At 45.6% G+C, this 57,671-nt stretch carries 51 protein-coding genes and 3 pseudogenes (2 of these 54 cut by a window edge); 39 read left to right on the plus strand and 15 right to left on the minus strand.

What is annotated here, in order from left to right; all coding sequences use genetic code 11:
* Positions 1-820 carry the 5' end (the start) of an exoribonuclease II gene (gene rnb, locus R7Q48_RS15840; protein ID WP_318132374.1) on the minus strand. It extends 1,184 nt beyond the left edge of the window, so only the first 820 of its 2,004 coding nucleotides appear in the window; it begins with the start codon at positions 818-820; its stop codon lies off the left edge, out of view.
* A 413-nt stretch (positions 821-1,233) separates the two neighbouring features.
* Between rnb and R7Q48_RS15845 the strand changes: the two genes are divergently transcribed.
* Complete coding sequence (locus tag R7Q48_RS15845) at positions 1,234-3,165, plus strand: DEAD/DEAH box helicase (RefSeq protein WP_005375680.1); 1,932 nt, start codon at positions 1,234-1,236, stop codon at positions 3,163-3,165.
* Between the two features lie 72 nt (positions 3,166-3,237).
* On the opposite strand, the gene R7Q48_RS15850 is transcribed toward R7Q48_RS15845, so the two are convergent.
* Positions 3,238-4,776: a putative bifunctional diguanylate cyclase/phosphodiesterase gene (locus R7Q48_RS15850; RefSeq protein ID WP_195723046.1), complete on the minus strand. Its 1,539-nt coding sequence runs from the start codon at positions 4,774-4,776 to the stop codon at positions 3,238-3,240.
* Between the two features lie 363 nt (positions 4,777-5,139).
* Between R7Q48_RS15850 and R7Q48_RS15855 the strand changes: the two genes are divergently transcribed.
* Positions 5,140-6,333, plus strand: coding sequence for an acetate/propionate family kinase (locus tag R7Q48_RS15855; protein WP_053350660.1), 1,194 nt, complete (start codon positions 5,140-5,142; stop codon positions 6,331-6,333).
* 68 nt (positions 6,334-6,401) lie between these two features.
* Here the strand turns inward: R7Q48_RS15855 and R7Q48_RS15860 are convergent, their stop codons facing one another.
* A complete protein-coding gene (locus R7Q48_RS15860) occupies positions 6,402-7,331 on the minus strand; it encodes a LysR family transcriptional regulator (protein WP_130545540.1) in 930 nt (309 codons plus the stop codon).
* A 128-nt stretch (positions 7,332-7,459) separates the two neighbouring features.
* Here R7Q48_RS15860 and R7Q48_RS15865 point away from each other — a divergent pair, with 128 nt between their 5' ends.
* The 4 genes and pseudogenes from R7Q48_RS15865 to R7Q48_RS15880 form a co-directional block, all read left to right on the plus strand.
* Positions 7,460-8,374 (plus strand): alpha/beta hydrolase, encoded by a 915-nt coding sequence (locus R7Q48_RS15865; RefSeq protein WP_256902636.1) that lies wholly within the window; start codon positions 7,460-7,462, stop codon positions 8,372-8,374.
* Between the two features lie 72 nt (positions 8,375-8,446).
* The gene (locus R7Q48_RS15870; protein WP_042521901.1) at positions 8,447-9,385 is read left to right on the plus strand and encodes an alpha/beta hydrolase; all 939 of its coding nucleotides are present in this window, start codon (positions 8,447-8,449) and stop codon (positions 9,383-9,385) included.
* A gap of 205 nt (positions 9,386-9,590) precedes the next feature.
* The gene (locus R7Q48_RS15875; RefSeq protein WP_054574367.1) at positions 9,591-9,893 is read left to right on the plus strand and encodes a hypothetical protein; all 303 of its coding nucleotides are present in this window, start codon (positions 9,591-9,593) and stop codon (positions 9,891-9,893) included.
* Positions 9,894-10,081: 188 nt separating this feature from the next.
* A pseudogene (locus tag R7Q48_RS15880) lies at positions 10,082-10,304 on the plus strand (transposase); the annotation flags it as partial.
* Positions 10,305-10,426: 122 nt separating this feature from the next.
* On the opposite strand, the gene R7Q48_RS15885 reads toward R7Q48_RS15880, so the two are convergent.
* Together R7Q48_RS15885 and hisD are read right to left on the minus strand one after the other, a co-directional pair.
* On the minus strand, positions 10,427-11,449 hold the full coding sequence (locus tag R7Q48_RS15885) for a LacI family DNA-binding transcriptional regulator (protein ID WP_130545542.1): 1,023 nt from the start codon (positions 11,447-11,449) through the stop codon (positions 10,427-10,429).
* 132 nt (positions 11,450-11,581) lie between these two features.
* A complete protein-coding gene (gene hisD, locus R7Q48_RS15890) occupies positions 11,582-12,874 on the minus strand; it encodes a histidinol dehydrogenase (RefSeq protein WP_256902637.1) in 1,293 nt (430 codons plus the stop codon).
* Positions 12,875-13,203: 329 nt separating this feature from the next.
* On the opposite strand from hisD, the gene dctP reads away from it, so the two are divergent.
* The 7 genes and pseudogenes from dctP to R7Q48_RS15915 all read left to right on the plus strand — a co-directional run bounded on the left by dctP (position 13,204) and on the right by R7Q48_RS15915 (position 19,221).
* Positions 13,204-14,181, plus strand: a complete 978-nt coding sequence (dctP, locus tag R7Q48_RS15895; RefSeq protein WP_130545544.1) for a TRAP transporter substrate-binding protein DctP — start codon at positions 13,204-13,206, stop codon at positions 14,179-14,181.
* A gap of 86 nt (positions 14,182-14,267) precedes the next feature.
* Complete coding sequence (locus R7Q48_RS31715) at positions 14,268-14,666, plus strand: TRAP transporter small permease (protein WP_369426530.1); 399 nt, start codon at positions 14,268-14,270, stop codon at positions 14,664-14,666.
* The gene (locus tag R7Q48_RS15900; RefSeq protein ID WP_130545546.1) at positions 14,660-15,934 is read left to right on the plus strand and encodes a TRAP transporter large permease; all 1,275 of its coding nucleotides are present in this window, start codon (positions 14,660-14,662) and stop codon (positions 15,932-15,934) included. Before R7Q48_RS31715 ends, R7Q48_RS15900 begins: the two co-directional genes overlap by 7 nt.
* A gap of 221 nt (positions 15,935-16,155) precedes the next feature.
* Entirely contained in the window at positions 16,156-16,473 is a 318-nt protein-coding gene (locus tag R7Q48_RS15905; protein ID WP_256902638.1) for a hypothetical protein, read from the plus strand.
* 257 nt (positions 16,474-16,730) lie between these two features.
* A pseudogene (locus R7Q48_RS31720) lies at positions 16,731-17,417 on the plus strand (PAS domain-containing protein); the annotation flags it as partial.
* Positions 17,418-17,597: 180 nt separating this feature from the next.
* A pseudogene (locus R7Q48_RS31725) lies at positions 17,598-17,951 on the plus strand (methyl-accepting chemotaxis protein); the annotation flags it as partial.
* A gap of 391 nt (positions 17,952-18,342) precedes the next feature.
* On the plus strand, positions 18,343-19,221 hold the full coding sequence (locus tag R7Q48_RS15915; protein ID WP_005375761.1) for a DMT family transporter: 879 nt from the start codon (positions 18,343-18,345) through the stop codon (positions 19,219-19,221).
* Between the two features lie 46 nt (positions 19,222-19,267).
* Here R7Q48_RS15915 and R7Q48_RS15920 read toward each other — a convergent pair whose 3' ends face one another.
* The 5 genes from R7Q48_RS15920 to R7Q48_RS15940 all read right to left on the minus strand — a co-directional run bounded on the left by R7Q48_RS15920 (position 19,268) and on the right by R7Q48_RS15940 (position 24,285).
* Positions 19,268-20,176 carry a hydroxymethylglutaryl-CoA lyase gene (locus R7Q48_RS15920; RefSeq protein ID WP_213960749.1) on the minus strand — a complete coding sequence of 303 codons (909 nt, stop codon included), beginning with the start codon at positions 20,174-20,176 and terminating at the stop codon, positions 19,268-19,270.
* Positions 20,176-21,015 (minus strand): enoyl-CoA hydratase-related protein, encoded by an 840-nt coding sequence (locus tag R7Q48_RS15925; protein WP_256902640.1) that lies wholly within the window; start codon positions 21,013-21,015, stop codon positions 20,176-20,178. The genes R7Q48_RS15920 and R7Q48_RS15925 overlap by 1 nt, the downstream gene beginning before the upstream one ends.
* A 29-nt stretch (positions 21,016-21,044) precedes the next feature.
* The gene (locus R7Q48_RS15930; protein WP_151515464.1) at positions 21,045-22,649 is read right to left on the minus strand and encodes a carboxyl transferase domain-containing protein; all 1,605 of its coding nucleotides are present in this window, start codon (positions 22,647-22,649) and stop codon (positions 21,045-21,047) included.
* A 25-nt stretch (positions 22,650-22,674) separates the two neighbouring features.
* Entirely contained in the window at positions 22,675-23,844 is a 1,170-nt protein-coding gene (locus tag R7Q48_RS15935) for an isovaleryl-CoA dehydrogenase (RefSeq protein ID WP_318132375.1), read from the minus strand.
* A gap of 66 nt (positions 23,845-23,910) precedes the next feature.
* Positions 23,911-24,285: a MerR family transcriptional regulator gene (locus R7Q48_RS15940; protein WP_017821195.1), complete on the minus strand. Its 375-nt coding sequence runs from the start codon at positions 24,283-24,285 to the stop codon at positions 23,911-23,913.
* Between the two features lie 275 nt (positions 24,286-24,560).
* Here R7Q48_RS15940 and R7Q48_RS15945 point away from each other — a divergent pair, with 275 nt between their 5' ends.
* From R7Q48_RS15945 to R7Q48_RS16005, 13 genes are all read left to right on the plus strand, one after another.
* Positions 24,561-25,772 (plus strand): acetyl-CoA C-acyltransferase, encoded by a 1,212-nt coding sequence (locus R7Q48_RS15945; RefSeq protein ID WP_025767662.1) that lies wholly within the window; start codon positions 24,561-24,563, stop codon positions 25,770-25,772.
* A 23-nt stretch (positions 25,773-25,795) separates the two neighbouring features.
* Complete coding sequence (locus R7Q48_RS15950) at positions 25,796-27,289, plus strand: CoA-acylating methylmalonate-semialdehyde dehydrogenase (RefSeq protein ID WP_017634263.1); 1,494 nt, start codon at positions 25,796-25,798, stop codon at positions 27,287-27,289.
* Between the two features lie 19 nt (positions 27,290-27,308).
* Positions 27,309-28,463: an acyl-CoA dehydrogenase family protein gene (locus R7Q48_RS15955; RefSeq protein WP_256902642.1), complete on the plus strand. Its 1,155-nt coding sequence runs from the start codon at positions 27,309-27,311 to the stop codon at positions 28,461-28,463.
* A 38-nt stretch (positions 28,464-28,501) separates the two neighbouring features.
* Positions 28,502-29,287 (plus strand): enoyl-CoA hydratase, encoded by a 786-nt coding sequence (locus tag R7Q48_RS15960; RefSeq protein WP_054574350.1) that lies wholly within the window; start codon positions 28,502-28,504, stop codon positions 29,285-29,287.
* Between the two features lie 8 nt (positions 29,288-29,295).
* Positions 29,296-30,435, plus strand: a complete 1,140-nt coding sequence (locus R7Q48_RS15965) for an enoyl-CoA hydratase/isomerase family protein (RefSeq protein WP_053303717.1) — start codon at positions 29,296-29,298, stop codon at positions 30,433-30,435.
* Between the two features lie 11 nt (positions 30,436-30,446).
* On the plus strand, positions 30,447-31,352 hold the full coding sequence (gene mmsB, locus R7Q48_RS15970) for a 3-hydroxyisobutyrate dehydrogenase (protein WP_256902643.1): 906 nt from the start codon (positions 30,447-30,449) through the stop codon (positions 31,350-31,352).
* Between the two features lie 110 nt (positions 31,353-31,462).
* Entirely contained in the window at positions 31,463-32,221 is a 759-nt protein-coding gene (locus R7Q48_RS15975) for an SDR family oxidoreductase (protein ID WP_005375778.1), read from the plus strand.
* Between the two features lie 798 nt (positions 32,222-33,019).
* Complete coding sequence (gene cyoA / locus R7Q48_RS15980) at positions 33,020-33,901, plus strand: ubiquinol oxidase subunit II (protein WP_005388604.1); 882 nt, start codon at positions 33,020-33,022, stop codon at positions 33,899-33,901.
* A gap of 5 nt (positions 33,902-33,906) precedes the next feature.
* Positions 33,907-35,943: a cytochrome o ubiquinol oxidase subunit I gene (cyoB, locus tag R7Q48_RS15985; RefSeq protein ID WP_005375781.1), complete on the plus strand. Its 2,037-nt coding sequence runs from the start codon at positions 33,907-33,909 to the stop codon at positions 35,941-35,943.
* Entirely contained in the window at positions 35,933-36,535 is a 603-nt protein-coding gene (gene cyoC, locus R7Q48_RS15990) for a cytochrome o ubiquinol oxidase subunit III (RefSeq protein WP_005375782.1), read from the plus strand. The genes cyoB and cyoC overlap by 11 nt, the downstream gene beginning before the upstream one ends.
* Positions 36,535-36,846: a cytochrome o ubiquinol oxidase subunit IV gene (cyoD, locus tag R7Q48_RS15995; RefSeq protein WP_005375783.1), complete on the plus strand. Its 312-nt coding sequence runs from the start codon at positions 36,535-36,537 to the stop codon at positions 36,844-36,846. Before cyoC ends, cyoD begins: the two co-directional genes overlap by 1 nt.
* The gene (gene cyoE / locus R7Q48_RS16000) at positions 36,807-37,721 is read left to right on the plus strand and encodes a heme o synthase (RefSeq protein ID WP_213866268.1); all 915 of its coding nucleotides are present in this window, start codon (positions 36,807-36,809) and stop codon (positions 37,719-37,721) included. Before cyoD ends, cyoE begins: the two co-directional genes overlap by 40 nt.
* A gap of 670 nt (positions 37,722-38,391) precedes the next feature.
* Positions 38,392-39,498 carry an NADH:flavin oxidoreductase gene (locus tag R7Q48_RS16005; RefSeq protein WP_213866269.1) on the plus strand — a complete coding sequence of 369 codons (1,107 nt, stop codon included), beginning with the start codon at positions 38,392-38,394 and terminating at the stop codon, positions 39,496-39,498.
* A gap of 80 nt (positions 39,499-39,578) precedes the next feature.
* Here R7Q48_RS16005 and R7Q48_RS16010 read toward each other — a convergent pair whose 3' ends face one another.
* Positions 39,579-40,469: a LysR family transcriptional regulator gene (locus R7Q48_RS16010; protein WP_005375788.1), complete on the minus strand. Its 891-nt coding sequence runs from the start codon at positions 40,467-40,469 to the stop codon at positions 39,579-39,581.
* 155 nt (positions 40,470-40,624) lie between these two features.
* Between R7Q48_RS16010 and R7Q48_RS16015 the strand changes: the two genes are divergently transcribed.
* The 7 genes from R7Q48_RS16015 (at position 40,625) to R7Q48_RS16045 (ending at position 48,413) form a co-directional block, all read left to right on the plus strand.
* Positions 40,625-41,023, plus strand: coding sequence for a RidA family protein (locus R7Q48_RS16015; protein ID WP_256902644.1), 399 nt, complete (start codon positions 40,625-40,627; stop codon positions 41,021-41,023).
* Between the two features lie 73 nt (positions 41,024-41,096).
* Positions 41,097-42,557: an aldehyde dehydrogenase family protein gene (locus tag R7Q48_RS16020; RefSeq protein WP_213866271.1), complete on the plus strand. Its 1,461-nt coding sequence runs from the start codon at positions 41,097-41,099 to the stop codon at positions 42,555-42,557.
* Between the two features lie 69 nt (positions 42,558-42,626).
* Entirely contained in the window at positions 42,627-43,616 is a 990-nt protein-coding gene (locus tag R7Q48_RS16025; RefSeq protein ID WP_053303711.1) for a membrane dipeptidase, read from the plus strand.
* A 109-nt stretch (positions 43,617-43,725) separates the two neighbouring features.
* Complete coding sequence (locus tag R7Q48_RS16030) at positions 43,726-45,327, plus strand: BCCT family transporter (RefSeq protein WP_005388593.1); 1,602 nt, start codon at positions 43,726-43,728, stop codon at positions 45,325-45,327.
* 101 nt (positions 45,328-45,428) lie between these two features.
* Positions 45,429-47,165, plus strand: a complete 1,737-nt coding sequence (locus R7Q48_RS16035) for a hypothetical protein (RefSeq protein ID WP_213893362.1) — start codon at positions 45,429-45,431, stop codon at positions 47,163-47,165.
* The gene (locus R7Q48_RS16040; protein ID WP_053307776.1) at positions 47,162-47,893 is read left to right on the plus strand and encodes a DUF3726 domain-containing protein; all 732 of its coding nucleotides are present in this window, start codon (positions 47,162-47,164) and stop codon (positions 47,891-47,893) included. The genes R7Q48_RS16035 and R7Q48_RS16040 overlap by 4 nt, the downstream gene beginning before the upstream one ends.
* A gap of 142 nt (positions 47,894-48,035) precedes the next feature.
* Positions 48,036-48,413: a nuclear transport factor 2 family protein gene (locus R7Q48_RS16045; protein WP_031777276.1), complete on the plus strand. Its 378-nt coding sequence runs from the start codon at positions 48,036-48,038 to the stop codon at positions 48,411-48,413.
* A gap of 82 nt (positions 48,414-48,495) precedes the next feature.
* Here R7Q48_RS16045 and R7Q48_RS16050 read toward each other — a convergent pair whose 3' ends face one another.
* Together R7Q48_RS16050 and R7Q48_RS16055 are read right to left on the minus strand one after the other, a co-directional pair.
* The gene (locus R7Q48_RS16050) at positions 48,496-49,491 is read right to left on the minus strand and encodes an ABC transporter substrate-binding protein (RefSeq protein ID WP_258483450.1); all 996 of its coding nucleotides are present in this window, start codon (positions 49,489-49,491) and stop codon (positions 48,496-48,498) included.
* A gap of 141 nt (positions 49,492-49,632) precedes the next feature.
* Positions 49,633-51,867 carry a hypothetical protein gene (locus R7Q48_RS16055; protein WP_318132376.1) on the minus strand — a complete coding sequence of 745 codons (2,235 nt, stop codon included), beginning with the start codon at positions 51,865-51,867 and terminating at the stop codon, positions 49,633-49,635.
* 427 nt (positions 51,868-52,294) lie between these two features.
* On the opposite strand from R7Q48_RS16055, the gene artP reads away from it, so the two are divergent.
* From artP to R7Q48_RS16080, 5 genes are all read left to right on the plus strand, one after another.
* Complete coding sequence (artP, locus tag R7Q48_RS16060; RefSeq protein WP_104970792.1) at positions 52,295-53,023, plus strand: arginine ABC transporter ATP-binding protein ArtP; 729 nt, start codon at positions 52,295-52,297, stop codon at positions 53,021-53,023.
* A gap of 88 nt (positions 53,024-53,111) precedes the next feature.
* Positions 53,112-53,855 carry an arginine ABC transporter substrate-binding protein gene (locus R7Q48_RS16065; RefSeq protein WP_005388572.1) on the plus strand — a complete coding sequence of 248 codons (744 nt, stop codon included), beginning with the start codon at positions 53,112-53,114 and terminating at the stop codon, positions 53,853-53,855.
* A 1-nt stretch (position 53,856) separates the two neighbouring features.
* Positions 53,857-54,546, plus strand: coding sequence for an arginine ABC transporter permease ArtQ (gene artQ, locus R7Q48_RS16070; RefSeq protein ID WP_151515477.1), 690 nt, complete (start codon positions 53,857-53,859; stop codon positions 54,544-54,546).
* Entirely contained in the window at positions 54,543-55,211 is a 669-nt protein-coding gene (gene artM / locus R7Q48_RS16075) for an arginine ABC transporter permease ArtM (RefSeq protein WP_318132377.1), read from the plus strand. Before artQ ends, artM begins: the two co-directional genes overlap by 4 nt.
* 138 nt (positions 55,212-55,349) lie before the next feature.
* Positions 55,350-55,922 carry a protocatechuate 3,4-dioxygenase gene (locus tag R7Q48_RS16080; protein WP_213873986.1) on the plus strand — a complete coding sequence of 191 codons (573 nt, stop codon included), beginning with the start codon at positions 55,350-55,352 and terminating at the stop codon, positions 55,920-55,922.
* A 9-nt stretch (positions 55,923-55,931) separates the two neighbouring features.
* Here the strand turns inward: R7Q48_RS16080 and R7Q48_RS16085 are convergent, their stop codons facing one another.
* Positions 55,932-56,762, minus strand: coding sequence for a LysR family transcriptional regulator (locus tag R7Q48_RS16085; protein WP_256902647.1), 831 nt, complete (start codon positions 56,760-56,762; stop codon positions 55,932-55,934).
* Positions 56,763-56,880: 118 nt separating this feature from the next.
* On the opposite strand from R7Q48_RS16085, the gene R7Q48_RS16090 reads away from it, so the two are divergent.
* Positions 56,881-57,528, plus strand: coding sequence for a glutathione S-transferase family protein (locus R7Q48_RS16090; RefSeq protein ID WP_256902648.1), 648 nt, complete (start codon positions 56,881-56,883; stop codon positions 57,526-57,528).
* An 84-nt stretch (positions 57,529-57,612) separates the two neighbouring features.
* Here R7Q48_RS16090 and R7Q48_RS16095 read toward each other — a convergent pair whose 3' ends face one another.
* Positions 57,613-57,671, minus strand: the final stretch of a protein-coding gene (locus tag R7Q48_RS16095; RefSeq protein WP_054576772.1) for a type 1 glutamine amidotransferase domain-containing protein. It continues 613 nt past the right edge of the window; the window shows 59 of its 672 coding nt (coding positions 614-672); the start codon falls outside the window, past its right edge — the gene reads right to left on this strand; its stop codon occupies positions 57,613-57,615.

The following is a 57,671-nucleotide window of genomic DNA, read 5'->3' on the forward strand; positions in this document are numbered from 1 at the left end:
GGTTGTCCGCTAAATCACGAGGTAACATCGGGATGTTGCGGCCTGGAAGATAAATAGTATAGCCACGCTCACGCGCTACTTTATCCATTTCATCTTCAGGTGTGATGTAGGCGGTTGGGTCCGCAATAGCGATGGTGAGTTCGAAATCGCCAGATACGGTTTTCTTCGCGTACAGCGCATCGTCCATATCTTTAGTCGATTCACCGTCGATAGTGACGAATGGAACATGAGTCATGTCTACGCGTTCTAGCTCCGCGTCGTCTTTCAGTTCCCAGTTATCGATGCCTGCTGGCTCAGAGTTTGGTAGATCGTTTTGAGCAAGCGTTACCCACCAAGGCGCAATTTTATCATTCGCGTCAGTGATTTTTTCAGAAATTTCTACGAAGAAAGAATTATCGCCTTTTAGAGGATGGCGAATAAGATGTGCGACAACCCAATCACCTTCGGCGAACTCGTCAGGTTTTAGACCTTTCTTTAGTTTCGCTTTAAGAGATAGCTTTTTAAGCTGTGGGTGATCAGGTGCTACGTTAAGCTTACCTTTGAACATTTTTACTCGACCAATAAAGCGAGTCACGGCTTGTTCCAGCAGCTCTTGTGGCTCTGCAACTTCGCGTTCATTTTCGGTGCGGATAATGGCGACGACTTTGTCACCGTGCATGCACTTTTTCATGTACGCAGGCGGGATGAAGAAGCTAGTCTTACTGTCCACTTCCAAAAAGCCAAAGCCTTTATCTGTGGCTTTTATTGAGCCTTCTTTTTTAGGCAGGTTTTCTTGGATTTGCTGCTTAAGCTGAGCGAGTAGTGGGTTATCTTGAAACATCTTTTCTTAAATTACCTATGGAGTTGGGCACACTATAATCATTGCGAGCTATTATTACTACCTGTGGAGCGTAATTTCGCCGTGAATTTTGCCAATTTAACTACGAGAAATTGGCTTAAATATTGATGAAATTCTCATCTGTGAGCTACGCGAATCTACGGTGAATGGTAGGGCTGGTGGAAAAATATGCTAAAAATACCATTGTTGAGAATAAATTGTGATGTAATTCAATTTTTTCTGGATTTTTTTATGCTTTTAAGGAATAATCCGCCTCCCTTAGTCGTCCCTAATGGCTTATCGCGGTTGTGTACTGTGCTGTGTTCCCGTCTGAATGGAATCAGTATCTGGATGGATCAGTATCGAATTGGAAGAGCATATGGGACTGTTTTTTTGTTTAATTAAGTAGGATCCCAATGCAAGATTCTGTTATTCAATTCAGTGATTTATCTCTGAATGATTCTATCCTTTCTGCTCTAGACGGAATGGGTTTCGTGTCACCAACTCCAATTCAGGCTGCGGCAATCCCACACCTATTGGAAGGTGCTGACGCGCTGGGTAAAGCTCAAACAGGTACAGGTAAAACAGCAGCGTTCTCTCTGCCTCTTCTCAACAAACTCGATCTAAACCAACGCAAACCGCAAGCGATTGTACTTGCTCCGACTCGTGAGCTGGCAATTCAGGTTGCAGCGGAAATGAAAAACCTTGGTAAAAATATCAAAGGTTTGAAAGTTCTAGAGATTTACGGTGGCGCATCTATTGTCGACCAAATGCGTGCTCTTAAAAGTGGCGCTCATGTAGTTGTCGGTACTCCAGGCCGTGTTCAAGATCTTATCAATCGCGAACGTCTACACCTAGACGAAGTTAGTACTTTCGTTCTTGATGAAGCAGACGAAATGCTAAACATGGGTTTCGTAGATGACGTAACTGCGATCATGGAGCACGCTCCAGAGTCAGCACAACGCGTTCTGTTTTCTGCAACTATGCCTCCAATGCTGAAGAAGATCGTTGAACGTTTCCTTCGTGACCCTGTAACGGTTGACGTTGCTGGTAAAAACCACACTGTAGACAAAGTTCAACAACAGTTCTGGGTAGTGAAAGGTGTAGAGAAAGATGAAGCGATGTCTCGTCTTCTTGAAACTGAAGAAACTGACGCGTCAATCGTATTCGTACGTACTCGTCAAGATACTGAGCGTCTGGCTGACTGGCTATCTGCACGTGGCTTCAAAGCAGCTGCACTGCACGGTGACATTCCTCAGTCTCTACGTGAACGTACTGTTGATCACATCAAACAAGGTGTTATTGACATCCTAGTTGCAACTGATGTTGTAGCTCGTGGTCTTGACGTTCCACGTATTACGCACGTATTCAACTACGACATCCCATTTGATGTTGAGTCATACATCCACCGTATCGGTCGTACTGGCCGTGCTGGACGTAAGGGTAAAGCGATCCTTCTAGTTCGCACTAACCAAATTCGTATGCTTCGCACTATCGAGCGTGTAACTAAGTCATCTATGGAAGAAATCCAACTTCCTCTACGTGACCAAGTTGCTGAAGCTCGTCTAGCTAAGCTAGGCGCTGAGCTTGAAGCAGAGAAAGAGCACAAAGCACTAGACAAATTTGCTGAGTTGGTAGAGAAACTACAAACTTCTCTAGACATCGACCCTGCAACACTTGCTGCTATGCTTCTTAAGCGTCAGCAAGGCAAACGTCCTCTGTTCTATATTGGCGAAGACCCAATGGTTGAAGCAATTGAGCGTGACAAGCAACGTCGTAAAGAGCGCCGTGAAGGTGGTCGCGACGGCGGTCGTAACTTCAACAACCAAGACTGGGATACTTACCAGCTTCAAGTTGGTCGTGAGCAAGGCGTTCAAGTTAAAGACATCGTTGGCGCTCTAGCAAACGAACTAGGTCTAGGTAAAGGTTCTATCGGTGCGATCAAACTAGCTCAAGGTCACACATTCGTACAGCTACCTAAAGCAATGACTTCAGACGCGGCGAACAAGCTAAGCAAACTACGTATCCGTCAACAAGATGTTGGTGCTGTAGTATGTGACTTCGATGATTTCCGCGAGTCTCGTGGTGGTCGCCGTGACGGTGGTCGTCGCGATGGTGGTCGTCGTGATGGCGGTGGTTACCGTGGCAACCGCGAAGGCGGCAACCGTGGTGGTGATCGTCGTGAAGGCGGCCGTCGCGAAGGTGGCTTCCGTGGTAACCGTGACGGCAACCGCGATGGCAATCGTGAAGGTGGCGAACGTCGTTTCGATCGCAACCGTGGTGGTGATCACCGTGGTGCACATCGTGGTGAACGTGGTCACGGTCGTGGCCGTCGTACAGACGCATAATCACTAGTGATTAAAGCGACGGTTTAAGTCGCTACAAAAAGAATTGAAAGCCGAGCAAAGCGCTCGGCTTTTTTATGCGCGTCTAATACGGTTTTGCTTTTCATCGTGTTTGTTTACCCAACTTATTACTTCGTCTAAGGGCAGGGCAGGACAGAACAAGTAACCCTGAATGATGTCACAGCCTCGACTTCTCAAAAAATGCAGTGTGTCCATGTCTTGAACGCCTTCTGCTACGACCGAATACCCTAATCCATGTGCTAGCGCAATCGTGTTCTCAACGATAGAGCGGGAGCCTTCTGTGCGGCTTGCTGTGGAGAGAAATGAGCGGTCGATTTTAATTTGATCAACCGGAAGATCTCTTAACAGTGACAAAGATGAATACCCAGTGCCAAAATCATCCAAGCTGATCTTTATACCTAATCCTTTAATTTGATGAATTAAGGGGTTGAGCTCAACGACCCTATCGATCGCCATCGTTTCAGTGATCTCTAAACTTATTAGGTCAGCGAATTGCGGGTTTACTTTGAGCAAAGTTTCTAAGCGATTAAACAGCAAGTTAGATGAGAGATCTTTCGCTGATAAGTTTACGTGGACAGGAAGCTTAATGCCTTTCTCTATAAATGTTTGCAGATCCCTTTCTACTTGGTTAAGAACCCACATGGTAATGTTGTGCACCTGATTGCTACGCTCTGCGATAGGAATGAAGTCGTTGGGTGAGATCGTTTTACCATTTTCGTCATGCCAACGAATCACTGCTTCAAAACCGACAGCTAAGTTAGTGTGTGCATCAATCAACGGTTGGTAGTACAACTGAAACTCTTCTTTTTCAAGCGCACATTGAATACGAGAAGATATCTCAAGTTGGTACTTAGCCCCGACGTTCATATCCTCATTATAAAACGCACAAAGATTGCCATTACGCTTGGCGTGATACATAGCGATATCTGCGTGCTTGATCAAAAGATCATTGGTTAGGGCGTCATATGGGTAGGTGCTTATACCGAAAACAACGCGGCAGGAAACTTGAAACTCATCTAAATGAAAGCGTTCAGACATTGCAGAATCTAGTTCTTCTATGAGTTTTTTACCCGTTTCCTCGCATGCAGAAGAGGTCAGGATGACAAATTCATCACCACCAACGCGGAATATCTGGTCATTGCCTTTCAGTTTCCCCTGAAGGCGTTGACCAATTTGAATAAGTAACTGGTCTCCACAAAAGTGACCCATTGCATCGTTGACTTGTTTAAAATTAACCACGTCAAAAAGGATCACCGAGAATGGGTCTCTAGATTGTATTCTGCCTTCGATAGACTCAAAGCAGTATTTACGATTAGGGAGCCCAGTAAGAGCGTCATGGACAGCATTGCGCTTCTCTCTTTCAGCAACGGTATGAAGCTCTAATATCGAATCGTTGCTCCACTTAATCACCAGCACGACAAAGATACTGCCGCCAAAAAGTATAAGAGAAACCCCCGTTTCTAGGAGAGAAGCAATAGGTTTTTGCATGATGGCGTGCAAAAAAACGGCATAAGCAAAAATGAAACAGCTGATTAACAATAATAGGAAAGTCCACCCGGTTACGTCAGTTTTCGAGCAGATGTTTTTTGTCATCTGCCATCCCCAGCAGAGCAAAATCAAACCTAAGATCACTAATAGAAATGCAATAGTGGGCACATTATTACCCCGATTTATTGATTGGTTTGTTATTTTTGTTCACCCAATAAACAACGTAGCTTATATATCTGACTTTGTACAAATTGACCTATTCATAAATTATGTTTAACAAGTGATATTTTTTAGTCTTCAAATAAAATCAAAACTTGCTACAGATCAACAAAATTTGTTCAATCAAATCGCTTTTACTAAAAGATTGTTGAAAGATTAAAAAATTATTGAATAATAGAGGGGCAAACAAGAAGTACGCAGCGCACAAGCGCTATTACAACCTCTGCTCTACAACAGGATAACTATTTCATGTCTAATTCGTTTGTACTGGTGATCAACTCTGGTAGCTCTTCATTAAAATTTGCTGTTATTGATTCTGAAACCGGTGAAGCTTTGGTATCAGGTATTGGTGAGTGTTTTGGCCTACCTGAAGCTGAAATCAGTTGGAAATATCAGGGAGAAAAAACCGTTGAAGCAATTCCAGCTGGCGGTAACCATCATCAGTACGCTGTTGAGCGAGTGGTAAAACTACTCGAAACTCTAGGTTTGAGCTCAAAATTTGTCGCTGTAGGCCATCGCATTGTCGCAGGCGGTGAAACCTTTAAAGGAACTGTGAAAGTTGATGAAACAGTTATTCAAGAAGTAGAGCGCCTTGCTGAACTTGCACCACTTCATAACAAAGCGAACGCTGAAGGCATGAGAGCGGCAATGGCGGCGTTCCCTTCACTGCCTCAATTTGCTGTATTTGACACTGCTTTCCACCAAACAATGCCAGCCAAAGCCTTTATGTACGCACTTCCTTACGAGCTTTACGAAGAGCATAAAGTGCGTCGTTACGGTGCTCACGGCACAAGCCACTACTACGTAAGCCGTGAAGCAGCGAAAATGCTAGATAAGCCGGTTGAAGAAAGCAGCTTTATCACTGTGCACTTAGGTAACGGTGCATCAGTGAGTGCGGTTAAAAATGGCGAATGTGTTGATACAAGTATGGGTTTGACGCCGTTAGCTGGCCTAATGATGGGTACTCGCTGTGGTGACCTCGACCCAAGTGTTATCGAGTTCCTTTTCCGTAAAGGCTGGGAAAAAGACGAAGTGTTCGAGATGATGAACAAGAAGTCAGGTTTCTTAGGTGTATCTGGTGTGACAAGTGATGCTCGTGGCGTACTAGAAGCAATGGAAGCGGGGAATTCACGTGCGAAGTTGGCATTTGAGATCTTCACTTACCGCGTTGCGAAATACATTACATCCTACCTCGCGGCTCTGGATTCATTAGACGGCATCATCTTCACTGGTGGTATTGGTGAAAACTCACTACCAATTCGTCGTGAAATCTTGAAAAACCTAAAACTGTTAGGTTTTGTTGAAGATGAGAAAGGTAACGAAGATGCAAGATTTGGTAACGCAGGTGTTATTGCAGCATCTGAGTTGTTAGGTGCCAAAGCTCTTGTTATTCCTACTAACGAGGAATTTGTGATAGCTAAACAATCGGTTGAGCTATTGTAATATATAACGAAAACAGAAAGTTAAAAGCGAGCCTCGTGCTCGCTTTTTTATTTAAAGCAATTTGGTAATTACTCTTTGAGTTTCAGAGCTTCGCGCTTTTCGATTAAAAAATCCATCAAGACGCGGATTTTTTTCGGCATATGCTCTCGTGAAGGCATATATAAATAAAACCCTGGAAACTCTTTGCACCAAGGTGTCAGAACTCGGGTCAATTTTCCCTCATCTATGTGCTTTTCCACCCATAAATCAATATGCTTCACTAAACCCACACCCTGTATTGCAGCTTGTAACATACTATAGTCATCATTAAAAATAGCATTGCCTTTAGGCTCGAAAACGAGGGTGCGCTTTGCAACATCTGGAGAGGTTAGCGACCAATGATCAATTGTTCCGCTAGAGGTAAAACGATAAGCAAGGCAATTGTGACCTTCTAAATCCTCAGGAGTTTGAGGTAGTCCATTTTGCCTAAAGTATTCAGGAGAGCCCACTATTGCCGTTGTTAACGGCGGAGTAATAGGGATCGCAACCATATGTTCATCTAAGCTTAATCCTAAGCGAATGCCAGCGTCAACGCCCTCTGCGACGATGTTAGAAAACCCATCATCCATGATTAGCTCTAGGCGTATTTTAGGATAACGAGAGAGGAACTCACCTAGATAGGGCTCAATAAGCAGCCGAGCAGCGGTTCTTGATACACTGATACGGATTAATCCCGAAGGCTCAAGATGAGAGTCGTTCAATTCGTTAACGACCTGCTCAATGTTCACCAATGAAGGTTGCAAAATATCAAGCAGACGTTGGCCTTCTTCCGTCAGCGACATACTTCTGGTGGTTCGATTAATTAACCGAACTTGTAGCTGTTGTTCTAACGCTTTTAGGTGTTGTGATAAGGCAGCACGGGTTACTCCCATTTCTAAGGCTGCTTTAGTGAAACTGCGATGGCGAGCAATATGTGCAAACCACGTCAGTGATGAAATTAAAGAAGGTTCTATTCTCATTTGTTAAGTATAACTAAACAGTCATGTAGATAAAACGATATTTATCCGAAACAGTGTGTTGACTAATATTACCTCGAAGCTTAGGTCAGCCTGAGATGAACAGTTAACCTCTAATGGAGAATGTCGCTATGTCTAAAGTCACTTTCAAAAATCTCAATGGTCAAGGTATTGAGATTTCAGCGGTTATCAACTTCCCTACAGATTTTGATGCAAGTAAACAATATGCGGCGGTTGTTGTTTCACACCCAGGTGGTGGCGTAAAAGAGCAAACCGCAGGCCTATATGCGAGTAAACTTGCAAAAAGCGGCATAATTGCCATTGCGTTTGACCGTTCGTATCAAGGTGAAAGTACAGGTGAGCCTCGCCAAATGGAAAACCCTTACACGAGTACTGAAGACGTGAGCGCAGTCGTCGACTATCTGGCAACGTTAGAGTACGTCGATAACGATAAAATTGGCGCAATGGGGATTTGTGCTGGTGCGGGCTATAGTGCAAATGCAGCGATCAATGATCGTCGAATCAAAGCACTGGGTATGGTTAGTGCCGTAAACATTGGCCAAATGTTCCGTAATGGTTGGGATAATTCGGTTAACGATGCTGACGCTGTTGGTTACTTAGAATTTGGTTCGAATGCTCGCACAACCGACACGAATGGTACAGAATTCGCGACTATTCCTCTAGCTCCGATGCGTGAAGAAGATGCCTCAAATGCAGAGCTACGCGAAGCTTGGGAGTATTACCACACACCACGTTGTGAACATCCAAATGCGCCGGGTTTTGCTCTAACTCGTAACTTAAACCAGATCATTACTTACGATGCGTACCACAAAGCGGAAGCATTCCTAACTCAGCCAATTCTTGCTGTCGTTGGTAGTGACGCAGGCAGCAAATGGATGAGTGATGACCTGATAGAGCGTGCAGCGAGTTCAGATAAAACCTTGTATGCCATTGATGGTGCAAACCATATGTCGCTTTATGATGTTGCCGAATACGTCGATGACGCAGTATCCCAACTCGCATCTTTCTTCCAACGCACTCTTTAATATTCCCGATGAAAGGCTCAATTGCTTCGAGCCTTTCTGCTCTCAAGGCTTTTTACTCTTAAGGTATTGATTATGAATATGCAAAAAATTACTTTTAGAAATGCTGATATGGTTTGGGATATGTCTGCATTAATTTTATTCCCAAAAGGCTTCAATGAATCGAAACGCTACCCAACAATGATAAGTGTTCATCCTTTTGGTAGTTGTAAAGAACAAACATCCAGCGCTGTCTATGGTAAAGCCCTTGCTGAGTTAGGTTACGTCGTGATCGCATTTGACGCGAGCTTCCAAGGAGAATCGGGGGGATTGCCTCGCTACGTAGAAGACCCAAGTCAACGTGTTGAAGATATCAGTCGCGTTATCGACTATGCAGTAACTTTACCATATGTCGATGAGAATAGAATTGGTGGACTCGGTATCTGCGGCGGTGGTGGTTACATGATCAATTCAGCCCTAACCGAAAAGCGCTTGAAAGCTGTCGTAGGTATTACGCCTGTTAACTTAGGCCGCTTGTTCCGTGAAGGCTTTAGTATGTACGACCCTATCGCCAATCTTGAAGCTATGGCTGCACAGAGAACAGCCGAAGCTCGCGGCTCAGAGCTGAAAATCGATGAACTTCTTCCTCCAAATATTGAATTTGCAAAAGAAAATGGGTTAACAGAACGAGACGTGTTCGAAGCTACTGAATACTACAAAACATCACGTGGACAAACCGAAGGTGGTGCAACTCGTATGCTGTTTTCACATGCACAGAAAACACTGAGCTGGGATGCCTTTGCATTTGCCGAAATGTTATTGACTCAGCCTGTTATGGCCGTGGTAGGGCAAAAAGTCGGGGCGTTTGGTGCTTATCGTGATGGGCAGGAAATTTATGGCCGCTCTGTTCAATCAAAAGACCGACAGCTGGTTAATTTGGAAAACTGGTCTCACTATGAACTGTATGACCATCCAGAAGCAGTCGGCATTGCAATGGACAAGGTTTCTGCATTCCTTGAAACACACTTAAAATAATCTAATAAGTTAGAAGCGTTTTGTAGAGTTGCAAAGCGCTTATTTTTAACAGCGTAAGATGTAGTTCGAAGCGAGTAGGTCGGTAAATCTTCGTGCGAATAACCTCATCTACAGGCTATTGACTAAATACCACTGCCAAATACTGTTTAAGACAATGTACACTGAAACCTAATTAAAGGCGTTAGATAGGAATGAAGTTTAATTTATGCGCAAATCAGATAAGAAGGTCGAGAATCTAATTAGAGAAGTGTTGACCGAAGTTTGTGAAGATACGCTAAAAGGCTACGATGGCTTTCTTTGGGTGACTCATACCGTCAAATTCTCTTCTTTTCCACAAAGTTTAGAAATAGTCTGCGTATTCGAAACGAAGCAAGATCGAGCTAACTTTTTTGAAGGAGAGGGCCGCCAGCATGTTTCCACAACTATTCAAAAGGCATTTAATAAGGCAGGAGTGCAACTAAAGAACGTCAGTAAGCAAATCAGTTACGATACAAAACAAAAGTGTTAGTGCGGGCAGCAATTGAAGTGAGTTAGGGTTGTTTTAGGCATCCAAAGCTTCATTTTATGAGTTTTGATATAAAGCCTGAAGACTAAGCTTGGGCTTTCTCTGCCAAACTTATCTTTGCCCCAATCCTTGTTTAGAGTGCAGTGCGACTCATTTTACTGGATAGCTATTTGACCTACTAAAACTAATCGCTAAAAGGAAAAAGTAGCTTGATGCTTTGTGATCAGTTTGGGGGACTTGAAGTTCAAATATAGAAATCGGTAGTTTTGGTGTCGAGGGTACTATGTTGATGCGGTGGGCAAAAACACCAGCAAGATCCACGGCTACATTATGCACCAACCAGAGCTGGATAAAATGGGAGACCAGTTGTCGAACCCATATCTAGGTGGCCCGCTTAAGGGCCGCAAGCGATAGTCATATACAAATGTCAGATCACTGAGCGCCTGTTAGGGAGCGGCTAGCAAGAAAGCCTTGCAGGCGCATATGAAAAACCACCTGCTATGCCGGTGGTTTTTTTTGAGCGTCGGAAAATCCAATCACGCAGATTTTCTTTTGATAAGCGCCCCTTTTATCGACATATTGATGGGTTGTTTGTCTGGGGAACGAATTCTTTCTAGAAGATCTGACACGGTGACTTCACAAAGCTGATTTATGGGCTGCTCGATGGTAGTGAGACTGTATGGAAACCATTTGGCGGCCTCGATATCATCAAACCCAGTCACTGCAATATCGTCGGGGATGTTGAGTTCAGTGTGCTCCTTGATTGCATTAATTACACCAATCGCCACTTCGTCATTCCCGCACATCACAACGTCTGGTCTTTTGTCGGAATTTTCGAGTAGAGATAACAGGCTGTGGTAACCTGAATCTACAGAAAAGTCATCATACAATACGCCTATGTTCTCAAGCTCTAGTTCTTCGATACGTGAGAGATAACCTTCGACTCGGCTGATCGTTGTTGATGCATTTTTATTACCTGCAATACATGCAAATCGTTTGTGTCCTTTTGAATCTAGGTAAGTGATCAGGTCTTTTGTGGATTGATAATTATCAGTGCAAACAGAGCTGGCATAGACATTAGGTACTGAACGATTAATGAAACTAAACTCGATGCCGCGATTAGCATATTGATTAATGAGTTTTGCATCTACCGTAGCACTGGCCATAATGACACCGTCTACTTGGTATTGATCTATCAGAGGTAGAATGTCGTCAACATTTTTATCGTCTTGGCTAAAAAGAACAACACGTTGGTTTTCTGCTTGCAAGAGTTCAAGCAACTTCTGTAGTACTTTGGCGTAAAAGTAAGGGTTCTTGGATACTGGCTGAACTATAGCAATGCAGTTTGAATGACTTGAAATTAACGCTCTGGCCATCGCATTTGGTACATAGTTAAGTTGTTTGGCAGCCTCGAGTATTTTTTCTTTATTAGCCTTTGATATTTGGCTCCCTGGTGTAAAAGCTCGGGATACCGATGCCTGAGAGACTCCTGCTAGCTTTGCGACATCCTTGGAGTTAGCTTTTCTGTTTCTTTCCATCATCGATTTTCTATTTTTCAATTAGCTCCACGATAGTATAAGCGTTGCGCATAGACGACAACAATGCGCAACGTTCTTATTTGGTAACTCAGTATTGAACTAAGTCTTCACTGTTTATACATGTCACTTAATGAAGGTGAACCTATGTGGAGCTTACACCTGCTCTTCAGTCGCTTTGTATCGGCGAACTCGAATGTCCGCTTGCTCTTTATGCCCCGCAAAACCTTCTAGAGCACAAAGGCGCGAGCAATACTCGCCAACTTTGAGTGAGGCTGCTTCACTTACACGTTGGTATGTGCACGTTTTGATGAACTTACCGACCCACAACCCGCCTGTATATCGAGCTGCCTTGTTTGTAGGCAGTGTGTGGTTAGTACCAATGACCTTATCACCGTATGACACGTTGGTTTCTTTGCCTAGGAATAGGGCACCAAAGTTCGTCATGTTATCGAGGAAATACTTTGGATCTTTCGTCATTACCTGAACATGCTCGAAAGCCAGTTCATCCGCAACTTGTACCATCTCTTCATATGTATCGCAGACTATAACCTGCCCATAATCAGCCCATGCCTTTGACGCAATTTCAGCTGTAGGAAGGACTTTGAGTTGCCTTTCGATTTCTTGGATGGTTTCTTCTGCAAACTCCTGCGAGTTTGTTAATAAAATTGACGGGGAATTGTAGCCGTGTTCTGCTTGGCCAAGTAAATCTGCGGCAGCGAGTTCAGGGTCGCATCCAATCTCATCAGCAATGACTACTGTCTCTGTTGGACCGGCAAACAGATCAATTCCAACACGACCAAAGAGTTGTCTCTTGGCTTCTGCGACAAAAGCGTTGCCCGGACCTACAATAATATCAACTGGAGCAATGGTTTCCGTACCAATGGCCATTGCACCCACAGCTTGTACTCCGCCCATGCAATATATTTCATCTGCTCCCGCCATTGCCATTGCCGCTACGACATACGTGTTCGGCTTCCCGTTAAAAGGAGGAGCACATGCGATTACACGTTGTACGCCAGCTACTTTAGCCGTCAGTACACTCATGTGTGCTGAAGCGACAAGTGGATATTTTCCACCTGGAATATAGCAACCGGCGCTGTTTACAGGAATGTGTTTGTGCCCAAGAAACACGCCAGGCAAGGTTTCTTCTTCTACGTCTTTAAGAGAGTTTCTTTGGATTTCGGCAAAACGACGAACTTGTGCCTGAGCAAACTCGATATCTTCTTTTTCTTGTTCTGTCAGGGCATCGACACACGCTTTGATTTGCTCATCAGTCAATCGAAATTGCTCTGGGCTCCAGTTATCAAACTTCTCTGAGAGCTCTTTTATGACAGTGTCACCCTTACTTTCTATTCGTGAAAGAATATTTTCCACCGTTGTGCGTACACTTTCGTCATTGTTTTTAGCTACTTCAACGTCAATACCGTTCTTTAAGTAATTGATCATACTGTTCTACCTATTCACCTTGTTATGTACCTAACCTGAGCGCAATATTTAAGATTAATGCGCTGTATACGTATTCAATAAATAACCGATTAAGGAGTAGAAAGGATACCGTCCACCCTCAGAAATGTGATCTATTCGTACAAAATTGGTTGCTATAATGTTAATTAATTGTTGTTTGAAGGCGATCACAGTTGTTTTTCTTTTTATTCACTAACTTATCGACTCTTCTGAATAGGTATTCAGTGGAGTGGTCTTTAGTTTCGTTGTCATGAGTGAAAAAGTTGTGATGCGAAGTTGGGGAGTAAAAGAAATATTACAAGGAGAAGGGTATGCGTCATTTCAAACGACTGAAATCAATAGGGTTAACGCTCTTGTTAGCTGTTCCATTCACAAGTACTGCTCAGACAGTTCTTAAGTTAGGTCATATCTATGATTCATCGCATCCATGGCATGACAGCGCGGTAGAGATAGCCGATAGAATTGCCAGTAAAACTGATGACCGTGTGAAAATTGAGATCTTCTCGAATGGTACGTTGGGTTCAGAGCAGGAATTGCTCGAGCAAGTAATTACTGGTGGTGTTGACATCGCTGAAATCAGCTCAGGTCAGTTGGGAAATGTATTTAAGCCCATGGTGATAACTGAAATGCCATATATCTTCAAAGATACCGATCACCTAATGCGCTTCTTCGCAAGTGATATTGCCCAACAGATGTTCGATGACTTTAAGGATCAGTTCAATGTTCACTTGCTAGGTTCGAGTTCATGGGGCGTACGACACGTAATTGGCAGCAAACCAGTGACGTCTCCTGAAGACATGAACTCTTTTAAACTTCGAGTGCCAGAGCAATCTATCACTGTTGCTTATGCGAAAGCGATGGGGAGCAAACCAACACCGGTACCATACACAGAGGCGTATCTTGCTATGCGTCAAAACATGGTCGATGGCCTAGAAAACCCTCTAGGATCAATTCAGACAATGAAGTTCTATGAAGTGGGTAACGAGTTGAGTCTTACTGGACATGTTATTACTGCCGTGCACTTTGCAGTTAACGACGCGTCGCTAGCAGCGTTAAGCGCGGATGACCGTCAAGTTGTACTAGATGAATTCGAGCGCTCAGCACAAGATACAGCAAACAAAGTCGTTAAAGCAGATAACGAGGCTTTAACATTCATGAAGAGTCAGGGTGTCAAAGTTACGCAAACAGACCGTGAAGCGTTTCAGGCAAAGACAAAATCAATGTCTGATGACTACGCAGGATATTGGAAGAAGTACGGTGATTTGTACACGATAATCCAGCAACTTTAATTGGCCTGCGAGGGTAAATGATGCATTTGCTAAATAGATTTGATGAGTACTTTTGTGCGTTCTTGTTCCTGGTCTTGTTTTTGGTTATGTCAGTGAATATTGTGGCAAGAGAGGTTTTTCAAGTTTCATTCGAGTGGGCAATTGAACTTTGTCGATACCTCCTTGTTTGGGTGACCTTCATAACAGGAGTATCACTCTTCCTTCGTGGGCAGCACATCGCCATCGATAACGTGTGGAGGAGGGTTCTAAGGGGAGGGAATCGCAGAGTCTATCTAGCGCTAAATGCAATCCGATACCTGTCGACTATCTGTGTCGGAGTCTTTCTCTCCTACTATGGTTATGAATTTGCTTACAAAATGAGATTTTTTTCAAGTCCTTCACTGGAAGTAAGCCAATCATATCTCTATGCCGTAATTCCGATCACCGGTGCGCTCATTGTTGTTACTTCATTGATTAACTTATATAAGGAAAAAGACGCATGTTGATTGGGTTCATTACCTTATTGGTCTTAGTTGTTTTGGGGGTGCCGGTTGCGTTCAGTGTTACTTTCGCAAGTTTGGCCATTGTACTTACTGATCCAATGTTATCGGAAACCACCGCGCTGCAACGCATGGTTTCAGGGGTAAATTCATTTACATTTATCGCCATACCTTTTTTTATCTTAGCTGGAAATCTAATGAATACTGGCGGTATTACCGCACGGATCTTTGAGTTTGCCTCTGTTTGTGTGCGCCATATTAAAGGTGGTCTGGCTCATGTGAATGTATTCTCTAGCGTTATATTCTCTGGTATGTCTGGAGCCGCCGTTGCAGATGCGGGAGGTCTTGGCGCAACTACGATTAAGGCAATGCGGTCAAGCGGCTACGGTGAAAAGGTGAGTATTGGGGTCACTGCTGCTTCATCAATCATTGGTCCTATAATTCCTCCTAGCATGTCCATAATCATCTATGCGATCGTTGCGTCACAATCAATTGAGAAGTTATTTGCCGCAGGTGTTGTGCCTGGGCTTATGATGGCTTTGTCGTTGATGGTTATGATCTATGTATTTTCTGATAGCTTGAAATGTCCGAATGAAAGGAAGGCAAGTAGGAGTGAAATTTGGCAAGCCTTAAGAAGGGCGTTCCCATCATTGATGACACCATTCATTATTCTCGGCGGGATATTTACCGGAGCCTTCAGTCCAACAGAGTCCGCTGCGATCGCTTGTCTGTATGCCTTGTGTTTAACAATTTTCTACGGCGAGTTTTCGTTTAAGTCCTTTGTTGAGTGCATTGTAGTTTCTACGAAAACATCAGGCCAGGTACTAATGATCATTGCGTCAGCTACCCTGTTTGCTTGGATACTGACCACTAAGCAGATACCTCAAACCATGTCAGAATTTGTATTGGGCGGTGTAGATTCTTTTTGGATGGTACTTCTCTTTTTAAACTTATTGTTATTGACGGTTGGCTTGTTCTTGGAAACCGTAGCAGCAATCAACCTGTTAGTACCAATTATCTATCCAATCATGGTGTTAGGCTTTGGTATGGATCCTGTGCAGTTAGGAATTATCATCGTTCTTAACCTGATTATAGGCACACTTACGCCACCATTTGGAACGGTGTTGTACGTACTCAGTGGTGTATCTAACACCAGCGTCACGGATGTGGCCAAGTACACGGCATTCTTCATTCCACCATTGCTGATTGTGTTGGTGCTGGTGAATGTTTTTCCATCTTTGACGTTAGCTCTGCCAAAATACCTATTTGGGTAGTTTGACTGACACCTAGCAACGGGTTTGAGGTTCAGAAGTAAAAGTAAGCAAACAAGGATTAAGCGCTGCGAAGCCAGCGCTTAATCCTATTGTTGAACAAACCCGATGCCTCCATATAAGTAGATTGTGCGATCTTTTCTGGTGATGACCTTACCTCGATGATTCTCCTTGGGTGATTCAAGATACTTTTTCTAATCTGACATAAGCGTTTTAGAGGGACTATGCTAACGCGTTTATGTCCAAAATCTTGTTGGTCGGTATGGAGCTACTGGTTCCTCCGTGCGTTGTTAATAGAAATACAAGCGAATAAGGAGTGGATAATCGCTCAAACGGCGGATGGAACAGCGATAAAACGGCAAAAATTATTGGAACTAAGTCAAAGCCCTTTTTTGATGGAAAGACTTATTGATCTGAACACACCAATTTTCCATATAAGTACATCCACAAATACAAACCTCAAACTGGCGATAAAGAGCTTTAATATTGATAAATATATAAACAGCTTGGGCGCTGAAGAAATTTCAGTATACTGCGCTTAGGTTACACTGTAGAAAAAATCGCCGTATTCCCAGCGGGGTCCTTTGATGAGAAATAGAAATCGCGTTTGAATATGCAACCAAACGATTTTGCCGCTTGCAGGTTATTCGGTATACAAATAATAAACCTTTGACTAGTCCGAAGGTCGGTCGAATGAGAGAAAGTCATGTTTTTTAATAAGTCGCTTCAACAAGAAAATCAACGATTAAAGCAGGAGTTGCAAATCCTGCAGCAAATCCAAACCAGTTTAGATGAAGAGATGATCCGCTTAACATTGGATAGTAAAGGCCTCATTACTTCTGCAAATACCAAACTACAGCAAGAACTTTTCTTACATGATGATGAGATCTTAACGAAATCAATTACTGAATTGGTACCGTCAAATTCGCGCAATACAGACCACTTTCATCGAATGAAGAAAGCCGTCCAAGATAAAGTGTTCTGGAATGGGGCATTGCAAGTACAGAAAGGTAATGATGAGGAAGCCTGGTTAAGAACGATTATCCAGCCTGTTTTAAATGAGCGCAGAGAAGTAGAAAGCTTTTTTGTTTTTGCTTCTGAACTTACGCGAACGATCAAATCATCCCGTGAGCAAGAGGACATGCTAAATGCATTAAGTCGTTCTATGGCGGTGATTGAGTTCACATTAGATGGCCATGTTTTAAAAGCCAACGATAATTTCCTAAACACAATGGGTTATACGCTTGATCAGATTCTAGGGAAGCATCATCGCATGTTTTGTGATCAGGAAGAGTCGAGCTCTCAAGCTTACCGTGAGTTTTGGCAACGTTTAGCAAAAGGGCAATTTTCATCAGAGCGATTCAAACGAGTTAACCGTTATGGTGAAGAGGTGTGGCTAGAGGCTTCATATAACCCTATCCATAACGACAGAGGAGAGCTCTACAAGGTCGTTAAGTTCGCGACAGATATTACCCAGCAGGTGATGCAGGAACAGAAAATGGCCCAGGCTGCGCAATTGGCGAACGAAATCTCCCAAGAAACTGGAACACAAACCCTGCAAGGGCAAGAGGTTATAGGCTCAACGTTAGAAAAGATGCAGATACTTTCCGAGCAAATGCAGCAAGCGAACACCGCGATTGACGAGCTTAAAGCGCACTCATCGCGTATTAGCGAGTTGGTAAATAGCATCAGTGGTATCGCTGACCAAACTAACTTATTGGCGTTAAATGCGGCGATAGAAGCGGCTCGTGCGGGTGAGCATGGTAGAGGTTTTGCCGTTGTTGCTGATGAAGTCAGACAGCTTGCTACAAGAACCAATGCAACCACCGATGAAATTGTCACAATGGTAAGTGAAAACCTACAGCGAACAGATAACGCAGTTAAGCTGATCGCTAAATGCCAAAAAGAAGCACTAGATACGCTAGAGCTCTCTGAAAAAGCAGGCAATGTGATGAATGAAATACAAGATGGCGCTAGCCGTGTTGTAGAGGCCGTGGAGCAATTTAACCGCTCGTTGTAGTTAATCAATAAGTTTTCATTGTAGGGGCGATGGGTAAAAAGCAATTCGCCTTATTCAACCTGTATTGAGGAGCGCTGAAGTCGCAATACTACTCCTGCCGCAGTCAAGTTAAGCGTTTTGAAGGGGAGGTAGTTCGATACCCGGTACCGGTTTTAGCCAGTTTGCTTGCTGTATAGAATGCTAAAGTAATTTAGTATGCGAAAAGGCTTGCCTTAAGACTTTGCCTGCATTTAATGTATCTAGCAGCAGAACTTCAATCTGCGTGACAACAATACAGGAGAGGATCGGGCTTTCACTTTTTCGCTCGACACAAACCCCTTTCAAATTTACACAATAGCGCAGTAAAACTCTCTTGCTGCGCTATTGTGTGTTCCATATTTTGTGAGTACTTATGTTTAACTCAGAACGCAAAGCGACGGTTATTCTGGTTGCGACGACGATGATCGCTGCACTTGGCTGGATATTCTCTAAGGAAACAATACAGGGTTTACCACCTTTTGGCTTTATTGGGGCGCGATTTACTATCGCTTCGCTCTGCTTACTGCCTCTATGTTACCGACCTTTGCTGAAAGCAAACTTAAAAGATGTGCTTTCTGCTGGTGGTGTCGGGCTCCTGTTAGGCAGTGCCGTTATGACATGGATTTACGCTATTTCTATCAGTGATACTCTTGGGGAAGGCGCATTTATCATGAGCCTTTCCATGCTGTTTGTGCCGATTGTTGCATGGGTTATGTTTCGTCAACGACCACAACGAATTTTCTGGCTTTCTTTGCCTATCGCTGTATTAGGTCTTGCTTGTCTTTCTTTAGTTGGTGGCTGGAAACAATCGGCCAGTCAATTGTGGTTTCTTGGTGCAGCACTGGTTTTGGCGCTTCATTTTAATGTGAACAGCAAATACTCTCAAAAACTACCTGTGCTGCTGCTTACTTGCGTGCAACTTTTTTCAGCAGGTTGCTTAGGTTTGTTGGTTTCATTTTTTATGGAATCTTTCCCGGCTGAGGTGGACTCCTCTATTTGGTGGTGGTTTGCGTTGAGTACCTTATTAGCGACGAGCTTGCGTTACGTAATGCAAACCATGGGGCAAAAATTTGTTCAGGCAGGTAACGCTGCTCTAATTATGATATTAGAACCAGTTTGGACGGTTATTCTGAGCGTGCTGTGGTATGGCGAAGTGCTAACGGCAAATAAACTAGTAGGTTGTGTGCTTATCTTATTTTCTCTAATTATTTATCGTACTGGCGGGCGGTTTCGCTTCCCTACTCGAAAGTAGAGCAAATTAACTTGGGTTGGGAGAATTTGAGGTGCCGGAAGGCCTTCTACGAAAGTGATAATACGCGGTTACGCAATGCTAATGACACTTTTGATGTAGGCTGCCGACCCAGCTCTTCGCTGATCATCCAGCCAGCTTTAGCCAGTAGCTCTAAGTCGATCCCCGTTTCTATTCCTAACCCTTGGCATAAATATAGTACATCCTCCGTTGCGACATTTCCTGATGCGCCATGAGCGTATGGGCATCCACCCAGCCCAGCTACACTACTGTCGATGGTATTGATGCCCATACTCAATGCCTGATAAATGTTGGTGAGAGCTTGTCCCCATGTGTCGTGGAAATGGACAGCAAGCTGGGGAAGAGGTGCAATCAACATGACGGCTTCTAGCATAGCAGCGATACGGTTTGGCGTGCCTGTACCGATTGTGTCGCCTAGAGACACCTCATAACACCCTAAATCGATGAGTGATTTGACCACGCTCGCCACTTGTTTAGGGGCTGTCGGGCCATCGTAAGGGCAGTCGGCAACGCAGGATAGATAGCCACGAACAGGGATGCCGTGTTTGGTGGCTAATCGCATTACAGGTTCGAAGCGAGTTAGGCTTTCTGCAATCGAGCAATTGATATTGTGTTGGCAGAATCCTTCTGAGGGTGAAGTGAAAATCGCGACCTGATTGGCGTCAGCCTCCAACGCTTGTTCTAAGCCTTTTAGGTTTGGTGTCAGGGCAGAGTAGGTAACATGATTTCGCCGTGTTATTGCTTTCATGACCTCTATTGAGTCCGCCATTTGTGGCACCCACTTGGGTGAGACAAAAGAGCCCGCCTCAATATGAGTTAGCCCAGTATCAGAGAGTAAGTTGATCAGCCGGATTTTAGTCTGGGTCGCAACAGGAGATTCATTTTGCAAACCATCTCTAGGACCTACTTCGACAATCTTTACTTTGGAAGGTAGCATTACTTGTCCTGTGACTTGGTGACCCAACTTGGGCTACGTTTTTCAAGAAACGCGTGCAGCCCATCTTGACCTTGGGGTGATACTCTAATGTCCGCAATGAGCTTGCTAGTATAGTGAATCAGTTGTTGATCGATGGGGTTTTGATGACATTGATGGCAGAGCGTTTTCGCTTTACGCATCGCATCTGGGCTATTAAGTAGCAACGTCTTGATTACGCTATCGACCGCATTTTCAAGCTGTTTGGCTTCTTTCACTTCGTGCACAATACCAAACCGTTCGGCATCTTCGGCTGAAATGACTTCACCACTTAAGATATAGCGTCTAGCTTGTCTATTCCCCATCGCGCGCATGACGTAAGGCGCAATGGTCGCTGGAACTAAACCAAGCCTAACTTCACTTAAGCAAAAGTTGGCACTTTGGCTTGCGATGGCGATATCACTACAACAAATCAACCCTAAAGCACCACCATAAGCGGAACCTTGAACAACTGCGATGGTGGGTTGAGGGAACGAATCTAATGTTTCCATGAGTCTTGCCAAGTTTTGGGCATCAACGAAGTTATCTTGCATCGTGCTGTCGGCCATCGACTGCATCCAATTCAAATCGGCCCCGGATGAAAAGTGCTTGCCGTTACTTCTTAATACCAAGCACCGCACATCCGTTCGTAAAGCGAGATAATCTAGGCGGTGGATCAGCAAGTCGATCGTACAAGCGTCAAAAGCATTGTGTTTAGCTGTTCTGTTTAGGGTAATGGTCGCTACGCCATTATCATCGACATGCCAAAGAACATCATCTTGCCTTTGGGCGTTGGGAATAATGCTTGGTTGCATTTCCTGCATACTAACTTCCTTAATTCATCTTTGGATGTTTACATTCTGAAGACGCCAAACTCGCTATCAGGAATGGGGGCATTTAATGCTGCCGTTAACGCTTGACTCAACACCTGACGCGTTTTTTTAGGGTCAATAATTCCGTCATCCCATAGCCGAGCGCTCGCAAAATAGGGATGTCCTTGTGTTTCATACAAGTCTATGATCGATTCTCTAAAAATGTGCTCTTCTTGCTCTGACCACGCTTCCCCCTGACGTTCCTTCGCGTCTTTTCGAACTTGTGTTAAAACGCCTGCTGCTTGTTCTCCGCCCATCACAGAAATACGCGCGTTCGGCCACATCCACATCATGGTTGGATCATACGCTCGGCCGCACATGCCGTAATTACCAGCGCCGTACGATCCACCGATGATCACGGTAAACTTCGGCACGTCAGCACAAGCGACGGCCATCACTAGCTTGGCGCCATGTTTTGCGATGCCTTCTTCTTCAACCTTTTTTCCGACCATAAAGCCGGTAATGTTTTGGAGAAAGAGAAGCGGTGTTTTCCGTTTGGCGCACAGCTCAATAAAGTGCGCGCCTTTTTGTGCCGATTCAGAAAACAAGATACCGTTGTTTGCCACAATACCAATCAAGTGTCCTTGAATACGAGCGAAGCCACACACTAGCGTTCTGCCATACAAGGCTTTGAATTCGTCGAAATCAGAATCATCGACGATGCGGGCAACAATTTCTCGAACGTCGAATGACAGTCGTAAGTTGGCATTCACGATTCCGTAGATTTCTTCTGCGTCGTAGCGGGGAGGAAGCACGGTGTTTTCTGGCTTAACAGGTCTTGTTCTATTGGCATTGGCAATGGCTTCTCTCGCAAGCATTAGGGCATGTTCATCATTTTCAGCGTAATAATCTGCGACACCAGATTTCCGACAATGCACGTCTGCACCGCCGAGCTCTTCACCCGTCACGACTTCGCCAGTGGCTGCTTTCACCAAAGGTGGTCCCGCCAAAAAAATGGTGCCTTGCTCTTTAACCATAATGGAGACATCCGCCATGGCAGGAACGTACGCGCCCCCAGCAGTGCAAAGCCCCATCACAACAGCAACTTGGGGGATGCCTTTCGCTGACATTCTCGCTTGGTTAAAGAAAATGCGACCAAAGTGTTCTTTGTCGGGGAAGACGTCGGACTGATGAGGGAGATTTGCGCCACCGGAGTCCACCAAATACACGCAGGGGAGTTGGCAACGTTGGGCAATCTCTTGCGCTCTAAGGTGTTTTTTTACCGTGAGTGGGTAGTAGGTTCCGCCTTTTACCGAAGCATCGTTGGCGATGACCATGCATTGAATCCCCTCTATGATACCAATGCCGGCGATAACACCAGCGCAGGGGATCGCTTCGTCATACACTTGCCAGGCGGCAAACTGGCTGATTTCAAGAAAGTCAGTGTTGTCATCAAGCAAGCGCGCGATGCGTTCTCGTGCGGGGAGTTTTCCTTTTTGCCTCTGGTGCTGAATGGCTTTTTCACCGCCGCCCTGTTTGATGGTCTCGATGTGTTGATTAAGTTGAGTGACCAACGTTTCCATCACGGCTTTATTGGAAAGAAATAACTCGTCAGTTGGCTTAGTTTTACTTTTGATAATGGCCATAATGACTTCCTTGTCGTATGTTCTGTTAGCGAGATTCTTCGAACAGCTCTCGGCCTATTAACATGCGGCGAATCTCTGAGGTACCCGCGCCGATTTCATAAAGCTTTGCATCACGTAGCAAACGACCAGCAGGGTATTCATTGATGTAGCCATTCCCACCGAGCAGTTGTATTGCATCGAGTGCCATTTGTGTGGCGAGTTCTGCACTGTACAAAATCGCGTCAGCGGCGTCTTTGCGTGTTGCGTTACCTCGATCACAAGCCGCTGCGACGGTATATACATACGCTTTTGCTGCACTCATTCGAGAGTACATATCGGCGATCTTGCCCTGAACTAACTGAAACTCGCCAATGGATTTTCCAAACTGCTCTCGTTCATGTACGTACGGGACCACAATGTCCATGCAAGCTTGCATTATCCCGAGTGGTCCGGCAGCGAGGACGACGCGCTCGTAATCCAGCCCACTCATTAACACCTCGACGCCTTGATTCAACTCGCCAAGAATATTCTCTTTTGGCACTACGCAATGGTTAAATACAAGTTCGCAAGTATTCGAGCCTCTCATGCCTAGCTTGTCCAGCTTTTGAGCATGAGTGAAACCTGCGAAGTTACGTTCAATAATGAATGCGGTAATGCCACGTGAACCTGCGCTGACATCTGTTTTAGCGTAAAGCACCACTACGTCAGCATCGGGCCCGTTTGTTATCCACATTTTGTTGCCATTCAGTACAAAATGGTCGCCCTTGTTCTCCGCTTTCAGTTGCATGCTTATCACGTCTGAACCGGCATTGGGCTCACTCATCGCTAGGGCGCCAACGTGCGTACCATCAATGAGTTTTGGAAGGTATTTTTCGCGTTGAGAAGGCGTGCCGTTACGAAAGATTTGGTTGACGCACAGGTTAGAATGAGCGCCGTAGCTTAAAGCGACAGACGCAGAGGCACGGCTGATTTCTTCCATGGCAACAACATGAGCGAGGTATCCCATGCCTGCACCACCAAGCTCTTCATCGACGGTCACACCAAGCAACCCCATTTCTCCCAACAAAGGCCATAAATGATTCGGGAACTGGTTATCGCGGTCTATCTCAGCGGCGATGGGCGCAATATGTTCCGTAGCAAAGGCATTAACGTGTTCTCGGAGCATATCGATGGTATCACCAAGTCCGAAATTGAGTGGGGTATAGGTGCTTTTCATAACGTCTCCCGGTATCAGAGGTAGGGTGGAAAAGCCTGTAGCGGTCTTGCTAATTGAGTATAGCGTTTATGTCTGCTTGCTTTTGAGTGTTTGAATACAACGCTCCTTAGCGGCATTCAACTCAGCCATAACGACGCTGATGTCGTTGAGTTGTTGTTGTAGGACAGCTTGTTTCTCTTCAATGATATTGAGCATTTTCAATAACTGTCCTTCGGTTTGTTGCATGTCGTAGAGCTCGAAAAGTTCACGAATTTCTGCTAACGAAAAACCGAGTCGTTTCCCTCTTAAAATCAGTTTGAGGCGAATTCTATCCCTGCGTTGATAAACGCGCATATTGCCTTTTCGCTCTGGTTCAATCAGACCCACGTCTTCATAAAACCGGATACTGCGAGTAGTAATATCAAACTCCTTGGCGAGGTCACTGATCTTGTATTTTTCCATAACATACTTACCTCGAATAAAAATCCAGTTTCTGGAAATCGAACCTTAAATGGGAAGGCCGAACATCAACTTTGAAATATAAACGTCTGCTTGGTGTGTTTTTTCATCTCATTGTAAAGGCTAGTGCTATGCTTACGTAAACGTCAAGAAATCGCGGAATGAAAGTTTGTTAGTGAAAAAGGCGATAAAGGCTGGTGTGGCGCTTGGTGAGTAATTCTATGTAGGGTGTCATCAGTCTGCCAAGTGTTCACATATACCTTAAGGGAATGCGAATCATGGGAAAAGACATCTGGATTGTCAGCGCGAAAAGAACGCCAATTGGGCGCTTTCAAGGCAAGTTGCAAACTTACTCTGCTCCTCAATTAGGCGCACTGGCGATCAAGGCGGCAATGCACGAAGTGAATGTGACTTCGGTGGATGAAGTGTTCATGGGATGTGTGCTTCCAGCAGGGTGTGGACAAGCTCCTGCGAGGCAAGCATCTATGGGGGCAGATCTTCCTTTGGGTGTAGGGTGCACCACCATTAACAAAGTGTGTGGCTCTGGCATGAAGAGCGTCATGTTAGCGCACGATCTCATTAAAGCTGGAACGATTCGCTCTGCCATTGCTGGTGGTATGGAAAGTATGACCAATGCGCCGTATCTGCTGAGGGAGGCGAGAAAGGGAATGCGTATGGGGCACCAGTCTGCGTATGACCACATGTTTCTCGATGGGCTACAAGATGCTTACGAAGGGCACTTAATGGGTGTTTATGCTCAGCAAGTCGCTGACAGGCTTAAGTTCACCAGAGAGCAAATGGATGAATGGGCCGTGATGTCGGCAAAACGTGCGTTGGAAGCTCAAGAGCGAGGCTTGTTTGCCGATGAACTTTCGCCGGTTTCACTCAATACCAAGTCAGAACAAGCGGTGCTGAACTACGATGAGCACCCTCGCTCGATTGACCTTGGTAAAATTCCTCAACTCAAACCTGCATTCGATGAAAAAGGTACGGTGACCGCTGCTAATTCGAGTGCCATTTCAGATGGCGCAGCGGCTCTTGTGCTTATGGATGAAGACACTGCGCGTCATCAGGGGCTTAAACCACTTGCGATCATCAAGGCGCACTCTACACATGCCAGAAAACCTGCAGAATTTACTTTGGCACCCGTCTACGCAATTGAGCAACTGCTGTTCCAGCTAGATTGGTCAATTTATGAAGTGGACCTGTGGGAAATCAATGAAGCCTTTGCCGTCGTGACACAAATAGCGGTGGCGGAACTTGGACTAGATACGAGCAAAGTAAATATTAAAGGTGGAGCCTGTGCGCTTGGGCATCCGATAGGGGCTAGTGGCGCACGAATTCTGGTGACATTGATTCACAGTTTGCGTCAGCTACAAGCGTTAGGCACCAATGGTGATCTCGAAGCCAAAAAAGTGATGCGGGGTGTTGCGTCACTTTGTATCGGTGGTGGAGAAGCCACGGCGATAGGCATTGAAATACCGCTTTAATTGAAATCAGAAAGGAGTAAATGATGACTCGTTTGGTTCCCTTGTTTATTGGTGGCGAGTTTCGTGAATCTCAAACATCGGATTGGGTTGAGGTAACCAATCCCGCCACTAATGATGTCATTGCGTACGTTCCATGTTCCACAGAGCACGAGATGGAAGCCGCCATTGATAATGCGAAAGAGACATTCCAATCTTGGAAGGAAGTGGCAGTATCCGAGCGTGCCAGAGTCATGCTTCGCTATCAGCACTTGCTCAAAGAACATCATGATGAGCTTGCCACACTGCTTTCTCATGAGACGGGTAAGATTTTAGCGGATGCCAAAGGCGATGTGTGGCGTGGTATCGAGGTGGTTGAGCAGGCGGCAAACATTGCTAGCAACATGATGGGAGAAACCGTCGAAAACGTTGCCACGGATATTGATAGTTACTCAATGATTCAGCCCTTAGGTGTGTGTTGTGGGATCACGCCGTTTAACTTTCCTGCCATGATTCCGTTGTGGATGTTCCCAATCGCCATCGCTGCGGGCAATACGTTTGTGCTCAAACCCTCCGAACAAGTGCCATTGACCTCTATTCGTTTAGCCGAACTATTTGAGCAAGCCGGCGCGCCAAAAGGGGTGTTGCAGATCGTTCATGGCCGCAAAGAGCAAGTCGACTTTCTGCTGGCTCATCCTGATATTCGAGCGGTGTCATTTGTTGGCTCGGTTCCTGTTGCCCGTTATATCTACACTACGGGTACGAAACACTTTAAACGCGTTCAAGCTTTTGCTGGTGCTAAAAATCACATGGTGATCATGCCTGATGCGAACAAGGAACAAGTGGTGAATAACTTAGTGGGGTCCTCCGTTGGGGCGGCGGGGCAGCGTTGTATGGCAATTTCTGTTGCGGTATTTGTCGGCGATTCAAAACAATGGATTACAGACCTTAAACAGGCAATGGCGAAAGTACACCCAGGGCCTTGGGACGATGAGCAAGCTGCTTATGGCCCACTGATCAGTGAGCAAGCCAAACAACGCGTATTGGACCTAATCGAAGATGGCAAACAACAAGGCGCAGTGTGTGAACTGGATGGCAGTCAGTGTGAAGTGGAAGGCTTTCCCGATGGAAACTGGATTGGCCCAACCTTGTTTAGCGGTGTAACAGCGAATATGTCGATTTACACGCAAGAGATATTTGGCCCTGTTTTAGTTTGTATGGAAGTCGAAACGTTGCAAGAGGCCATTGAGTTGGTGAATCGCAACCCATACGGGAACGGCACTTCCATTTTTACGGCTAATGGCGCTGCTGCGAGAAAATATCAGCATGACATTCAAGTCGGTCAGGTTGGGATCAATGTGCCTATTCCAGTCCCTTTACCATTTTTCTCCTTTACTGGTTGGAGAGGCAGTTTCTATGGTGATTTACATGCGTATGGTAAACAAGCGGTACGTTTTTATACCGAGACTAAAACGGTGACGGCACGTTGGTTTGATGACGATATTCCAACGGGGCCTAATTTGACCATCCAACTGCGCTGAGTGAATAGAAGGAGCTTTTATGGACTTTGAACTTAATGAAGATCAACGTGCATTTGCCGATACCGCTCAGCAATTTGCCGATGAGTGTTTAGCACCGATGGCGGCGGAGTGGGATGAAAAGCAGATCTTCCCCAAAGACGTATTGAGAGAGGCGGGGGAACTGGGGTTTCTCAGTCTCTACACTCCAGAAGCGCAAGGTGGCCTAGGGCTGAGTCGCTTGGATGCTTCAATTATCTTTGAACAACTGGCCATGGGATGTACGTCCACTACGGCGTTTATGACGATTCACAACATGGTCAGTTGGATGATAGCCAGTTTTGCTACCGATGAAGCCAAAACGCAGTTCTGTCCGAAATTAGTTACGGGGGAGTGGTTAGGCTCCTATTGCTTAACCGAGCCTAATGCGGGGTCGGATGCCGCTTCGTTGGCCACAACCGCGAGCAAAAAAGGTGATACTTACGTGCTGAATGGCTGCAAAACCTTTATCTCTGGCGCAGGAGAGACAGATGTTTTGGTCGTGATGGCGAGAACTGGAGAAGCGGGTGCCAAAGGCGTGTCCGCATTTGTTGTCCCTGCTCACGCTGATGGTATCAGCTATGGGCGCAAAGAACCCAAAATGGGTTGGAACAGCCAGCCAACACGAGCGGTTACTTTTGAAAATGTCGTTATTCCAGCTAGCCATTTACTGGGCGAAGAAGGGCAAGGTTTTGTCTTTGCGATGAAAGGGCTTGATGGAGGGCGTATAAATATTGCGACCTGTTCCGTCGGTACGGCTCAACAGGCCCTTGAACAGGCGACACAGTATATTCAGGAGCGTAAGCAGTTCGGCAAGTCGCTTGCGCAGTTTCAAGCCTTACAATTCAAATTAGCAGACATGGCGACAGAGCTAGTGGCTGCTCGGCAGTTAGTGCGCTATGCCGCCAGCAAGCTCGACCGAAATGACCCAGATGCCACGGCTTATTGCGCGATGGCAAAACGGTTCGCAACCGATGTGGGCTTTCAGGTTTGCGACCAAGCGCTGCAGCTTTATGGCGGCTATGGTTACATCAAAGAGTATCCAATGGAGCGTCATTTCAGAGATGTGCGTGTGCATCAAATTCTGGAGGGAACGAACGAAATCATGCGCTTGATCATCGCGCGCCGTTTGCTCTCTGAGGAATCGGCCTTGCTGTAGCGAAGTATTGGATTTGCTCATTGAGAAAGGATTCAGATATGCCATTAACCCAAGAAGCCATTCAACATACGATCACTAATCACGTTGCGGTGGTGACGATGAACAACCCGCCAGCCAATACGTGGACATCAGAGAGCCTCAAGGTACTGAAGTCGCTGATACTCACACTTAACAATGATAAGCAGGTCTACGCACTGGTTTTAACCGGCAGTGGAGAAAAGTTTTTCTCTGCTGGTGCGGATCTCAAGTTGTTTTCTGACGGTGACAAAGCGGTTGCGTTAGACATGGCGCGATGCTTTGGTGAAGCGTTTGAAACGCTCTCGGAATTCCGTGGTGTTTCCATTGCCGCTATTAATGGTTACGCCATGGGTGGAGGTTTAGAAGTGGCATTAGCTTGTGATATTCGAGTCGTTGAAGAGCAAGCGGTACTTGCTTTACCTGAAGCCAAAGTCGGACTTTTGCCCTGCGCTGGCGGTACCCAAAACCTCACAGCGTTAGTAGGGGAAGGCTGGGCAAAGCGTATCATTTTATGTGGAGAGCAAGTCAGCGCTGACAAAGCAAAAGAACTAGGCTTGGCTGAGGAGTTGGTCTCCAAAGGCGAAGCTTTAAGTAAAGCGCTGGAGCTTGCTGACTCTGTTGCGAACCAGTCGCCATCTTCTGTCGCCGCATGTAAGGCGCTCATTCAAAATATGCGCTCTGCGCCACTTAAGCACGGCTTAATGAAAGAGCGAGAGTTGTTTCTGACTCTTTTTGATACGGAAGATCAAGTTGAGGGTGTTCGCGCCTTTTTAGAAAAACGCCCACCGCAATGGAAAAACCGATAGGAGGCCACATGGCAGGGATGGTAGCCATTAGTGAAATAGAGTGCTTCGATGGCGTGCACCGCATTGGTATCGCAACGTTAGACAACACCGCTTCATTGAATGCATTGACGTATGACATGTTAGTCCAACTTAACGATCAGCTTATCAAGTGGCAAGACGATCCGCATGTGACTTGTGTGGTACTCACTGGCGCTGGAGAAAAAGCATTCTGTGCTGGTGGCGATGTTCGAGCTATGTATCACGTCATGCATAACGAGAGTAAAGAAAAAATCGTAGAGTTCTGTACGGACTATTTCTCGTTGGAGTATGAGTGTGACTATCTCATTCACACTTACAACAAGCCTATTATCGGTTGGGGAGAAGGTATTGTAATGGGTGGTGGGATGGGGCTTTTTATGGGAACCAGCCATAAAGTTGTGACAACAACATCACGCCTTGCTATGCCAGAAATCAATATTGGACTGTATCCTGATGTGGGAGGTACGTGGTTTTTAAGCCAGATAGATCCGCAAGTGGGTTTATTCCTCGGATTGACAGGTTCCATGGTGAACTCAAGTGACGCTGTCACTATTGGTTTGGCCGATTGGTTACTGTTGGAAGAGCAGTATCCCACCTTACTGGATGAGCTAAAGCGGCTCCAGTGGGGGAAAGAAGATGCGAAAGAGTTGGTAACTGCGCTACTACAATTAATGGAAGAACAGGTTATTGATAGCAAACCAACCACGCAAATTTGTCCATACTTAGATCAGATAGAGGAAGCGTGCAAAGGCTTTGATCTTAATACGATAGCACAGCGAATCATGGCTATCGACGGGAACAGTCAGTGGATAGAAAACGCGAAACAAACGTTCGCATCGGGCAGTCCGATCACCGCGCATATTTGCTTTAGACAAGTGAAAGAGTACCACAGCTTACCGCTTGCAGATTGCTTCCGTTTAGAGTTGAGTTTGTCGGTTCGCAGTGCCTTATTAGGTGAGTTTAAAGAGGGCGTCCGTTCTCGGCTCATTGACCGGGATGGCGAGCCGAGCTGGATATTTAACAGTGTCAGTGAAGTCGATGAAGATGTTATCGATACTTTGTTTACCTCTCTTTGGTCAGATAACGAGCATCCGCTTGCTAATTTGGGTGAACAAACACTAGGTCAATAAGGAGAATGATCATGAGTACCATCGCATTTATCGGTTTAGGAAGAATGGGACATCCTATGGCGCAAAACTTACTCGCGTCTGGATTTAACGTGCAAGTATTCGATGTCTATAGCGAAGCCGCAAAGCAATTAGTACCTTTTGGTGCGGTGGTGGCGAGCTCTATCGAAGAGGTAGTAGATGGTGCTAGCACAGTCATCACGATGCTACCAGCAGGGTCTCACGTTCGTTCCGTGTATCTTGGTGACTTACACGGTGGCGTAGGTGTCCTCAATCTTGTCTCGCCAAGTACCTTGATAATTGATTGTTCAACCATTGATCCGGACTCCGCGCGATTAGTCGCCAATGAAGCGGCAAATAAACGCGTGTTGTTTGTCGACGCACCCGTTTCGGGGGGCGTTGCTGGCGCTAAAGCGGCGACATTAACCTTTATTGTTGGTGGTTCGGATCAAGCGTTTTCTAAAGCCAATGCGATTTTGCAGTATATGGGAAAAAATGTTTTCCATGCTGGCAAAGCAGGCGATGGTCAAATGGCGAAAATCTGTAACAACCTTATGCTCGGCATTTTAATGTCTGGTACGTGCGAGGCATTAAACCTAGGTATCGATCATGGACTCGATCCAAAAGTGCTATCAAACATCATGCTGCAAAGCTCTGGCCGAAATTGGGCATTGGAGCTTTACAATCCTTGCCCAGGCGTGATGGACAGTGCGCCAGCCAGTCACGATTACCAACCGGGCTTTATGAGCAAACTCATGCTGAAAGATCTCGGCTTGGGGTTAGATGCGGCGTTACAAACACATTCTTCGGTTCCGATGGGGTCGTTAGCGCGCAACTTATATTCTTTCCACAACGCGAGCGGCCACGGCGAGCTCGATTTCTCAAGCTTATTTGAGTTATACAAGAGTAAGAAAGGCTAGACTGAGTTTTGTGACAAACCAACCCGAGATGGTGACCTAAAACGCGCATCATTTCGGCCAACTTAGACTGGTTGAGATAGAGAACATTACGAGCTATGGAGTGCACCAATATGGACATAAAAAGTAGTGTTATTGCCATTACAGGAGCAGGGCAGGGGCTTGGGCAAATGATGGCCATTACCCTTGCTCAAGCTGGCGCTGATTTAGCGTTGTTGGATGTAAACGCCAGTGGCTTAATGGAAACACAAGAGCAGTGTCGAATGCTGAGTGCGAAAGCGTTGACATATCAAGTGGATGTCACCAACGAAATCGACGTTGAAACCACGTTTGAAGCGATTATCCAAGATTTTGGTCAACTCAATGGGTTAGTCAATAACGCTGGCGTGTTAAGAGATGGGTTACTTGTAAAAGCAAAAGATGGCGTGATCAGTAAGATGTCTTTGGATCAATTCAACTTGGTCATGAACGTTAACGTGACAGGAACATTTTTGTGTGGGCGTGAAGCTGCCGTCAAGATGATTGAGAGTGGCTCCCAAGGCGTTATCATCAATATTTCTAGTGTTGCGAGAGCAGGGAATATCGGACAAACCAATTATTCTGCATCTAAAGCGGCGGTCGCGACCATGGCGACAACATGGGCCCGTGAGCTCGCAAGATACGGTATTCGTGCGGCGGCGGTTGCACCAGGTGTAGTACACACCGCGATGGCAGAGCAAATGAAACCCGAAGCCATAGAGCGATTAGAAAAGATGATCCCAGTTGGCAGGATGGGCGAAACAAGCGAAATCGCGCATGCAGTAAAATACATTATTGAGAGTGATTACTTTACTGGCAGGGTTTTAGAAGTGGATGGCGGTATTCGTATGTAAGTGACCACTGAAATAAGGCTCTGATAGACCTGAATAATAAGTTTCTTTCCATTTCAACATTTTCTATGTTGTGGAGTGCTCATTCTGCGCAGCCCAAATGTATTTACAACTTATGTTTGGATTTACCTTGAGAATGATTTCTCACAATCCAATAAAGAGATGCAAATACCACTCAAATATTAAGTGAAATCATTAATTTGATTCTGATCACACTTTTGGTTTTTTAGTTTCCGCTTCTCATTAAGGCTATCTGCGTAAATGAAGTTGATAGTCAGTCTCATCAATTTTTAGTTTCAACTGTTTGTTTTTAAATAATTAATTGTTGAAGCACGAGAAATTCGTGTTGAGGTTAATATTCTATTTAAAGTGTGTAACTTCCATTAATGGAAGGTTAGTTTCCAGTTGTGGCTAATGAGCTTTAACTTTTTACTCCTCATAATGCGCCAAATGTAACATAGTGTTTCAAAGTGTAACAATAAACTCACACTAAGAGTGTGGTTTTGATCTCCACTCAATTCCGTTTTGTTTCGCTCTGAGCCCGACGTTACTCATGCTCAACACATAAACATTCTAATGACTATAACAACTGGTTCTTGGCTTGATATCAATCGTATCGTAGTAAATAACGGTTCATTCTAGCTGGTTAAATGCTTGATGACGAAGTTGAAAAATTGTAAGTAGAATAACTACTTATCGAAGTTTTTTCTTGTTCTCATACATTACCTCTGCGCTATTTGTGAGCTCTTATTTACTTTGATTGGCATCTGCTTTGAAACCAGACAACCATCGAGAAAGTTAATGGAAGCCTCAAGATATAAACGCATCTTGTCGAGGGGAAGTTTGGCGTCCGTCATACTTATGCTCTCAGGATGTAATTCAGCTTTACTTGACCCCAAAGGTGCCATTGGTGTGCAAGAAAAAGAGTTAATTATTACTGCTCTTTTGCTGATGTTGATCGTTGTAATCCCTGTGATTTTAATGACGATTTACTTCGCTTACCGATACCGCGCCTCTAACACTGAAGAAGAGTACGCACCCGAGTGGTCACACTCGACCAAAATCGAAGTGGTGGTATGGACAATTCCAATCATCATCATTGCGATTCTTGCGACGATCACATGGCGTTCGACTCATGAACTAGAGCCATCCAAACCTTTGGAAAGTGATGTTAAACCAATGACCATCGAAGTGGTGTCACTCGATTGGAAATGGTTGTTCATTTATCCAGAAGAAAACATTGCGACGGTGAACTATGTGGCGTTCCCGAAAGACGTGCCAGTGCAGTTCAAACTGACTTCGGACAACATCATGAACGCGTTTTTCATCCCTCGCTTAGGTACACAGATCTACGCGATGCCAGGCATGGTAACCAAGCTCAACCTCATAGCGAACCACGAAGGTGACTATAAGGGTTTTGCATCGAACTACAGCGGCGAAGGCTTTTCGCAAATGAAGTTCACAGCTTCAGCAATGTCTGATCGTGCTGCGTTCCTAAATTGGGTGCAGAAAGTGAAGGCGAGCCCTGATCGTATTGAAGATTGGGAGCAATACAGCTCACTGGCAGCGCCAAGTATCGCAGAGCCAGTCACTTTGTTCTCTAGCGTTCCTCCGTTCTTGTTCACCGACGTTGTGACTCAGCATCCTGGTTCAATGAACTGTTTGCCTGAAAACCAAGGATAATCGTAATGTTTGGAAGATTAACTCTTGATTCAGTTCCATTCCACGAACCTATTATCGTCATCACCCTAGCGGTTGTGGCGCTGGTTGGTTTAGCCGTAGTTTACGCGGTGACCAAAGCCGGAAAGTGGCAATATTTGTGGAATGAATGGTTTACTTCAGTAGACCATAAAAAACTTGGCTTCATGTACATCGCAGTAGCGATGGTGATGCTTGTTCGTGGTTTTGCTGACGCAGTCATGATGCGTAGTCAGCAACTCCTTTCTTCTGCGGGTGAAGCAGGTTACTTGCCACCACATCACTACGATCAAATTTTTACTGCCCACGGCGTGATTATGATCTTTTTTGTAGCGATGCCATTGGTCATTGGTTTGATGAACATCATCGTGCCATTGCAGATTGGTGCACGTGACGTAGCTTTCCCGTATCTGAATAACTTGAGCTTCTGGCTGTTTGTTGTTGGTGTCATCCTAACAAACATGTCTCTCGGCTTAGGTGAATTTGGTCGTACAGGTTGGCTAGCGTATCCGCCGCTTTCAGGTATTGAGGCAAGCCCAGGAGTCGGGGTCGACTATTGGATTTGGGCGCTGCAGATATCAGGTGTTGGTACGACGTTAACAGGCGTGAACTTCTTCGCGACCATTTTGCGTATGCGTACACCGTCTATGCCAATGATGAAGATGCCAGTTTTCACTTGGGCGTCTCTGTGTGCAAACATTTTGATCATCATTTCATTCCCAATCCTAACGGTGACTATCGCTCTGCTAACGCTGGATAGATACCTAGGCATGCACTTCTTTACCAATGATCTTGGCGGCAACGTAATGATGTACGTCAACCTTATTTGGGCTTGGGGTCACCCAGAAGTGTACATCTTGATCTTGCCAATTTTTGGTGTGTTCTCAGAAGTCACCGCAACCTTCTCACGTAAAAAGTTGTTCGGTTACACATCGCTAGTTTGGGCTACCGTAGTTATCACGATTCTTGCCTTTGTCGTTTGGCTACACCACTTCTTTACGATGGGGTCTGGCGCGAACGTAAATGCCTTCTTCGGTATTGCCACGATGATCATTTCTATCCCAACTGGGGTGAAGATCTTCAACTGGCTATTCACGATGTACAAAGGCCGCATCCGCTTTACGACGCCAATGATGTGGACGGTGGGCTTCCTTATCACCTTTACTGTTGGTGGTATGACGGGCGTACTAATGGCTGTTCCGGGTGCAGATTTCGTTCTGCATAACTCAGTATTCCTTATCGCTCACTTCCACAACGTTATCATCGGTGGTGTGGTGTTTGGATGTTTCGCTGCGATCACTTACTGGTTCCCGAAAGCGACCGGTTTCACCATGAATGAAACTTGGGGCAAACGCGCGTTCTATCTTTGGATTATTGGTTTCTTAATGGCGTTCTTACCGCTTTATGCGCTGGGCTTTATGGGGATGACTCGTCGTTTAAGCCAAGACATCAACCCAGAATACTTCCCACTGTTGTCGATTGCCGCAGCAGGTACGGTTGTGATTGCGCTGGGCGTATTGTCTCAGTTCATCCAAATTTACGTGAGTATCCGTGACCGCGAGCAAAATCGTGATTTAACTGGTGACCCGTGGGGTGGACGTACTCTTGAGTGGGCAACATCGTCTCCACCGCCGTTCTACAACTTTGCGCACCTACCAAAAGGTGATGTGCTGGATGCCTTCTGGTACCAGAAACAAAGTGGCGAGTTCGATCCAACTAAAGAAGTGGAATACGAACGTATTCATATGCCAAAAAACACGGCAACAGGCATCTACGTGTCGGCTTGGTCGCTCCTATTTGGCTTCGGCATGATTTGGTACATCTGGTGGCTAGCGGCGGCAAGTTTGGTCGGTATTATCGTGACGTGTATTCAGCATAGCTATAACGATGATGTGGATTACTACGTGGAAGTTGAAGAGATCAAAGCAATTGAGGCCGAACGTCGAGCTCAGCTTGAAGAAGCGAAGAAAAACTCAGTGAAAGACAGCGAAAGTAAAGATGATCTGGAGGTGACGTATGCAAACTAATATCGCAGCACATCACGACCATGATCACCACCATGACACGAATGGCAACAAGCTATTTGGCTTCTGGGTTTACCTGATGAGTGACTGTGTACTGTTTGCGACCTTGTTCGCGACATACGCTGTGCTGTCGAGCAATTCAATTGCGGGCCCAACAGGTAAAGACATTTTTGAACTCCCATTCGTGTTTGTCGAAACCATGCTGCTTCTGTTTAGCAGTATCACATTTGGTTTTGGCATTATCGCGATGAAGCGCAACAACGTTGCTGGTCTCAAACGTTGGATGTTAGTCACGTTCGCGCTTGGTCTTGGCTTTATCTGTATGGAGGTCTATGAGTTCCATCACCTGATTGAAGAAGGCTATGGGCCACAAACAAGTGCATTCCTATCGGCATTCTTTACGTTGGTTGGTACGCACGGCCTGCACGTAACCTTTGGTCTGATTTGGTTAGCGGTAGCGTATCATCAACTGTCGACGAAAGGTCTGAACGACAATATGGCAATGCGCTTTAACTGCTTAAGCCTATTCTGGCACTTTCTAGATATCGTTTGGATTTGTGTCTTTACCATCGTTTACTTACTGGGGGTAATGTAATGGATCAACATGTAGAAACCAGTTCGTCAGATTACGTGAAAGGCTTTATTGCCTCACTGATTCTGACGGTAATTCCGTTCTACTTTGTTTGGACGAAATCATTACCAGATACAACGACCTATGCGATTCTATTTGGATGTGCATTAGTGCAGATATTTGTTCACTTTAAATACTTCTTGCACATGGAAACAAAAACATCCGACGGACGTTGGAACCTTGTATCACTGATGTTTACCGCCATTGTTGTACTTATCCTTATCGCTGGCTCGGTATGGATCATCTACAACATGAACGTCAACATGAAGTTGTAGGTCAAGGTATGCTGAAAAGTTATTTGTCTATCACTAAACCGGGCATTATTTTCGGCAACCTGATTTCTGTTGCGGCGGGGTTCTTCCTCGCCGCAAAAACAGAACCAGCCAGTCTAATGCTGTTCGTTACGACGTTAGTTGGTGTTGGGTTAGTCATCGCTTCAGGTTGTGTTGTGAATAATATTTTCGATCGTGATATCGACCAAAAGATGGCACGTACACGAAATCGTGAAACAGTGAAAGGCAACATCAATATCGATATTGCGTTTGTTTATGCACTTGCTTTATTGCTGGTAGGAACCGCACTGTTATTTATCCGAGTGAACCCACTATCCGCTGTCGTCGTGTTGCTTGGCTACGTGTATTACGTGTTCTTTTACACGATGTGGTACAAACGTAACTCGGTGTATGGAACCTTAGTGGGAAGTATCTCAGGCGCAGTTCCGCCATTGGTGGGTTACTTAGCGGTAACAAACTTCATTAGCTTGGAAGCGATTTTACTCTTTACCATGTTCTGTCTCTGGCAAATGCCGCACTCGTATGCCATTGCCATGTTCCGCATGCAAGACTACCGAGAAGCCGGGATTCCCGTATTGCCAGTTAAAGAGGGCATTCATAAAGCTCATCGACACATGAAAGCGTATGTCGTGGCGTTTGGAACAGCATCATTGGGGTTATTTTTACTAGGTGAAGCCGGGTATGAATACTTAGCGGTTGCAGCGGTTGTTTGCTTTATGTGGACGAAAGTGACCTTTCGCAGCATTGATGACAACAACTATATCGCTTGGTCAAAGTCGGTGTTTAAAGTCTCACTGCTAGTGGTGATGGGGATCAGTGGTGTGCTTGGTGTCGAGTTGATTCCTCTAGCTCTGTAACAACCAAACCTAAGCGTTTGCTAAGCGCCAATATCTTTTGCTGCTGAATGCATGAATGGCCTTACCTAGAAGTAAGGTCATTTAACTTTCTATTGTTCTTTATTTTCCCTGTTTTTCCTGCTCCTCCTCTAGCTTCACTATCACGTATTCATATCTAAAAGCAAAAACAACCAGTGTGTAAAACATAGTGAAGCACGTTTTCGCTGACGCGTAATAATGCCAAGAGATAGCGACGATTAAGCTAAAAAGTATAAACAGCGCAATAACTCTATTTGCCATATGAAAATTCAATATCGATAGTTTGTAATGTAAACATTTGGGGAGAGTGCTAGTTCCCATAGCAGCATACAAACTAACAATGTGAATGTTTGAGTTGAATCACCAGCTAGCGAAATACAAAAGTTTTACGACTGAAAGTGGGTGAGGAAGCACCTTAACTCCAGTGAAATGAACACGATTAAGAATCATCCATTTACATAATCTAAAAACTCACTAAACCTTAACCCAGATTAAAGTTTTGTCGTCTCCGAGGCATTAAGGTGCGCCTGTAGTTTGCAGGTCTCAAGGATTCAGAGAAGGAACAGCCATACATCGTGTATCGCTGTTCCTTTTTCGTTCTTGTTTACTTGCGAAAAGATAAAACATAAAGACAACTTTAAGAGGACTGGTTTTGAGCATTTTGTTTTCCGAAGCCCGCATTGGCAACATGACCCTAAAGAACCGTTTTGTGCGAAGCGCAACGTGGGAGAACATGGCGACCGAAGATGGTCACATGACGGCAAAGCTTTACGATATTTACGAAACGCTTGCGAAAGGGGAAGTTGGGCTTATTGTCACGGGTTATGCCAATATCGTTGAAGAAGAGAAACCCAACGCAGGTATGATGGGGATCTACAGCGACTCTTTTATTGAAGAATACAAAAAGCTAACAGAGCTAGTACATCAACTAGATTCTAAAATCGTGATGCAAATTGCTTACGGTGGCACCAAAACCACCCATAACGTCGGTGAGCGTGTCATCTTCGCTCCGAGTGACGTGCCTGAGCGTGGTACAAATACGCAAGGCAAAGCGATGACAAAGGACGAAATAGACTACATCGTAAAGGCATTCGCATTGGCGAGTAAACGTGCTCAAGACGCTGGTTTTGACGGCGTAGAGATTCATGCGGCGCACACTTATTTAATTAACCAGTTTTTAAGCCCGTACTATAATCGTCGAGAAGACGAATATGGCGGTGACTTAGAAAATCGCATGCGCTTTCTTTTAGAAATTTATTCTGAAACCAGAAAGCTGGTTGGAAGCGAATTTCCCATCCTCGTTAAACTGACGGCAACAGAGTTCTTTGACGGCGGTTTAACGTTCGATGAAACTCGCGTCGTCAGTAAGAAACTTGAAGAAGTAGGCGTTGATGCGATCATCGTATCTGGCAATATTCACGGCAAAGCAAACGAACTTGTTGGTCAAACGTTCGATGGTTACACACTACAAGAAGAAGGTTACTTTCACGAATATGGTCACGTGATCAGTCAGGACGTTAGCATACCGGTGATTACTGTCGGCGGGCTGAGCGACATTGATGCGATTGAGAAAATTGCAGAAAACACAGGTATCCAATTTTTTGCTGTGTCACGCCCTTTATTGGCTGAGCCACAGTTGATCAAACGTTGGAAAGAAGGCAATCGCGCACCAGTAGATTGTGAACGTTGCTCAAAGTGTCGTACCAAGCGTGGTAACTTTTGCGTGGTGTATAAGAACCGAAATCGTCGCAAAAAATAGAACGAAGCGAATACACAAATACAAATTAGCCTCCACTCTGAATATGGAGGCTTTTAATTATCCGCATGTTAATCGAACCATTATTTATCTTCTTTTTGATAGTTTAAATAATGCACACAAAGATCGTGAAATGCTTTAGCTTGAGGCGAGATCGTGCGATCGGTTAACGTAAATATACCAATTTGCCTTTCAAGTGGTGGATCGATAAGCGGAATCCAAACCAAGCGTGTTTCATTGGTTGGGAAAGCAAGCTTCGGTAGGGTCGTGACACCAATCCCAAGTTCTAAGACAGAAAACAGTGAAGTAATATTTTCGACCGAATAGAGCGCTTGCTGACTCAGAGCTCTTGCTGGGGTTGGATCGAGAAGTGTACAAGTGCCGTTACGGATAAAGGGTTGTTCCAACAAAGTTTGCCACTCGATTCCTTCTGGATGACTTGCAATAGGGTTGTCCTTTAAACACACCACGCCTATTGGATCGGCTAACAGCGGCGTAAAGTCAATGCCGCCCTCATCGAGGTGAGAGGGGTTACCGAGCGCCAAGTCGACTTCACCGGAGAGTAAGCGAGCCTCGACGCCCGCCGCGTTATCATCGATCAAGCTTACTTCTACATTTGGATACTGCTCGCAAAAGGCACCCAACACGCTAGGGATGAGTTTCGCTGCAACAGAAGGAACGCTCGCAATTCGCACTCTCCCTTGCTGTCCGGCCGCGGCAGCTTTGAGATCGTTGTCCAGCGCACTGTAGATATTGAGAAACTGAACCACCTTGGGCAGACAAATTTCACCAAACGGGGTCAATTTGGTTTTGTTTCCGGGTTCAAACAGCGTTTGCCCTAGAATTTTTTCAAGCTCTTTTATCGATGTTGACAGTGCCGCCTGAGAACGATTTGCACGATGTGAAGCGGCTCGAAAGCCTCCTTCCTCGACTACCATCACAAAATGCATTAATTGTTGAAGCTTAATACTCATCCCTAATGCCTCTTAATCCCTTTATTTACGTTATATTAAACAGAGTGATAAGTTTAATTTATCAAATGTCAAAAATTTACCGTTAGATTTATCGCCTGTCAATGTGCATCATTTAACCATATTGAAACAAAGCTGTTACAAAGGTTGAAAGGCACGTGAATACTCCTACTAAAAAACACCCAGTTAAAACCAGTCTATTTGCTTCTAAAGCGCCGCTTGAATGGGCGATAGTCAACAACGGAACCCTGTATACGGCTCAAATTCCTATTGATGACACAGGCGCGGTTGTGGAAGGCGGTATCGAAGCACAAACACGTCAAACCTTTAACAATCTCATTCACACCCTGGAGTGTGCAGGGGAGTCTTTGGACTCGGTGTTGCAGGTCCTGATTTATGTGACTGACAGAGAATACTTAAAGGCCGTTAACCAAGTGTACGCGGAATATTTTGAAGCGCCGTACCCAAATCGCGCCGCCATGGTGGTTGCAGGGTTAGCGCGAGAAGAGATGTTGGTGGAGTTTGTTGTCTACGCGTCGGCAAGCCAACCAGAATAAATCCAACGAGAATAATTAGAGATCAGTGAGTGAGTGGCTTGCCATCACAAATCGGAAGAACAAGGAAAGAACCATGACTTTTATTAACAATGTTCAAGCAGAAAAATCCCTCTATATAGCAGGTGAATGGCAATCGGGCATGGACACCATCGCCAATATTAACCCTTCTGATATCAGCGAAAACATTGGCGATTTCGCACAAGCGAGTGTGTCGCAAGTAGAGCAAGCGATTCAAGCGGCTAAATCAGCGCAGCCAGAGTGGGAAAAAACACCAATCGAGCGCAAGCAAGCAGTGCTACAAGCGATTGGTGATGAGCTCATTGCACGATGTGACGAATTGGGCACCTTGCTTTCGCGTGAAGAAGGTAAGCCATTTGCTGAAGGTCGAGGTGAGATTTACCGTGCTGGCCAATTCTTCCAATACTTTGCTGCTGAGGTTCTGCGTCAAATTGGCGATAGCGCTGCTTCCGTCCGTCCAGGTGTCTCCGTTGAAGTTACTCGCGAAGCCGTCGGCGTTATCGCCATTATCTCTCCTTGGAACTTCCCAACAGCAACAGCGGCTTGGAAAATCGCGCCAGCACTTGCGTTTGGCAACAGCGTCGTCTGGAAGCCTGCCAACCTAACCCCAGCAAGTGCCGTTGCGCTGACAGAGATTATCCATCGCCAAGGTTTACCTGCTGGCACGTTTAACCTCGTTTTGGGTAGCGGTTCGCAAGTAGGTAATACCCTTATCAATTCGAAGGATGTGAACGGCGTGAGCTTCACTGGTTCTGTGGACACAGGCCGTAAAGTTGCAGCGGCAACGGCACCAAATTTTGTGCGTTGTCAGCTAGAGATGGGTAGCAAAAATGCGCTCGTAGTGGCAGATGATGCAGACATTCAGATTGCTGTCGAAGCAACAATCGCAGGCTCATTCTCGGGTGCAGGTCAAAAGTGCACCGCGTCTTCTCGTCTTGTCGTTATGGACGGAGTTCACGACGCGTATGTTGAAGCGCTAATCAAACGCATGAGCGAACTTAAAGTGGGTCACGCTCTAGAAGAGGGCGTGTTCATGGGCCCTGTTGTTGATGGTAACCAGCTGAATGCGAACTTTGAGTGGATCGAAAACGCACGCCAAGCAGGCGCGGAGCTGGCTTTCGGTGGTGAGCGTCTGAGCCTAGAGCATGACGGTTACTATATGTCACCAACCCTGTTCTTGAACACACAAAACAGCTGGGAAGTGAACCAAGAAGAAGTCTTTGCACCAATGGCAAGCGTGATTCGCGTTTCTGATCTGGATGAGGCAATTGCAGTCGCGAACGATACGCGCTTTGGCCTGACAGGCGGCATTATCACGCAAAGCTTGCGTAATAGCGCGATCTTCAAACAGCAAGTCCAAACGGGCTGCGTCATGGTTAACTTGCCAACTGCGGGTACAGATTATCACGTTCCATTTGGTGGCCGTAAAGAGTCTAGCTTTGGTCCTCGTGAGCAAGGTCAGTACGCCAAAGAGTTCTACACCGTAGTGAAAACCGCTTATCAGCGTCCTTACTAAGATCGGCAGGGTAACTGATGGTGTCAGTTACCCGCACGAAAAGGCTAAGAAATTGTTTAAGGAGTGGTTATGTACCAACAACGGATTGTGATTGACGGATTGCAGTACTGCAATTGGGATCGAGAGTATTTCCAAACGCTTAAGGCGAGTGGCATTACCGCCGTTCATGCCACCATCGTCTACCACGAAACTGCGCGCGAAACCTTGACGCGTTTTGCTGAGTGGAACTTGCGCTTCGAGCAAAATGCGGACCTCATCATGCCTATTTATTCAATGGCAGATGTAGAAAAAGCCAAAGCAGAAGGCAAAGTCGGCATCTTCTTCGGCGCGCAAAATTGCTCACCAATCGATGATGAAATTGGCCTGATTGAAGTGATGCGCCGTCAAGGTCTGCTGATCATGCAACTGACCTACAACAACCAAAGCTTACTGGCGACAGGTTGTTACGAACAAAATGATTCCGGCGTAACTCGCTTTGGTAAGCAAGCGATTGAAGAGATGAACCGAGTCGGGATGATCATTGATATGTCCCACAGCGCGGAGCGTTCGACGTTGGAAGCTATCGAGCTCTCTTCGCGTCCAATTTGTATCAGCCATGCTAACCCGACGTTTGCGCATGACGCACTGCGCAACAAATCCAACACCGTGATCAAAGCACTGACGGAGCGCGGTGGTTTGATTGGATTCAGTTTATATCCATTCCATTTGCCAAATGGCAGCCAGTGCACGCTGGATGATTTCTGCCAGATGGTAGCGAAAACCGCAGACATGTTTGGCGTCGACCATTTAGGCATCGGTAGTGATCTGTGCTTAAACCAACCGCAACAAGTATTGGAATGGATGCGCAACGGGCGTTGGTCAAAAGCGATGGATTACGGCGAAGGTTCAGCAAGTAACTCGGGATGGCCAGATGCGCTGCCATGGTTCTGCGGCAGCGCAGGGATGGAGAACATCTACAACGGATTAATGGGTCACGGATTCAGTGAATCTGAGGCTGGAAAAATATTGGGTGAAAACTGGTTCAACTTCCTTAAAGAAGGATTAGAGCCTATTTCATAGCATTCCCCAAAGTAGGAACCGCCTGCCCACATAATAACAATACGGCAGGCGTAAAACTCACATTTGTAGCCAGTCTTTGGCTGCTGCAAAGAACCTCTGGAGCCAGAGTATGTCTGATTTAACCAATAGCATGAAAGCTTCCACGATGAGCGTGTCATCGGGCAAGTCAAAAGCAAAACACAACACATCAACAACAGAAAACACGACGGACAAATTAGGACTGAATAACCCGGCCTTTTGGTATAGCGGTGGTTTCATCGCGTTGTTCGTTGCTATTGCACTTTATGACGGCGAGCTGTTATCTACGATCGTTAACGCTGGCTTTGGCTGGGCAGTTCAGGTATTTGGTCCATACTGGCAGTTACTGCTGCTTCTCACTTTTCTTATTGGTCTTGGCTTGGCTGCAGGGCGAACAGGCAAGGTGATGTTGGGCGGGATTGCAAAACCAGAAATGGATTCTTTCCGCTGGATGGCGATTATTTTCTGTACCTTATTGGCTGGTGGTGGCGTTTTCTGGGCCGCGGCTGAGCCTATCGCGCATTATGTTAGCCCACCTCCTTTGTACGGCGCGCAAGATAACCCGCAGCAAGGTGCGGTGAATGCGTTGTCGCAATCCTTTATGCACTGGGGCTTTCTAGCTTGGGCGATTGTAGGTAGCTTAACTTCCATCGTGGTGATGCACCTACATTACGACAAAGGTTTACCACTAAAACCCCGTATTTTGCTTTACCCAGTCTTGGGCGAACGAGCACTTAAAGGCCAACTCGGTGCATTGATTGACGCATGCTGCATTATCGCGGTAGCCGCGGGCACCATTGGTCCAATTGGGTTTCTGGGCTTGCAGGTTAGCTACGCGTTAAATGCGTTGTTTGATATCCCTGATGGCTTTACCACTCAGCTTATCATCATCTTGTTTGCGATTGCGCTTTACACCTTGTCAGCACTCAGTGGATTAAGCCGAGGCATGCAACTGCTTAGTCGTTACAACGTGATTCTGGCAATGGCATTGATGGTTTACATCCTGTTTTTTGGTCCGACGAATTTTATCTTTAACGGATACATTCAAGGTGTAGGAAGCATGTTGGATAACTTTATCCCAATGGCGACTTATCGCGGTGACGAAGGTTGGCTAAGTTGGTGGACAGTATTTTTCTGGGGCTGGTTCCTGGGTTATGGTCCGATGATGGCAATCTTTATTGCGCGTATTTCCCGTGGTCGAACTATTCGCCAAGTTATTTCCACCATCAGTATTGTGGCTCCGTTAACCACCTGTTTTTGGTTCACGATTGTGGGCGGCTCAGGCCTTGCGTTTGAAATTGCTGAACCGGGTAGCGTGAGTGCGGCGTTTGAGGGCTTTAACTTGCCAGGTGCTTTGCTTGCAGTGACTCAGCAACTACCAATGCCAATGCTGACTTCAATTCTATTTCTGATTTTAACCACGATCTTCATCGTCACGACGGGCGACTCAATGACCTACACAATCAGTGTCGTGATCAGTGGTGAAACGGAGCCGAATGCGATCATCCGTACCTTCTGGGGAGTAATGATGGGTGTGACGGCACTAATCCTGATTTCTCTTGGCTCTGGTGGCATCTCTGCTCTGCAATCTTTCATTGTGATTACCGCGGTTCCGGTTTCGTTGATTCTGTTGCCGTCACTTTGGAATGCGCCACAAATTGCAATCAAAATGGCGAAAGAGCAAGGGCTATAACAATTATCCAATTCAAACAACGTGGAGCTTGTGCGGGTGTTTTCCTCCTGCATCCGCACAAACCCTAGTATTCTTACAATAACAAATAGGTGGTGAGCAAAATGGATGCACATCGTTCTACTTATACGGAAGCAACTATGCGCGATGCAGCGATTGTCATGGCAGCCGAAAGGCTTGGCGCAATGCACCAAAACCGAATCAGCTTTGTTCGCAGTCTGATTCGTAATATGGCAAGCCAAAACTGGCAAGTAACCAAGCATGAGTGGCAGCTTTGTCCTCGTGGTTATGGTCATGTGATTTACAAATTGACCACGCCAGAGCACGTTTATCATTTGGTGGTATTCTGTGATGAAATTGCCGACGACGAGCGTAATGATCGCGTAATTGCTGAAAAGTGGGACGTCACATTTGCACTGGTTCAAGGCGATGTTGATGTTACTTTGTTGGAAAGATTGCGAGAAAATGTACCGCTGCAAGAAGCGGGACGTAATCCAAACAACGTACTTGTTCTTGCTCGCGCAAACAAAAGTGTGCGCGTGTTTGAGCACATTGTTAGCGCGCTTTCTCAAGGCGAGCAGCCTGAGCCGAAAGAGTTAGCGGAAGTGGGTTATATCCTGCGTACCACAGCTGTTTATGGTAACGGAAAGTTTGGTATCGCCGATTTCAAACTGTTAGAGAACAACTCAGATTTCAGCCAGTCTTTTAGTGCGCAAATGTGTGCCGTATATATGTTGCGCGAATTCAGCCTAGATTGGGTGCACTATCTGGCACTTCAACAAGGTGGCGACAACGCGGTGGCTTTGCATCGTGGCTTGCAGCGCTACCTTGGTGTCGGCAATGCGACTGGCTTAGGCATGGCTCCATACTTGATTAATCACCCGTGCATCGTTGACCAATGGATGACCTCTCGCGAACGTGCGGTAGCGCGAGTCTTTGCGATGCCGTGTGAAGCGTCGTTCCATGCTCCTTTGCAAGGATTACTACAAAAAGCACAGCGTCATTTAGAGCAAGTCATCACCATCAATGAACATCAATACAGGCTCAATCATCAAGCGATATCAGACATCAAACAACTGCTATCGGAGCTAACAACGTTAATGGCATTACATCCGAACTGGGCGAGTTTGGTCGAGCATAAGAAAACAATGAGTGTGGAAGCCCAAGAAATCCTCACCTCTTGCTTGATCGAACTCTACCCATCTTTAGTGGATGAATTTGCTAGCCAAATGAATACGGATGAAACGTTATCTATTCCGGGCGGGAAAAAGATCCAAGACTTACTGGAAGTGTTGCAAAACAAATACCGCTGGGCGATTGATGCGGATTACTCACTGGCCGAGAACAACTACTGGTTCTGGTATCGTTCACAAGACAAAGAAGAACCAAGGCTTGGTGTTCGTGGTGAGGAAGCAGGAGAAGAAAAAGAGCTGCCGCTTGATATCGGCAGACAAGTGAATCGCTTGTACCACGCCTTGCTTGGTTGTGATGAAGAAATGTCCGTAGCAGAGTTTCTGTTGCAAAATCCGACTTACCGTTCGATCACACGTCGCGTATGGACGTTAGGCAACCGAGCAATGGGTGATATTCAAATGAACGTGCTGCGTAAAGATGCGTTACCAATGCACTTATTGCGCTGTAAGTTGGCGATCTTTGGTGCGACTAAGTTTGATCCGCGCTCGGATCGTTGGGTTCGAGTTACTTTCTTCCAAGGTGCGCCGCTGTTAGATGAAATTCACGATCCTAAACTGGCGGACACATGGATTTTCCCGAGCATGCCGGAACGAGAAGAAATTGCGCAAAGTGACAATCAAAAAATCAACGGAGGATTTGCATTATGATCGTCTCTCACAACGAATTGGTGGCCGCGGTTAATAAGGCATTTCTTGGCATGCGCCGTCACTGTGGTGAGGCGGATGTCATTGCGAACATGGTGGCGGACTTGCAAATGGTTGGCTTGCACGGGGTGCGTCACTTTAATAACGCCAGCCTGTTTCTTGGGTTAGATTCGGACTGCGCCGTATCGGTGACCAACAGTACGCCGTCAAACATAGAGGTAGAACTGCACAACGGGAGTGTAGCGTGTCATTTACCCGCTGTGTTGGATTTCGCACTTGAGAAAATGATTAACCGTAAGTCGATTACTATCACGTTGACGCAGTGCCATAACCGTTGGCTAGGTTTTAGTGAGTTGTTGAAGCTCTCTGCAAAAGGCATCGCGTGTCGCGCACAATGGGTCAATGGCTCTAGTCCCAAGCGAACGCTTTATGTGTTAAACCGCGGACGAATCGCACCAGAAGTCTTTTTCTCGGATCAGTTTGATGGGCATGATACGGATTTGCATAGTATGGTTATCGAGCTCTCCGTGAACGATTTCGATATCGAGAAAAGTGCACAAGGATATACCACCCACATTGAAGGCGATGAGTTAAGCCGTACGCAACAAGCTTCTTGGCAAAATGGTATCTTTGTCGAAGACCAAGAATGGGAAACACTGAAACAAACCGCAACCGCGTTGCTGGTGGAGAACAGTGAGCGTTCTATGCTCGGTGCTGGTGGTGTGGTTTAAGCTATGAAAGGCGATGATTCCAAGTAGAAGTGATGAAGGCTGCTCTTTAGCGGCCTTTTTTGTGCGCGATGTTCACTCACTTCTGAAGTTCAAAGACTATGATTACCGTTATCCGCAAGATGGAGCAACACAGGTAAGAAAAATGGATCTGCAAGAGAATAAAAGAAATGCCATTGCGTTTTACGAAACCGCCTATAGAGGTAACCCAAGAAAGGCAGTTGAAGACTACGTAGGTGATGAGTACATCCAGCACAATCCATTAGTTGGAAATGGCCCCGAGGCTTTTATCGAGTATTTTGAGCGGATGCAAAATGAGTATCCCGATAAAGATATTACGTTTGTGCGAGCCATTGCTGAAGGGAATTTGGTGGCACTACACACTCACCAAACATGGCCTAATGATATTGAATACGTGACGATGGATTTCTTTCGTTTTGATCACAATGGGAAGATCGTTGAACATTGGGACGCTCTGCAAGAGATTCCTAAAGAAACATTGAATGGTCACACCATGTATTAACGAGTCGTTGACGAGTCTCCCATGCCGTTTATTCAAACGGTATGGGAGGTTAAATGATTTGTGGCACTTTAAGTATTAATCATCAAAGCGCTTTTTCGATTCTCACCGCGACGTCTTCAGATACCCAGCCTTTCCACAAGTCAGGGTAGGTATTAAAGAAGTAAAACATCGCTTCTTCACCGTCCGCGTAGTTATCTTCCATCCAGGCCAGCATTTCACTCATTTGCTCGTTGGTAAATCCGCGTTTCTGCAAGTACGCGAATGCTTGGGGTTCTTTGCTCGCAAACGCCTCAGTTGTTACTGTGCGAACTGGAGAAGGTGGGTACATTGTTACTTTTGGTGAAGCGCAATCAGGCTGAGTGGTACAGTTGCGATACTCTTCTAAATCTGTTCCGCTACCAAAATCCACTTTGACCATATCATACTTGCCCAATACGGGGGTCGGTGACCAGTAGTAACCAAACCAAGGCATTTTGCGATCATAGGCTTTGGCGATGGTGCCAGCTAATGCTGCGCCAGATCCTGGGTCAACCATCTCAAAGCCGTGCTCACTTAACCCTAATGCATTAAACAAGTGACCGGAGGTGATTTGGCATGTCCAACCAGCAGGGCAGCTATAGAACGCGAACTTGTCATCATCCTCTGGGTGTTCAAATAGTTTGGCGTGCTTGATGACGCCTTCTATCGTCGCGAGCTCTGGATACTGTTTTACCAGATAGTCGGGAACCCAAAACCCTTCTTCACCACCATTGACAAGCGATTCACTAGCGATGCGCAAGCGTTTATCCGCAATCCCTTTATCAAGTGCTTCTTTAATACCGTTTGTCCATAACTCTGGCGCAACGTCAGGCTGTCCCTTTTCAATCATAGAGGTGCCTGTGGGAACGCTATCACCAGGGATCAATTCCGCATCACACTGGTAGCCTTTATTTAAGACAAATTGGTCGATGTGCGCCATTAAGCTGGCCGAATTCCAATTCATGTCTGCGATGGTTATTTTTCCGCATTCGTCCGCATTTGCATGAGTAGATAATGCTGATAGCAGCAGAACAGAGAGCATTGAAGGTGTCGTCTTCATGTGACTGAATTTCCTTGTCGTTGTCATTTACTTCAGTATATACATCGGTTTATAAAGATTCAGTGAACAAGGTTTTTTCAGTGACGTTAAGCATAAAAACGGCGATTTATGAAGTGTTTGGTGAGAAGGGTTTAAAGGGCGTTAATACAGCAAGAACACTCCTTCGTAGCCGCCAATCTCAATATGAGAAACATAGTCGCCGATGTTACCGTCTTGATCTACAGGTTGCATAGGCTCTGGAAGTGCGATAGTTATCTTCGGTGAGGAGAAATAATCGATATTCTTGCCAAAGAAATCAGTCCGATACAGCACTCGGCCTTTGGTGAATTCGCGGGCTAACACCATCTCTGTAGGACCATGCATCACTACCGTATCGTCTGAGTGATACGCAAAGTACATATGGGTTGGTAACAAATCGATAGCGCCATTAGACAAGTCAGGATGAGCTACTTTGCTCATAGAAGCATTTCCAATCACCGTGTAATCGGCGGAATAGGGCGTGCTGGTGGACATCATTAGCGGAGTCGCCTGATACCCCTCTGGTATTTGATTGGCAGGCTCTCCCAAATTAACGGCAAGCAAGGCGCTAGGTTGATAAGCAATATTCTTTGGTACGCCTGCCTTCCAGAAGTTGTCACTTGTTGTGTTATTACTTCCATATAAGTAGCCATTGTTCCACTGATTAAAGTAAATGCGCTCAGGGTGATAGTTTAAGTAGAACACCGCTAGTGCAGAGTATTGGTCCTGTTTCCAATTGTTTTCTGTGTTACCAAAGTATTGAACGCGACCATAACGCGTGGTCGCTTGATAAATCACTTTCTGGCCAGCTTTGGCGAGTGCAGAGTTATCCCAAAATTTAGCCAAGCCAGCATAGCCACTAAAGCCGGTAGCAGGGAAAAGGTAGTGCTCGCGCAAGTACAAGGAGCCAGCGTTAACCAAGTGGTTTTGCCCATTACGACCGAATAAGTTTGCCGTACCTATGTTGAGGCCAATTAACGCATCTTCATCCAGCGTTGCCAGTTTATTCAAGAACGCCGAGAATTGCGCTTTGTAAGCATCGTCAGCAGCTTGGCTACCCGCCACCAAACCAAGTTCATCCACTGTGCCTCCGGAATATATGTAGAACTGATTTGCACCGAGTAACTTATTCGTATCGTCGTTGTACGCACCATTTAAACCTTGTTTCGCCCATTCAGCTTGGTAAGAGTGGCGCATTGTATTGGTAAAAACGGGATTACCGAGATTGGTCAATGCCCAAGAAGAGGTTTGATTCCACATACGACCAAATGGAATAACCCGTGACTCCCAACGAAATCGTGCGGTTGCATTCTTATTCGAACGGTTTTTGTATTCATTCCAAGAAAGATAATTGTCTTGGTTTCGATCTGCAGATTTGTCGAAGCCACGAATTTTACGCCAGCGTTGAATGGTTTGACCTTCCGGTGTCTCCGTTGGTGCTCCTGAGATATTGACGGCAGGGAAGCTATTTTTGAGTTGAATGTTTTCGAGACGTGGGCGGTTTTCTATGTTGTCGTCATGCCAAGTAATTTTCGCAAAGTAAAGGCGGCCGCCGTCGCGTAAAAAGGTGGAGCCAAAGTACTGACCGCCACCATAAGTTTTTCCGCTACCATCATGCGTTGTAGCGCGAACCCAATCCGAAGGAACAGACCAGTTTACTGTTTGGTTTTTAGTCATGTTCTCAGTTTTGTCTTTTTTAATCGCGAAGCTTTTCCATTCAGTTACCCGACCAAACGAGTCGATAGCAGAAGGGTATTCAATCGTGAAGCTGCCGCCTTGAGCAAACTGAGAAAACGTAAAGGTTAAGCGGTCGAACTTCTCTGAGTGATAAACATAGAGGGCACCACCATTATTCGCCTGACCGAATACATCAGCATCCCATGGCGGTGGTTGATATAGCCAAAAACCGGCGTGGTCAGCGCTGGCGGTATAGCCAACGATCATCGGTTTTCGATTGAGTAGAGTATTCTCGCCATGGCTTGAGTCGACTTCAGCTAGGATAGTGTCTTCAGAAAAGTGGAGAAAGAAATCTTCGTAGTCAACTCCATTCAGTTCTGCTTGGTTACGTATATCGTTTTCCAGCCAACCTGAGTTAAGTTCCAGCTTTTGGTTGTACATGTAACCAAGCGCTTTTACACGCTCGTTATCACTCTTATTTTCGTAAGCTCCAAACACGATATCGGCATTATCCAACTCCCATTCAAGTGCAGCGGCAGCAGAGATAGGCTTATCTTGAAGATCAATACCCTGTTCATGCAACCCAGGTAATACGATTGCTGTTCTACTCCAAACGTTGGGTACAGAAAGCAAGCTCAAAGAAATGAGTGTAACGAGAGAAAAACAATGCGACTTCAACATGGAGTTATCCCATTAATACTTAGATGACTCAAATTAAGAGTCAGATACAAAGAGAAATTATAGTCCATTCGCGAAGTCGTAATCAGGACCCTGCCATAGAGGACTTTACAGGAAAACTAACAGGGGATGCTGTGCAAAAATGAGCGGGTGTACTTGGAATAGATCATCCTCATAGACTCAAAACTTCCTCTACACGTCAGCACAAAAATAACCACCATTTTAACCTTGTTTCGGTCGTCACCATGTTGTTGGATTTTTCTTCAACAAATTCAGTTAAAACTAACTCTTCAAACCAGTCAGATACTCTGTCTTGGTGGTAGCTGATCATACAAAAAATTAACAAATTAAATTTTTATACATTTTTATTGCATAAAAAGTCCAGCTGAGTAATATAAATACCAAGTGACAATTAATGCGGTATGTCAGCATGACTATTCAGGTAAGCGGAATCAATAAATCCTACGGTGAGACACAAGTGCTTCACGATGTCAGCTTTAAGTGTGAAAGCGGGGAAACACTGGTGTTACTTGGTCCAAGTGGCGCAGGTAAGAGCTCTCTACTGCGTGTTCTTAACCTTCTTGAAGGGGCGGATAACGGCAAGCTAAACATCGCAAATGATGTTTTTGATTTCTCTACTGAAATCAAAGAGAAACAAGGTTTAGCACTTCGTCGTAAAGTAGGCATGGTGTTCCAGCAGTACAACTTATGGCCGCACATGACAGTGATGGAGAACCTGATTGAGGCTCCGGTAAAAGTATCTGGCATGGATAAAGAAGAAGCGAAGAACCAAGCAATGCAAATTCTCGCAACGCTGCATTTGGCAGACAAAGCGGATGCATGGCCGATGCAGCTTTCTGGTGGTCAGCAACAACGTGTGGCGATTGCTCGTGCATTGATGATGAAACCGGAAGTCTTGCTTTTTGATGAACCGACCGCAGCGCTTGATCCGGAAATTACTAACCAAGTCGTTAAGATTATTAAAGATTTAAGCGAAACTGGCATCACCCAAGTCGTAGTAACGCATGAGGTCGATTTTGCTAAGAAAATCGCTAGCCACGTACTGTATCTAGAAAAAGGACACATCGTCGAGCACGGCACAAATGATTCGTTTTCTAATCCGCAAACCGCCCAGTTTGCTGACTACCTAAATCACTAAATTACGTTTTTAAAGTTCAGTCTATTTAACAGATAAGCTCGGCTGTCATTGCGAGTGTCAGCCCACTAAGTACACACGGAGTATTGCAATGAAAAAGATTCTACTAGCTTCACTAATCGGTCTTTCTTCTGCAACTATGGCGGCAAACGCAGCAGCACAAGAAGAGATCAAATTCGCGATGGAAGCGACGTACGCACCGTTCGAATACATGGATGAAAACAACCAAATCCAAGGTTTTGATGTGGATCTGGCGAATGCACTATGTAAAGAAATCGAAGCAAAATGCACCTTCCACAACCAATCTTTTGACAGCCTGATCCCAGCATTAAAATTCAAGCGCTACGATGCGGCAATCTCTGCAATGGACATTACTGAGGCGCGTTTGGAGCAAGTGAATTTCACGAATGCATACTATGACAACTCAGCAGCGTTTGTTTCTATCAAAGAAAAAGTGGCTGATCAAAAAGCACTAGAAGGTAAGCGTGTTGGTGTTCAAAACGGTTCAACACACCAAAGCTACCTGATTGAGCAAATGCCGGGCGTAACAGCGGTTCCTTACTCTAGCTACCAAGACGCGTTCATCGATATGAAAAATGGCCGTATTGATTCTGTATTCGGTGACACAGCAGTCGTAGCAGAATGGTTCAAGAAAGAAGACAACCTAGCTTACGTGGGTGAGCACGTCACTAACCCTAAATACTTCGGTAACGGTTTCGGTATCGCAGTAAATAAAGGTAACGACGAGCTAGTGAACAAGCTGAACACAGCACTGAAAACAGTGAAAGCAAACGGCGAATACGACGTAATCTACAACAAATACTTCGGTAAGTAATATGGCACTAACGGGTTACTCTTTATCGCTTGTTCAAGCTAGTTGGATGACTGTCCAGCTAGCCTTTACAAGCCTCTTAGTCGGTTTGATTCTGGCAGTGGTATTCGCCAGTGGTGAAATGTCTCGCCGCGTTTTCGTTAAATGGCCAATGACGGCGTTTGTGACGATTGTACGTGGCTTGCCAGAAATCCTTGTCGTGTTGTTCATCTATTTTGGTTCGACGCAGGTTCTGTTTTTAATCACCGGCGACTTTATTGAAGTTAGCCCGTTCTTGTCTGGCGTGGTGGCGTTGTCATTGATCTTCGCTTCTTATGCTTCTCAAACTCTACGTGGCGCATTAAAAGCCGTTGGAAGAGGGCAGAGAGAAGCAGCAAGTGCACTCGGCATCAGTCAAGCACACGCTTTTGTTCGCATTGTTTTGCCACAAGCAGTAAGACACGCACTACCAGGTTTAACTAACCAATGGCTGGTTTTGCTGAAAGATACCGCGCTTGTATCACTGATTGGCGTAACGGATTTATTGAAGCAAGCGCAGCTAACATCTGCAGCGACGCATGAAGCGTTTACATGGTACGCAACTGCTGCGGCGATTTACTTAGGCATTACTTTGATTACGCAACGTGCCGTCAAACAGATTGATAAGAAGTTCTCAATTCAAGGCATGAGCATGGGACAGGAGGCAACCGCATGAACGAACAACACGTTTGGCAAATGCTGGATGGCTTAGGCACTAGCCTTCAATTGACCGCCGCTTCCTTGGTTGTGGGCTGTCTTTTAGCTTTGATGATGACGCTGACTCTGATCCTGCGTACTCCGGGTTTGCATTGGGTAAGTCGTGGCATCATCACCTTGTTCACTGGTACGCCTTTGTTGGTACAGATCTTTTTGGTGTACTACGGTCCTGGTCAGTTTGACGCAGTAAAAGAAAGTGTATTCTGGACATGGTTAAGCCAACCTTGGTTCTGTGCGATGTTGGCGTTAGCGTTGAATACCGCTGCATACAGCACTCAGTTGTTCAAAGGAGCGTTTAACGCGATTCCTTCCGGTCAATGGCAAGCGTGTCGTGCTCTGGGTATGAACAAAACCGCAACGCTAAAAGTGCTGCTACCATACGCTATTCGTCGTGCTGTTCCGGCTTACTCGAACGAAGTGATTTTGGTCTTCAAAGGCACGTCACTAGCAAGCACGATTACGATCATGGATCTGATGGGTTACGCGCAGCGCATTAACGCACAAACTTACGATACGTTGACTGTATTTGGTATTGCGGGCGCATTTTATTTAACGGTAAATGGTGTGCTAACTCTTATTTTCCGTCAGGTAGAGAAGAAAGCATTGGCGTTCGAAGCCGCATAACCCTTCAATCAACACTCATCATCTCGTTCCACAGTGCCTCTGCGAATGGCTCTCTTGCAGGGGCATTTTTTATATTCGTCATGGCAAATCCCTCAAGTTCCACCAAACTTAATTCAATGCAATTGTATTGGTGGCACCATGGAAAGAAGACACTTTTTAGCGCTGTGGACATTGTTGTTCGCCCCCTCTTTAAAAGCGACGACACCAATGCGGCCGACGCCAGCACAAACAGAAGGGCCATTTTATCCAGTAGTGGACATTCCTCTTCGTCAAAACTTGATTCTGCAATCAGAAGGCTTGGTCGGTGAACCTATCGTGTTGCAAGGCAGAGTAGTAGATACATCGGGAAACCCAGTTTCAGGCATCAAAGTAGAAATCTGGCAATGCGATGGGCAGGGGATTTACGATCATCCTAAGCAACCAAATAACGATAAGTTTGATGCGCACTTTGCTGGCTTTGGTGCAGTTTTAACTCAATCGGATGGTCACTACTTGTTTCAGACCTTGTACCCCGTGCCTTATGCCTCTCGTCCACCGCACATTCACGTTAAGTTGTGGCGGGATAACCAAGAGCTTCTGACCACTCAGTTGTACTTGAAAGGCAATACTGGCGATGAATGGTGGGGAGGCAAAGCCCGTGATTATCTGCAGTTTGAAACTATACGAATCGACGGGCGGTTAACGGGCGAATTTAACTTTGTGATTGGCTAGCTAATCCGGTTAAACCATTAACTCAACCAATTGCGCCAAGCATTCTTTATCCAGTATCGGATGAGGCTCGACGCCCGTGACCAAAACGATATCCACGGAAGGTAGCGATGGCATATCGTCTAAGATCTTAAGATCCTCGCTAACGCTAATACTGCCCATCGCACCGATAGCCATGCCTGAACGTACAATTGCTCGTTGTGCAGAAGCCGTATTGCAACATGCCAGTAGTTGATAAGGAGTGCCACGTTTGGTTAATCCGTCTACTGCTGCCGCATGGTATTTACAGTCGGTTTGGAATAGGGCGAGAGAGAGAGGTTGGGCTTGCTCGATGTCAAAATCAGGATGAGCAATCCACACGCCTTTGTCGCTTGCTAGCCAGTAACCTTCCTCACTGTCCGGTGCTCTTGTCACAATAGCGGCGTCTAGCTTTCCTTCATCAAGTTTTTCTCTCAAGGTGATGCTTGGCTCACTGAAGACTTGAATTGAACATGTGGGCTCAGATTGCTGTAATACGCGGATGACTTTAGGCAGGATATTGTCGTTGTAATCCTCGGGGCAACCTAAGCGAAGAGGGCGCTTGTTTTCATAGCGCTTCACTTGTTTCAGTGCTTGATTGTGCAAGTTAACCAATTGCTCGGCGTGAGAGCGCAGTGCCAGCCCTGCTTCACTCAATACTAGGTTGCGACCTTCTTTTTCAAACAAGCTGACGCTGAGTTCGTCTTCCAGCTTACGCATTTGTGCACTAAATGCTGATTGGGTGCGATTGATCTGCTTGGCAGCACGAGTGAAACTTCCCGTTTCGACAAAAGCAAGAAAGCTGCGCAACGCATCGATATCCATATCTAAAACTCATCCATCGTTTTTGTTGAAGTGTTCCATCAAAACTATCCGTTAGTCCCCTTAAATACAATCAGATATTGTGAATGGGTAATCAAAACACGAACCGCATGGAGGCGTCATGAAACTGTTTATTGCTAACCAAAACTACTCGAGCTGGTCACTTCGCGCATGGCTGATCTTTTCTCAATTCAAATTGGATGTGAAAGTCACCAAGCTCAAATTATTCACGGAAGATTTTTACAAAACCTTGGAAGGTATTACACCAACGGCGAAAGTACCTACCTTGGTGGATGGTGACGCAACCGTGTGGGATTCATTAGCGATTTTGGAATACGTTAACGAGCAATACTTACAAGGCAAAGCATGGCCAAGCAACTCCGTAGAACGAGCTAAAGCACGCGCCATTGCCTCAGAGATGCATTCGGGGTTCTTTGATTTAAGAAACGAACTCCCAATGAACATCCGCGCGGGCAGAAAAGTCGTTCTAACGGATGGTGCACGTAAAGATATTGCACGCATTGACGCTATTTGGGCAGAACAAGCCAAGCTGTATCCCAACGGTTGGCTATTTGGAGAATGGTCGATAGCTGATGCTATGTATGCACCTGTGGCATTGCGTTTCCAAACTTACGGTATCGAGTTATCCGAAGGTGCCAAAGCTTACCAACAGAAGGTGCTAGCAAGTGAATCTTTACAGCAATGGTTGGAAGAGGCGAGCCAAGAAACGGATATCGTAGAAGAGGACGAGGCAGGGGAAGAAGTATAAGCGCATCTTGCGATCGCCTGTAGCAAGGGAAAGCATGACAAAGCACGCTTTCCTCTTCTAGGATAGTTGTAGTTTCCGGCGCGTTTAAGCTAGGTGTTCAACAATCGCTCTGCCTACGCCGTGTGCGCTCGTTGGGTTTTGAC

Source organism: Vibrio sp. 378, from assembly GCF_033339435.1.

Excerpts from the sequence above, each read along its gene's own strand:
- R7Q48_RS15845 (WP_005375680.1), top strand. The coding sequence starts at position 1,234 with ATGCAAGATTCTGTTATTCAATTCAGTGATTTATCTCTGAATGATTCT.
- R7Q48_RS15850 (WP_195723046.1), bottom strand. The coding sequence starts at position 4,776 with ATGACAAAAAACATCTGCTCGAAAACTGACGTAACCGGGTGGACTTTC.
- R7Q48_RS15855 (WP_053350660.1), top strand. The coding sequence starts at position 5,140 with ATGTCTAATTCGTTTGTACTGGTGATCAACTCTGGTAGCTCTTCATTA.
- R7Q48_RS15860 (WP_130545540.1), bottom strand. The coding sequence starts at position 7,331 with ATGAGAATAGAACCTTCTTTAATTTCATCACTGACGTGGTTTGCACAT.
- R7Q48_RS15865 (WP_256902636.1), top strand. The coding sequence starts at position 7,460 with ATGTCTAAAGTCACTTTCAAAAATCTCAATGGTCAAGGTATTGAGATT.
- R7Q48_RS15870 (WP_042521901.1), top strand. The coding sequence starts at position 8,447 with ATGAATATGCAAAAAATTACTTTTAGAAATGCTGATATGGTTTGGGAT.
- R7Q48_RS15875 (WP_054574367.1), top strand. The coding sequence starts at position 9,591 with ATGCGCAAATCAGATAAGAAGGTCGAGAATCTAATTAGAGAAGTGTTG.
- hisD (WP_256902637.1), bottom strand. The coding sequence starts at position 12,874 with ATGATCAATTACTTAAAGAACGGTATTGACGTTGAAGTAGCTAAAAAC.
- dctP (WP_130545544.1), top strand. The coding sequence starts at position 13,204 with ATGCGTCATTTCAAACGACTGAAATCAATAGGGTTAACGCTCTTGTTA.
- R7Q48_RS31715 (WP_369426530.1), top strand. The coding sequence starts at position 14,268 with ATGTCAGTGAATATTGTGGCAAGAGAGGTTTTTCAAGTTTCATTCGAG.
- R7Q48_RS15900 (WP_130545546.1), top strand. The coding sequence starts at position 14,660 with ATGTTGATTGGGTTCATTACCTTATTGGTCTTAGTTGTTTTGGGGGTG.
- R7Q48_RS15905 (WP_256902638.1), top strand. The coding sequence starts at position 16,156 with ATGCTAACGCGTTTATGTCCAAAATCTTGTTGGTCGGTATGGAGCTAC.
- R7Q48_RS15915 (WP_005375761.1), top strand. The coding sequence starts at position 18,343 with ATGTTTAACTCAGAACGCAAAGCGACGGTTATTCTGGTTGCGACGACG.
- R7Q48_RS15920 (WP_213960749.1), bottom strand. The coding sequence starts at position 20,176 with ATGCTACCTTCCAAAGTAAAGATTGTCGAAGTAGGTCCTAGAGATGGT.
- R7Q48_RS15925 (WP_256902640.1), bottom strand. The coding sequence starts at position 21,015 with ATGCAGGAAATGCAACCAAGCATTATTCCCAACGCCCAAAGGCAAGAT.
- R7Q48_RS15930 (WP_151515464.1), bottom strand. The coding sequence starts at position 22,649 with ATGGCCATTATCAAAAGTAAAACTAAGCCAACTGACGAGTTATTTCTT.
- R7Q48_RS15935 (WP_318132375.1), bottom strand. The coding sequence starts at position 23,844 with ATGAAAAGCACCTATACCCCACTCAATTTCGGACTTGGTGATACCATC.
- R7Q48_RS15940 (WP_017821195.1), bottom strand. The coding sequence starts at position 24,285 with ATGGAAAAATACAAGATCAGTGACCTCGCCAAGGAGTTTGATATTACT.
- R7Q48_RS15945 (WP_025767662.1), top strand. The coding sequence starts at position 24,561 with ATGGGAAAAGACATCTGGATTGTCAGCGCGAAAAGAACGCCAATTGGG.
- R7Q48_RS15950 (WP_017634263.1), top strand. The coding sequence starts at position 25,796 with ATGACTCGTTTGGTTCCCTTGTTTATTGGTGGCGAGTTTCGTGAATCT.
- R7Q48_RS15955 (WP_256902642.1), top strand. The coding sequence starts at position 27,309 with ATGGACTTTGAACTTAATGAAGATCAACGTGCATTTGCCGATACCGCT.
- R7Q48_RS15960 (WP_054574350.1), top strand. The coding sequence starts at position 28,502 with ATGCCATTAACCCAAGAAGCCATTCAACATACGATCACTAATCACGTT.
- R7Q48_RS15965 (WP_053303717.1), top strand. The coding sequence starts at position 29,296 with ATGGCAGGGATGGTAGCCATTAGTGAAATAGAGTGCTTCGATGGCGTG.
- mmsB (WP_256902643.1), top strand. The coding sequence starts at position 30,447 with ATGAGTACCATCGCATTTATCGGTTTAGGAAGAATGGGACATCCTATG.
- R7Q48_RS15975 (WP_005375778.1), top strand. The coding sequence starts at position 31,463 with ATGGACATAAAAAGTAGTGTTATTGCCATTACAGGAGCAGGGCAGGGG.
- cyoA (WP_005388604.1), top strand. The coding sequence starts at position 33,020 with ATGGAAGCCTCAAGATATAAACGCATCTTGTCGAGGGGAAGTTTGGCG.
- cyoB (WP_005375781.1), top strand. The coding sequence starts at position 33,907 with ATGTTTGGAAGATTAACTCTTGATTCAGTTCCATTCCACGAACCTATT.
- cyoC (WP_005375782.1), top strand. The coding sequence starts at position 35,933 with ATGCAAACTAATATCGCAGCACATCACGACCATGATCACCACCATGAC.
- cyoD (WP_005375783.1), top strand. The coding sequence starts at position 36,535 with ATGGATCAACATGTAGAAACCAGTTCGTCAGATTACGTGAAAGGCTTT.
- cyoE (WP_213866268.1), top strand. The coding sequence starts at position 36,807 with ATGGATCATCTACAACATGAACGTCAACATGAAGTTGTAGGTCAAGGT.
- R7Q48_RS16010 (WP_005375788.1), bottom strand. The coding sequence starts at position 40,469 with ATGAGTATTAAGCTTCAACAATTAATGCATTTTGTGATGGTAGTCGAG.
- R7Q48_RS16020 (WP_213866271.1), top strand. The coding sequence starts at position 41,097 with ATGACTTTTATTAACAATGTTCAAGCAGAAAAATCCCTCTATATAGCA.
- R7Q48_RS16025 (WP_053303711.1), top strand. The coding sequence starts at position 42,627 with ATGTACCAACAACGGATTGTGATTGACGGATTGCAGTACTGCAATTGG.
- R7Q48_RS16030 (WP_005388593.1), top strand. The coding sequence starts at position 43,726 with ATGTCTGATTTAACCAATAGCATGAAAGCTTCCACGATGAGCGTGTCA.
- R7Q48_RS16035 (WP_213893362.1), top strand. The coding sequence starts at position 45,429 with ATGGATGCACATCGTTCTACTTATACGGAAGCAACTATGCGCGATGCA.
- R7Q48_RS16040 (WP_053307776.1), top strand. The coding sequence starts at position 47,162 with ATGATCGTCTCTCACAACGAATTGGTGGCCGCGGTTAATAAGGCATTT.
- R7Q48_RS16045 (WP_031777276.1), top strand. The coding sequence starts at position 48,036 with ATGGATCTGCAAGAGAATAAAAGAAATGCCATTGCGTTTTACGAAACC.
- R7Q48_RS16050 (WP_258483450.1), bottom strand. The coding sequence starts at position 49,491 with ATGAAGACGACACCTTCAATGCTCTCTGTTCTGCTGCTATCAGCATTA.
- R7Q48_RS16055 (WP_318132376.1), bottom strand. The coding sequence starts at position 51,867 with ATGTTGAAGTCGCATTGTTTTTCTCTCGTTACACTCATTTCTTTGAGC.
- artP (WP_104970792.1), top strand. The coding sequence starts at position 52,295 with ATGACTATTCAGGTAAGCGGAATCAATAAATCCTACGGTGAGACACAA.
- R7Q48_RS16065 (WP_005388572.1), top strand. The coding sequence starts at position 53,112 with ATGAAAAAGATTCTACTAGCTTCACTAATCGGTCTTTCTTCTGCAACT.
- artQ (WP_151515477.1), top strand. The coding sequence starts at position 53,857 with ATGGCACTAACGGGTTACTCTTTATCGCTTGTTCAAGCTAGTTGGATG.
- artM (WP_318132377.1), top strand. The coding sequence starts at position 54,543 with ATGAACGAACAACACGTTTGGCAAATGCTGGATGGCTTAGGCACTAGC.
- R7Q48_RS16080 (WP_213873986.1), top strand. The coding sequence starts at position 55,350 with ATGGAAAGAAGACACTTTTTAGCGCTGTGGACATTGTTGTTCGCCCCC.
- R7Q48_RS16085 (WP_256902647.1), bottom strand. The coding sequence starts at position 56,762 with ATGGATATCGATGCGTTGCGCAGCTTTCTTGCTTTTGTCGAAACGGGA.
- R7Q48_RS16090 (WP_256902648.1), top strand. The coding sequence starts at position 56,881 with ATGAAACTGTTTATTGCTAACCAAAACTACTCGAGCTGGTCACTTCGC.